The following is a 54,501-nucleotide window of genomic DNA, read 5'->3' as shown; positions in this document are numbered from 1 at the left end:
TCCCCAACGCATAGCCCAATCCTTTCCGGCCAAAGCAAACGGCCGGGTTCCCAAGGAAACCCGGCCGCAGGTGTGGCTCACTCGGGAGCCGGCCCCGAAGGGCGGACCTCAAAGTACGGTCAAACTAGCCCAACATCGATGAAGATCTCCTGGGCTAAGGCCAGGACCAACGACCAACGGGAGTAACAGCCGTTAGGCTGGCCCGAAGGGCGAGCGTCAGCGAGTCAGGCGCCCCGCAGCTTTAAGCGCAGCGTACTGCAGTACGTGAGCATTAAAGCGAGGACGCAACGCCGTATGGCCGACGACCAGGAGATCGTCCTGCGTACTTAAAGCTTGATCCAGGTGGCCTTGATCTCGGTGTACTTGTCGAAGGCGTGCAGCGACTTGTCGCGGCCGTTGCCCGACTGCTTGTAGCCACCGAACGGCGCGGTCATGTCGCCGCCGTCGTACTGGTTGACCCACATGCTGCCCACGCGCAGGGCCTTGGCGGCCAGGTGCGCCTTGGACAGGTTGCTGGTCCAGATGGCGGCGGCCAGGCCGTAGATGCTGTCGTTGGCAATGGCGATGGCCTCCTCGGTGGTGTCGAACGGAATCACCGTGAGCACCGGGCCGAAGATCTCTTCCTGGGCGATGCGCATCTTGTTGTGTGCGTCGTCGAAGATGGTCGGCTCGACGTAGACACCACCGGTTTCCTCCAGGGTGCGCTTGCCGCCGCAGAGCATCTTGGCCTGGTCGGCATGGCCGGCTTCGATGTAGGACAGCACGCTGTTCAGGTGGCCCTGGTCGACCAGCGCGCCGACCTGGGTCTCCGGGTCCAGCGCATGGCCGACCTTCCAGCCCTTGAGGGCCTCGACCACCATGGGCATGAACTGGTCCTTGATCGAGCGCTGCACCAGCAGGCGCGAACCGGCGGTGCACATCTCGCCCTGGTTGAAGCAGATGGCCATGGCAGCGGCCTCGGCGGCCTCCTTCAGGCAGGGCGCGTCTTCAAACACGATGTTGGCGCTCTTGCCGCCGGCTTCCAGCCAGACGCGCTTCATGTTCGATTCGCCGGCATAGATCATCAGCTGCTTGGCGATCTTGGTCGAACCGGTGAACACCAGGGTGTCGACGTCCATGTGCAGGGCCAGGGCCTTGCCCACAGTGTGGCCGAAGCCCGGCAGCACGTTGAGCACGCCGGCCGGAATACCGGCCTCAAGCGCCAGCTCGGCCATGCGGATGGCGGTCAGCGGGGATTTCTCCGACGGCTTGACGATCACCGAGTTGCCGGTGGCCAGGGCCGGGCCCAGCTTCCAGGCGGTCATGATCATCGGGAAGTTCCACGGCACGATGGCGGCGACCACGCCCACCGGCTCGCGGGTCACCAGGCCCAGTTCGTCGTGCGGGGTGGCGGCCACCTCGTCATAGATCTTGTCGATCGCCTCGCCGCTCCAGCGGATAGCGCGCGAGGCACCGGCCACGTCGACGCTCAGGGAGAAGGCGATCGGCTTGCCCATGTCGAGGGTTTCCAGCAGGGCCAGCTCCTCGGCGTGGGCGTCGAGCAGGTCGGCGAAGCGGATCATGATCTTCTTGCGCTCGACCGGCTTCATGCGCGACCACACGCCGGACTCAAAGGTGGCGCGGGCATCGCGTACGGCGACGTCGGCATCGGCGGCGTCGCAGCTGGCGATCAGGCCGAGGACACGACCATCGACCGGGCTCACGCACTCGAAGGTCTGGCCGGAAACGGCATCGCGGTGCTCGCCGTGGATCAGGGCGCGGCCTTCGATCTTCAGGTTCTTGGCGCGCTGTTCCCAGTCGGCACGAGTCAGGGTGGTCATGCGAGTATCCTCGGTGGAAGCGTGTGGCAAATAGGCAACACGCACTGTCAATTATTCTGCCAGGCCGATTGCCGGCCATCGTGCGGGCAACACTAAACCAGAGCGAATCACCTTTTCAATATTTTTGACAAACCGCCGGTCAAACGCCTTGCAATGTTCGTTTTATCAAACATAGACTGCCGCTCATCGACAGCCCACAACACCAGGACCCCACGCCATGAATGTCGCCCAGATCGTCGATTTCGCCAGTGCCACCACCGCGCCGGAACACTACCGTCCGGCCGCCGAGAAGATCCTCAAGGGCGACCCCGAGCAGAGCGTGCGCAACCACTACAGCAGCCCCTGCGGCCAGTTCCACACCGGCATCTGGGAAGGCGCCGTGGGCCAGTGGACGATCAACTACACCGAGCACGAGTACTGCGAGATTCTCCAGGGCGTGTCGGTGATCCGCGATCAGGACGGCAACGCCAAGACCGTGCGCGCCGGCGACCGCTTCGTCATCCCGGCCGGCCTCAAGGGCACCTGGGAAGTGCTGGAGCCCTGCCGCAAGGTCTATGTGATGTTCGAGAGCAAAGCCTGACCGGGCACTTTCAACGTCTATCCTGCGTCACCCTTGTAGCCCGCTGCCCGCGGGCTTTTTTTCGCCTGCCCCTCGGCCACCAATGCACCTATAATTCGCCTCCCCTCCTCCACACGCAGAACCCGCGATGACCCAGGATCAGCTCAAGCAGGCCGTGGCCCAGGCCGCCGTCGACCACATCCTCCCCCAGCTCGACAGCAAGAGCGTGATCGGCGTCGGTACCGGCTCCACCGCCAACTTCTTCATCGACGCCCTGGCCCGGCACAAGATGGCCTTCGACGGCGCCGTGGCCAGCTCCGAAGCCACCGCCGCGCGGCTCAGGGGCCACGGCATCCCGGTGTACGACCTGAACGCGGTGGACGGCCTGGAGTTCTACGTCGACGGCGCCGACGAGAGCGACCAGCACCTCAACCTGATCAAAGGCGGTGGCGCCGCCCTGACCCGCGAGAAGATAGTCGCGGCCGTGGCCAAGACCTTCATCTGCATCGCCGACGCCAGCAAGCTGGTGCCGGTGCTGGGCGCCTTCCCGCTGCCGGTGGAGGTCATCCCCATGGCCCGCAGCCATGTCGCCCGCCAGCTGGTGAAGCTGGGCGGCGATCCGGTGTACCGCGAGGGCGTGGTCACCGATAACGGCAACATCATTCTCGACGTGCACAACATGAGCATCGTCGACCCGGTGAAGCTGGAGGCCGAGATCAACGCCATCGTCGGCGTGGTCACCAACGGCCTGTTCGCCGCGCGCCCGGCCGACCTGCTGCTGCTCGGCACCGCCGAAGGCGTGAAGACGCTGAAGGCCTGAGCATCCCGGCATGCCCGCTGGCGGGGGAGCGTCTAGGCTTAGCGGACTCCCCCACCACGACAGAAGTCGGACCATGGCCAGCAAGTTCCACCTGAAGAAAGCCAGCGACGGGCAGTTCCACTTCAACCTGCTCGCCGGCAACGGCGAGATCATCCTCAGCAGCGAGCTGTACAAGGCCAAGCCCTCGGCCCTGGACGGCATCGAGTCGGTGCGCAAGAACGCGCAGCGCGACGGCGCCTTCGAGGTCAAGGAAACCAGCAGCGGCAAGTTCCATTTCGTGCTCAAGGCCAGCAACGGCCAGGTGGTCGGCCAGAGCCAGCACTACGCCAGCCGGGCCAGTGCGGAAGGCGGCGTGCAGTCGGTGCAGAAGAACGCGCCGGGCGCCGAGCTGAAGGACGAAAGCTGAGCCGGCCAGGGGCGCACTCGACAAGAGCGCGCCCCATCCCCTCAGGCGGCGCGCAGCGCCTTCCAGGCCCTGCCGCCGGCAGTCACCAGCAGCAATACCAGGGCACCGACCACGACGCCGAACAGGGCGTCGACCAGGGTCGGCGTCAGCACGGCCAGCACGCCGCCGATGGCCGGCAGTGCCTCGATCGCCTCGACCCAGTGGTGCACCAGATCGTGCGCGCCCGGTATGCCGTGGGTGAGGATGCCGCCACCGACCATGAACATGGCCGCGGTGCCCACCACCGACAGCAGCTTCATCAGCCCCGGCGCCAGCCACAGCAGGGCCCGGCCCAGGCCTTGCGCCGCGGCGCTGGTGCGCTGGCTGAGGTAGAGGCCGGCGTCGTCCAGCTTGACGATGCCGGCCACCAGGCCATAGACGCCGACCGTCATCAGCAGGGCGATGCCGGAGAGCACCAGCACCTGCTGGGTGAAGGCCTGTTCGGCGACCACGCCGAGGGTGATGGCGATGATCTCGGCGGAGAGGATGAAGTCGGTGCGCACCGCGCCCTTGATCTTGTCCTTCTCGAAGGCCTGCATGTCCACCGCCGGGTCGGCCAGGGCCTGGACGTGCTCGGCGTGGTGCTGCTGGTCTTCCTCTTTGCTGTGGAGAAACTTGTGCGCCAGTTTCTCGAAGCCCTCGAAGCACAGGAAGGCGCCACCGAGCATCAGCAGCGGGGTCACCAGCCAGGGCGCGAAGGCACTGATCAGCAGGGCCGCCGGCACCAGGATCAGCTTGTTGATCAGCGAGCCCTTGGCCACCGCCCAGACCACCGGCAGCTCGCGCTCGGCCTTGACCCCGGTGACCTGCTGGGCGTTCAGCGCCAGGTCGTCGCCGAGCACGCCGGCGGTCTTCTTCGCCGCCACCTTGGTCATCACCGAGACGTCGTCCAGCACGCTGGCGATGTCGTCGAGCAGAGTTAACAGACTGGCTCCGGCCACTTCCGATTTCCTTATGTGAGTGGTTGCAGAAAAAGGCCCCGCAAGCGGGGCCCTGACATTACTTGATCAGCCGCCAACACAGCGGGTAGCGGTAGGTCTGGCCCTCGTTGGCCTTGATCCCGGCGATGATGGTCAGCACCAGGGCGCCGAGGCCGAGCAGCGGCAGCAGCAGGAAGCCGATCACCACCACGGCCAGCAGGATGCACACCAGGGCGGCGATGGACACGGTGATGTGGAAGTTCAGCGCCTCCTTGCCCTGGTCGTCGACGAAGGGGTCGAGGTCGCGCTTGATCTGCCAGACCACCAGCGGGCCGAGCAGGTTGCCGAAGGGGATCAGCAGGCCGACGAAGGCCGCGAAGTGGCAGAACATCGCCCACTGGCGGGCTTCCGGGCTCGGGGTGGGACTGAGGTTCTGCTCTTCCATGGGGCTCTCCGCGGGTTGTGGGAATCAGTCGGCCAGGGTCGCGCGCTGCAGTTCGAACAGCTCGCGCATGCCCTGCTGGGCCAGCGCCAGCATGGCATTCAGTTCTTCCGGCTGGAAGGGGGCGCCTTCGGCGGTGCCCTGCACCTCGATGAAGCCGCCGGCGTCGGTCATCACCACATTGAGGTCGGTCTCGGCGGCCGAGTCTTCCAGGTAGTCCAGGTCCAGCACCGGCTCGCCCTGGTAGATGCCCACGGACACGGCGGCGACCATCTGCTTGAGCGGCTCGCCCTTGAGCGCGCCGCGCTTCTTCAGCACCTTGAGGGCGTCGACCAGCGCCACCATGGCACCGGTGATGGAGGCGGTGCGGGTGCCACCGTCGGCCTGGATCACGTCGCAGTCGATGTAGATGGTGTTCTCGCCCAGCTTGCTCATGTCCAGCGCGGCGCGCAGCGAGCGGCCGATCAGGCGCTGGATCTCCAGGGTGCGCCCGCCCTGCTTGCCGCGGCTGGCCTCGCGGGCGTTACGCTCGCCGGTGGCGCGCGGCAGCATGCCGTACTCGGCGGTCAGCCAGCCCTGGCCCTGGCCCTTGAGGAAGCGCGGCACGCCAGCCTCGACGCTGGCGGTGCAGATGACCTTGGTGTCGCCGAACTCGACCAGCACCGAACCCTCGGCGTGCTTGGTGTAGTTGCGGGTGATGCGCACGGAACGCAACTGGGTGGAAGCACGGCCGCTGGGACGTTTCATCTGCTGATACCTGTAGGGAAGCGGAAATCTCGGGCGCCGGGGCGCGCGAACCTGCCGGCATTATAGGGCGGCCCGGGACGCCGCGACATGGCGGATTGGGCCGGCGGTCGCACTGCGCTACAATCCCGCGCCTCATTCGCCATTCCACGAGGACCTCCCATGGTGCACAGCATGACCGCCTTCGCCCGCGTCGAAGGGGCCGGCGCCCACGGCACCCTGAGCTGGGAACTGCGCTCGGTCAACCACCGCTACTTGGAGCCGCACCTGCGCCTGCCGGAGGCCTTCCGCGACCTCGAAGGCGCGGTGCGCGAAGCCCTGCGCCAGGGCCTGTCGCGCGGCAAGGTGGAGTGCACCCTGCGCTTCGCCGAGGAAAACACCGGCCAGCGCCTGCAGGTCGACGAGAACCGCGCCCGCCAGCTGGTCGCCGCCGCCGAACAGGTGGCCGCACTGATCCAGCAGCCGGCGCCGCTCAATCCCCTGGAAGTGCTGGCCTGGCCCGGCGTGCTGGTAGCCGACGTGGCCGACCCGCAGGCGCTCAACGCCGCCGCCCTGCAGCTGTTCGAGCAGGCCCTGGGCGAACTCCGCAACGGCCGCGCCCGCGAAGGCGCCGAGCTGGCCAGACTGCTGGGCGAGCGCCTGGACGACATCACCGCCGAAGTCGCCGCCCTGCGTGGGCTGATCCCCGAGATGCTGGCCAACCAACGCCAGAAGATCGAGACCCGCTTCGCCGAGATGCGTGCCGAAGTGGACCCGCAGCGCCTGGAGCAGGAGCTGGTGCTGCTGGCGCAGAAGAGCGACGTGGCCGAGGAGCTGGATCGCCTGGCCACCCACGTCGCCGAGGTGCGCCGCGTGCTCAAGGCCGGCGGCGCCGCCGGCCGGCGCCTGGACTTCCTCATGCAGGAACTCAACCGCGAGGCCAACACCCTCGGCTCCAAGGCCTTCGACCCGCGCAGCACCCAGGCCGCGGTCAACCTCAAGGTCCTGATCGAGCAGATGCGCGAGCAGGTCCAGAACATCGAATAAGCCGCTAGGCTTGAGTCAACGCCCTCCCAGGACATACAGATGACCGTCACCACCGGCACCCTCTACATCGTTTCCGCCCCCTCCGGCGCCGGCAAGACCAGCCTGGTCAAGGCCCTGCTCGACAGCGACGTGCGCATCCGCGTCTCCGTCTCGCACACCACCCGCGCCATGCGCACGGGCGAGGTCGACGGGGTCAACTACCACTTCGTCAGCCGCGAGCAGTTCGTCGCCATGCTCGAGCGCAGCGAATTCCTCGAGCATGCCCAGGTCTTCGACAACCTCTACGGCACCTCGCAGAAGTGGGTCGAGCAGACCCTGGCCGAAGGTTTCGACCTGATCCTCGAGATCGACTGGCAGGGCGCCCAGCAGGTACGCCGCCTGATGCCGCAGGCCAAGTCGATCTTCATCCTGCCGCCGACCCAGGAAGCCCTGCGCCACCGCCTGACCAACCGCGGCCAGGACAGCTCGGAGATCATCGAGCGGCGCATGCGCGACGCGGTCAGCGAGATGACCCACTACGTCGAGTACGACTACCTGGTAATCAACGACGATTTCGCCCACGCGCTGGACGACCTCAAGGCGATCTTCCGCGCCAATCAGCTTCGCGCCAGCCAGCAGGAGCAACGTCACGCCGGGCTGCTGGGTGAACTGCTGGCCTGACCGGCCACCGAAAAGCCTTCCCTAAATGCTGGTGATTTTTTAGACTATTCAGTCCGCTCGCCCATCCGGGCCCAGCCTTATTTGCTATTTGCCACGAGGAACACCATGGCCCGCGTTACCGTTGAAGACTGCCTGGAGAACGTAGACAACCGCTTCGAGCTGGTCATGCTGGCCACCAAGCGCTCCCGTCAACTGGCCACCGGCGGCAAGGAGCCGAAGGTCGCCTGGGAAAACGACAAGCCCACCGTAGTGGCCCTGCGCGAGATCGCCGCCGGTCTGGTGGACGCCGAGTTCGTCGCCCAGGAAGACATCGTCGAGGAAGAGCCGCTGTTCGCCGCCGCCTTCGAGGAAGAGGCCAACGAGCCTCTGTAAGTCCATGCCTGGTCGAAGTCTAGCGGCGCAGGTTCAACCGTCAGCCCGGCAGGGGGTCAACCCATGCCGAGCATAGACACCCTCGCCGAGCGACTCTCGACCTACCTGGCCGCGGATCAGGTCAACCTGGTCCGCCGCGCCTACTTCTACGCCGAGCAGGCCCACGACGGCCAGCGCCGCCGCAGCGGCGAGGCCTACGTCACCCACCCGCTCGCCGTCGCCAACATCCTCGCCGACATGCACATGGACCATCAGAGCCTGATGGCGGCCATGCTGCACGACGTGATCGAGGACACCGGCATCGCCAAGGAAGCCCTCCACGCGCAGTTCGGCGAGACCGTGGCGGAGCTGGTCGACGGGGTCAGCAAGCTGACCCAGATGAACTTCGAGACCAAGGCCGAGGCCCAGGCCGAGAACTTCCAGAAGATGGCCATGGCCATGGCCCGCGACATCCGCGTGATCCTGGTCAAGCTGGCCGACCGTCTGCACAACATGCGCACCCTGGAAGTGCTGTCCGGCGAGAAGCGCCGGCGCATCGCCAAGGAAACCCTGGAAATCTACGCACCCATCGCCAACCGCTTAGGGATGCACAGCATGCGCGTGGAGTTCGAGGACCTCGGCTTCAAGGCCATGCACCCGATGCGCTCAGAGCGCATCCGCGCCGCGGTCAGGCGCGCCCGCGGCAACCGCAAGGAAATCGTCGCCAAGATCGAGGAGTCGATCACCGCCTGCCTGCAGCGCGAAGGCATGGAAGGCCAGGTGATCGGCCGCGAGAAGCACCTCTACAGCATCTACCAGAAGATGCGCGGCAAGCGCCGGGCGTTCAACGAGATCATGGACGTCTATGCCTTCCGCATCATCGTCGACAAGGTCGACACCTGCTACCGCGTGCTCGGCGCCGTGCACAACCTGTACAAACCCCTGCCCGGGCGCTTCAAGGACTACATCGCGATCCCCAAGGCCAACGGCTACCAGTCGCTGCACACCACCCTGTTCGGCATGCACGGCGTGCCCATCGAAATCCAGATCCGCACCCGCGAGATGGAGGAGCTGGCCAACAACGGCATCGCCGCGCACTGGCTGTACAAATCCGCCGAGGACGAGGCGCCCAAGGGCAGCCACGCCCGCGCGCGACAGTGGGTCAAGGGCATCCTCGAACTGCAGCAGCGCGCCGGCAACTCGCTGGAATTCATCGAGAGCGTGAAGATCGACCTGTTCCCCGACGAGGTCTACGTCTTCACCCCGAAGGGCAAGATCATGGAGCTGCCCAAGGGCTCCACCGCGGTCGACTTCGCCTACGCGGTGCACACCGACGTCGGCAACAGCTGCATCGCCTGCCGCATCAACCGCCGCCTGGCGCCGCTGTCGCAGGCCCTGGAGAGCGGCTCGACGGTGGAGATCGTCACCGCCCCCGGCGCGCGGCCGAACCCGGCCTGGCTCAACTTCGTGGTCACCGGCAAGGCGCGCACCCATATCCGCCACGCCCTCAAGCTGCAGCGCCGCTCCGAGTCGATCAACCTCGGCGAGCGCCTGCTGAACAAGACCCTCACCGGCTTCGACAGTCACCTGGAGAAGATCGGTGCCGAGCGCATCCAGGCCGTGCTCGGCGAATATCGCCTGGAAGTGCTCGAAGACCTGCTCGAGGACATCGGCCTGGGCAACCGCATGGCCTACGTGGTGGCGCGCCGCCTGCTGGCCGAGAGCGGCGAGGCCGCGCCCAGCTCCGACGGCCCGCTGGCCATCCGCGGCACCGAGGGCCTGGTGCTGAGCTACGCCAAGTGCTGCACGCCGATTCCCGGCGACCCCATCGTCGGCCACCTGTCCGCCGGCAAGGGCATGGTGGTGCACCTGGAAAGCTGCAAGAACATCGCCGACATCCGCCACAACCCGGAGAAGTGCATCCAGCTCAACTGGGCCAAGGATGTCGCCGGTGAATTCAACGTCGAACTGCGCGTCGAGCTGGAGCACCAGCGCGGCCTGATCGCCCTGCTGGCCAGCAGCGTCAACGCCGCCGACGGCAATATCGAGAAGATCGGCATGGACGAGCGCGATGGCCGCATCAGCGTGGTCCAGCTGGTCATCAGCGTGCATGACCGCGTGCACCTGGCGCGCGTCATCAAGAAGCTGCGCGCCCTCAAGGGCGTGATCCGCATCACCCGCATGCGCGCCTGAGGGCGCGCGGCGTCAACAAGAAAATCCATTGGAGCTGTCCATGAGCAAGACCGTCATCACCTCGCCCAACGCCCCGGCCGCCATCGGCACCTACTCCCAGGCGATCAAGGCCGGCAACACCGTGTACCTGTCCGGGCAGATCCCGCTGGACCCGAAGACCATGGAGCTGGTGCAGGGCTTCGAGGAGCAGACCGTGCAGGTATTCGAGAACCTCAAGGCGGTGATCGAGGCGGCCGGCGGCTCGTTCAAGGACGTGGTCAAGCTGAACATCTTCCTCACCGACCTGTCGCACTTCGCCAAGGTCAACGAGATCATGGGCCGCTACTTCGAGCAGCCCTACCCGGCCCGCGCCGCCATCGGCGTGGCCGCCCTGCCGCGCGGCGCGCTGGTGGAAATGGACGGCATCCTGGTCATCGACTGAGCCGCGCCGTGCGCCATCTCCTCATCCTGGCTGCCGCCCTGCTGGTCGGCTGTGCCGGCCCGCAGAACGCGGACGGCACCTGGATCAACCAGCCGATCATCGACGCCGCGCGCGAAGGCATCCCCCTGCGCGAGGCCCTGCTGGCCCACGGCCCCACCCTGGAGTGGCGGCTGGACGGCCCGCGCGGCCTGGCCACCTACAGCAACGGCTTCGAGCAGCCGGAAGGCCGCCTGACAGCCGGTGAGGACGGCACGCTGCGGGTCGAGTACCCGGGTGACTACCAGGAGGCGCTGCACCTGCGCGGCGATGTCCTGGTGCAGCAGGCCAGCCCCTACGGCCCCGAGCAGCATTTCCGCCGCCCGCAACAGCAGGCGACGGAGGGCGCGCCGGTCGGCAGCAGCTTCGAATGGGCGCTGTACGAGGCCTACCTGGGCGGCGAGTGGAAGATCCGTGAGGGTGTCGGCGAGGGTGGCCTGGTGCTGTTCCACCCGGACGGCCGCCTGGAAGGCCTGCCCGGCGCCGAGCGCTATGCCCTGTGCCTGGCCGGCGACTGCGCCTCGATGGCCGGCGAGCACGACAGCCTGTGGCTGCAGCTGGGCAACCAGGGCGCGCCCTGGCTGTTCCAGCGCGACGGCGACCAGTTGCGCATCTTCCGCGCCCTCAACCGCGCCGCAGCAGACGAAGTGCCGGACCTGCACCCCGGGCGCCTGGCCTGGCTGCTCGAGCGCGACTGATGCCGCGCGCCCTGTTCCTGCTCTGCCTGCTGCTGGCGGGCCTGCCAGTACAGGCCGAGCAGCGCCATTACAACGACAGCGGACGCTATCTGGGCCGCACCGACGACGACGGCCGCGCCTACGACAGCTCCGGGCGCTACACGGGGCGCACCGATGCAGATGGCCGCCACTACGATGCCTCCGGACGCTATACCGGCCGCACCGATGCCAACGGCCGCCGCTATGACGACAGCGGCCGCTATGTCGGGCGCCAGGATGAGGATGGTCGGCGCTACGACGACTCCGGGCGCTACCAGGGCCGTACCGATCCGGACGGCCGCCACTACGATGGCAGCGGCCGCTACAACGGGCGCAGCGACGACTGAGCGTCGGCCAGCACCGCCGCATAGCCCTCGCGATAGCTGGGGTACTGCGGCACCCAGCCCAGCGCCCGCGCCCGCGCATTGCTGCAGCGCTTGCTGCCGGCGCGGCGCACGCTGTTCTGCTCGGCCCAGTGGCTCACACCCAGCTGTTCGCGCAGCCAACCCACCACCTCGTGCAGCGGCGCCGGTGCGTCGTCCACCCCCAGGTAGCAGTCCGCCAGCGGCGTGCCGGCGGCATCGGCCTGCAGCAGGAACGCCAGCAGGCCGGCAGCGTCCTCGACATGGATGCGGTTGCCATACAGCGGCGGCTCGCTGGCCACCCGGTAGCCCTGGCGCACCTGGTTGAGCAGCCACTGGCGACCGGGGCCGTAGATGCCGGTCAGGCGTACCAGGGTCGCCGGCAGGCCGCTGCCCAGGGCCAGGTCCTCGGCCTCGCGCATGATCCGTCCGGAATAACTGCTCGCCTGTGCCGGGGAGGTCTCGTCCACCCATTCGCCGGCCTGCTGGGCATAGACCCCGCTGCTGGAGACGAACAGCAGGCGCCGCGGCCGTTGTCCACGCTCGGCCAGCCAGGCCAGCACATGGCGCAGGCCGTCGACATAGGCCGCGCGGTAGCCGGCCTCGTCATGCTGGCTGGCCGCCACGCAATACACCAGGTAGTCCAGCTCGCCCTGCGGCCAGGCCGACGGACATACCGGCTGTTGCAAATCGCCAGCCACCGGGCGTACCTCGGGGGGTAGACGCGCGGCATCACGCCGCAGGCCATACAGGGTCCAGCCGGCCGGCGCCAGGCGCTGTGCCAGGCGGCTGCCGACATCGCCACAACCAGCAATCATCAGGGTCTTGGACATGGAAAGGTTCTACCTTGGTGACAGAGGGGGGGCCGGCACCGTGTCGGGGCACGGGCGGCCCGAGAGTTACAGTGTTTCTTTCACAAACAAGAATTACTTGCAATAATACATGCCGTTTCGCATGCAGGGCTCAGTTCCCCTCGCCCGCTGCTCCCTCACCTCAGGTCCGGCCAGCATGAATTCTACCGCCCTCCGCGCGCCCACCCATCTTTCCCTGATTGCCCTGCTGTTCGGCCTGCTGCTGCCGTTCGCCGCACTTGCCGAGGAAGTGACTCCGGCCGCCCAGGTACCGGTTACCGACGCCTCGCCGAGCGCCGCGACCGGCCAACAGGTCGGCAGCGGACAAACACTGCCGCTTGCGCCGCCGGCCCACCCGCAGGCCGCGGCCCTCAAGGCCCAGCTGGACGCCCTGGGTGAGCAGGCCAGCGCCGAACAGGTCGAGGCCGCCCGCCAGGCGTTCCTGCAGCAGCACGGCATCACCGGTGCCGACGCCGAACAGCTGGCCGCCGCCGTGCAGGCGCTGCAGACCGAGGCCGCGCCGGCCGAGGAAGAAGTACTGCACGACCTGTCGCCCTGGGGCATGTACCAGAACGCCGACCGCGTGGTGAAAAGCGTGATGATCGGCCTGGTGCTGGCCTCGATCCTGACCTGGACCCTATGGATCGCCAAGGGCCTGGAGCTGCTCATCGCACGCCGCCGCCTGCAGCGCGAGCTGCCCGATCTGAAGGGCGCGCGCAGCCTCGGCCAGGCCGCCGAGCAGGCCCGCGCCAAGCACAGCTTCAGTGCCCTACTGATCGAGGATGCCCGCGACGAGCTGCGCCTGTCCGCCGGCTGCAGGGACAAGGAAGGCATCAAGGAGCGCGTCAGTTTCCGCCTCGAGCGCCTGGTCGCCGCCAGCGGCCGCAGCATGAGCCAGGGCACCGGCGTGCTCGCCACCATCGGTTCCACCGCGCCCTTCGTCGGCCTGTTCGGCACCGTCTGGGGCATCATGAACAGCTTCATCGGCATCGCCGAGTCGCAGACCACCAACCTCGCCGTGGTCGCTCCCGGCATCGCCGAGGCCCTGCTGGCCACAGGCCTGGGCCTGGTCGCGGCGATCCCTGCGGTGGTCATCTACAACGTCTTCGCCCGCTCCATCGCCGGCTACAAGGCCCAGGTCGCCGATGCCTCGGCCCAGGTCCTGCTGCTGGTCAGCCGTGACCTCGACCAGCCGGCCGGCGAACGCGCCCAGGCGCCGATCGCCAAGGCGGTATGAGCCATGGGGCTGCATCTGCACGAGGGCGGTGACGACCTCCAGGAAAACCACGAGATCAACGTCACGCCCTTCATCGACGTGATGCTGGTGCTGCTGATCATCTTCATGGTCGCCGCGCCGCTGGCCACGGTGGACGTCAAGGTCGACCTGCCGGCCTCCACCGCCAAGCCGGTGCCGCGCCCGGACAAGCCGGTCTACCTGAGCATCAAGGCAGACACCAGCCTATACCTGGACAACCAGCAGATCGATCCGGCGCAGCTCGGTGCGGCGCTGGACGGACTGACCGGCGGCGACAAGGCGAAAACCATCTTCGTCCGTGGCGACAAGGACGTGGACTACGCCGACCTGATGAACGTGATGGACGGCCTGCGCAACGCCGGCTACCTGAAGATCGGCCTGGTGGGCCTGGAAACGGTTGGCCAGCAATGAGCCCGGTGCGTCGCCTGCCGCTGTGGCTGGTCAGCCTGATCGTGGTGATCGGCCTGCACATCGGCCTCTACTATCTGGCCCTGCTGTGGAAGCCGGCAGTACCTCCGGTACAGCTGGAGCCGGCGGCCATGCTCATCGAGCTGGAGCCGGTGGCGGCCCCGCCGGAGCCGACGCCACCGCAGCCGATCGCCGAGCCGGAACCCGAGCCCATCCCCGAGGTGGTCGAGGCGCCCGAACCGAAGCTGGCCATCGTCAAGCCCAAGCCCCAGGTCAAGCCCAGGCCGCAGCCGCCCAAGCCGGAGGTCAAGCCGCAAACCGAGCCCGCGTCCAGGCCGGCGAGCCAGGAACAGGCCGCGGCGCCGGTGCGTGCGCCGACCCAGCAGCAGACCAGCCAGGGCGAGATCGACCGCGAGCGCGCTCTGTGGATGGCCAAGCTGCAGGCCTACCTGAGCAAGCGCCTGCACTATCCGGATCGCGAGCGGCGCTTCAACCGCCCCGGCAGCAAGCACGCCCTGCTGCTCAACTTCACCATCGACAGCCGTGGCCGCATCCTCGCCAGCGAAGTGAAGCAGTCCACCGCGCGCGCCTCCTTCGACCGCGACGTGCAGCGCCAGCTGCGCAAGGCCAGCCCGGTGCCGCCGCCACCGAAGAAGGTGCTGGCCAGCGGCAGCATGTCGATCGACTATCCGCTGAACTTCACCCTCACCCGTTGAGCCGCTGTCGCCGGGCCGCATCTTTGTTGGGCGGCCCGGTTGGTTCCATTGAATACAGTCGCTATGCTTGCCGGCATCTCAATGGAATTTACCTATGACCCTCACCGAACTGCGCTACATCGTCACCCTCGCCCAGGAGCAGCATTTCGGCCGCGCCGCCGAGCGTTGCCACGTCAGCCAGCCGACCCTGTCGGTGGGGGTGAAGAAGCTCGAGGACGAGCTCGGCGTGCTGATCTTCGAGCGCAGCAAAAGCGCCGTGCGCCTGACCCCGGTCGGCGAAGGCATAGTCACCCAGGCGCAGAAGGTGCTGGAGCAGGCCCAGGGCATCCGCGAGCTGGCCCAGGCCGGCAAGAACCAGCTGACCGCGCCGCTGAAGATCGGCGCCATCTACACGGTCGGCCCCTACCTGTTCCCCCACCTGATTCCGCAGCTGCACCGGGTCGCCCCGCAGATGCCGCTGTACATCGAGGAGAACTTCACCCATATCCTGCGCGACAAGCTCAGAACGGGTGAACTCGACGCGATCATCATCGCCCTGCCGTTCCAGGAAGCCGATGTGCTGACCAAGCCACTGTACGACGAGCCGTTCTACGCCCTGCTGCCGGCCGGCCATCCCTGGGCCGCGCGCGAAAGCATCGACACCGAGCTGCTCAACGACAAGAGCCTGCTGCTGCTCGGCGAGGGCCACTGCTTCCGCGACCAGGTGCTGGAAGCCTGCCCGAGCCTGCGCAAGGGCGGCGAGGACGCGGCCAAGCACACCACGGTGGAATCCAGCTCGCTGGAAACCATCCGCCACATGGTCGCCTCGGGCCTCGGCATCTCGATCCTGCCGTTCTCCGCGGTGGACAGCCATCACTACGCCCCCGGCGTGATCGAGGTGCGCCCGCTGACGCCGCCGGCGCCCTTCCGCACCGTGGCCATCGCCTGGCGCGCCAGCTTCCCGCGGCCCAAGGCCATCGAAGTGCTGGCCGACTCGATCCGCCTGTGCTCGGTGGCCCGCCCGCAGGGTGAAGCCATCCCGGCATGACCGAGCTGGCGCAGGTCCCGGTCACCACGCTGAAGGGCGTGGGTGAGGCTCTGGCCGAGAAGCTGGCCAAGGTCGGCCTGGAAAACCTGCAGGACGTGCTGTTCCACCTGCCGCTGCGCTACCAGGACCGCACCCGCATCACCCCGATAGGCGCGCTGCGCCCGGGGCAGGATGCGGTGGTCGAAGGCGTAGTCGGCGGCGCCGACATCGTCATGGGCCGCCGCCGCAGCCTGCTGGTGCGCCTGCAGGACGGCAGCGGCACCCTGTCCCTGCGCTTCTTCCACTTCAGCCAGGCGCAGAAGGACGGCCTCAAGCGCGGCACCGCGCTGCGCTGCTACGGCGAGGTACGCCCCGGCGCCACCGGCCTGGAGATCTACCACCCGGAATACCGCGCGGTCAGCGGCGACGAGCCGGCGCCGGTGGAACAGACCCTGACGCCCATCTACCCGACCACCGAGGGCCTCACCCAGCAGCGCCTGCGCACCCTCAGCCAGCAGGCCCTGGCCCGCCTCGGCCCGCACAGCCTGCCGGACTGGCTGCCGGCCGAACTGGCCCGCGACTACCGCCTCGGCCCACTGGACGAGGCGATCCGCTACCTGCACCGGCCGCCGCCGGATGCCGATGTGGAGGAACTGGCCGAGGGCCGCCACTGGGCCCAGCACCGCCTGGCCTTCGAGGAACTGCTGACCCACCAGCTGTCGCTGCAGCGCCTGCGCGAGCAGGTGCGCGCGCAGCAGGCGCCGGCCCTGCCGAAGGCGCAGGCGCTGCCGCAGCGCTTCCTCGCCAACCTCGGCTTCGCCCCCACCGGCGCGCAGCAGCGGGTCGGCGCCGAGATCGCCTACGACCTCAGCCAGAGCGAGCCGATGCTGCGCCTGGTGCAGGGCGACGTCGGTGCGGGCAAGACCGTGGTGGCGGCACTCGCCGCCCTGCAGGCGCTGGAGGCCGGCTACCAGGTGGCGCTGATGGCGCCGACCGAGATCCTTGCCGAGCAGCACTTCCTCAACTTCAGCAGGTGGCTGCAGCCGCTGGGCATCGAGGTCGCCTGGCTGGCCGGCAAGCTCAAGGGCAAGGCCCGCGCCGCGGCCCTGGAACAGATAGCCGGTGGCTGCCCGATGGTGGTCGGCACCCACGCGCTGTTCCAGGACGAGGTGCGCTTTTCCAAGCTAGCGCTGGTGATCATCGACGAGCAGCACCGTTTCGGCGTGCAGCAGCGCCTGGCGCTGCGGCAGAAGGGCATCGACGGCCGCCTCTGCCCGCACCAGCTGATCATGACCGCCACGCCGATCCCGCGAACCCTGGCGATGAGCGCCTACGCCGACCTCGACACCTCGATCCTCGACGAGCTGCCGCCCGGGCGCACGCCGGTGAACACTATCCTGGTGGCCGACAGCCGCCGCCTCGAGGTGGTCGAGCGGGTCCGCGCCGCCTGCCGCGAGGGGCGCCAGGCCTACTGGGTGTGCACGCTGATCGAGGAATCCGAGGAACTCACCTGCCAGGCCGCCGAGACCAGCTTCGAGGAGCTCTCCGCGGCGCTGGGCGAGCTGCGCGTCGGCCTGATCCACGGGCGCATGAAGCCGGCCGAGAAGGCTGCGGTGATGGACCAGTTCAAGCGCGGCGAGCTGCAGCTGCTGGTCGCCACCACGGTGATCGAGGTGGGTGTCGACGTGCCCAACGCCAGCCTGATGATCATCGAGAACCCCGAGCGCCTGGGCCTGGCCCAGCTGCACCAGCTGCGCGGACGGGTCGGCCGCGGCAGCGCCGCCAGCCACTGCGTGCTGCTCTACCACGCGCCGCTGTCGCAGCTCGGCCGCGAGCGCCTGGGGATCATGCGCGAGACCTGCGACGGCTTCGTCATCGCCGAGAAGGACCTGGAACTGCGCGGCCCCGGCGAAATGCTCGGCACCCGCCAGACCGGCCTGCTGCAGTTCAAGGTCGCCGACCTGATGCGCGATGCCGACCTGCTGCCGGCCGTGCGCGAGGCCGCGCAGGAGCTGCTGGCGCGCTGGCCGCAGCACGTCAGCCCGCTGCTGGAGCGCTGGCTGCGCCACGGCCAGCAGTACGGCCAAGTGTGAGGCGGCGCACACTGTACCGCTGGTCGCCCGTCCGGCGGCCGAGCGGCCCCCGCGCAGCGCTGGTTATACTGCCAGGCAGTAGTTCCCAGTCGGATATCGCCCCATGACCGAAGTCGCCCTCGTCCCAGATGCCGCCCCGCGCCCACCGGCGGTGATCCTGCAGCTGCTGGAGAAACTCGGCGTGCCCTGCCTGGTCCGCCCGGAACACCCCGCCCTGCCGGCCGCGCGCCGGGTGCAGGCGGTGCTGCTGGACGACGCGGTCGGCGCCCTGCTGGTGCTGTTCCCGCAGAGCCAGCTGCTCGACCTCAACCGCCTGGCCGAGCTGACTGGGCGCAAGCTCACCGCGGTCAAGCCCGAGCGCATGGAGCGCATGCTGGCCAAGCACAGCCTCGGCGTGCTGCCCGGCCTGCCGCCGCTGACCAGCTCGCCCTGCCTGTACGACGAGCGCCTGCTGCAGGAAGACAGCCTGCTGGTGGAATCCGGCCAGCCCGGCGTGCTGCTGGAAATCGCCAGCGAGCACTACAAGGCGATCCTCCTGGCCAAGGCCAGCGCCGCGCGCTTCGGCGAACCGGTCAGCGCCATCCAGCCGAACCTCGACCGCCCGGACGACGACCGCGCCGAGATCACCCAGGCCGTGCAGGCCTTCACCGCCCGGCGCATCCAGCAGCGCCTGGAGGAGACCATCGAGATTCCGCCGCTGCCGGAGACCGCGCAGCGCATCATCAAGCTGCGCGTCGACCCGGATGCGACGGTCGACGACATCACCGGCGTGGTCGAGACCGACCCGGCGCTGGCCGCCCAGGTGGTCAGCTGGGCCGCCTCGCCCTACTACGCCGCGCCCGGCAAGATCCGCTCGGTGGAGGACGCCATCGTCCGCGTGCTGGGCTTCGACCTGGTGATCAACCTGGCCCTGGGCCTGGCCCTGGGCAAGACCCTGGCCCTGCCCAAGGACCAGCCGCAGCAGGCCACGCCCTACTGGCAGCAGGCGATCTACACCGCCGCGGTGATCGAGGGCCTGACCCGCGCCATGCCGCGCGCGCAGCGCCCCGAGGCGGGCCTGACCTACCTCGCCGGGCTGCTGCACAACTTCGGCTACCTGGTCCTGGCCCACGTGTTCCCGCCGCACTTCTCGCTGATCTGCCGGCACCTGGAAGTCAATCCGCACCTGTCCGCCGGCTACATCGAGCAGCACCTGCTGGGCATCACCCGCGAACAGATCGGCGCCTGGCTGATGCGTTTCTGGGACATGCCGGAAGAGCTGGCCAGCGCCCTGCGCTTCCAGCACGACCCGGACTACCAGGGTGCCTACGCAGCCTATCCGAACCTGGTGTGCCTGGCGGTCAACCTGCTGCGCAGCCGCGGCATCGGCACCGGCCCGCAGAGCGACCTGCCGGAGGCGCTGTTCGAGCGCCTGGGCATCAGCCGCGACAAGGCCGAGGACGCCCTGAACAAGGTGCTACAGGCGGAAGTGGCGCTGCGCGAACTGGCCTCGCAGTTCAACCATCCGCACTGAGTGCGCGCTAGCATGTGAAAAAGGGGCCTGAAGGCCCCTTTTTGCTTACTTGAGCTTGGCTCGCCGGGCCGCGAAGACTTCCGGCAGCGCCTGGGCGCTGGCCTCCAGCACCGCGCGCAGCGGCGCCTGCTCGTACAGCGCGGCATACTCCTCGAGCTGCTCGCTGGGGGTCTGGCGGTAGGCATAGAGCATGAAGGCCTCCACGCCCTGGGCGCTGGATTCGCGCAGGGGCGCCCGCTGGGCGGCGGTCTGTTCGGCCAGGGCCTGCTCGTCGAGATCGCCGCCGCGGGCGCGCAGGGCCAGCAGCGCCTGGGTCTTGCCCACCTCATAGCGCAGCAGGGTGGCCAGCTCGGTGGTATGGGCGGCCTTGTCCAGGCGCCGCACCAGCTCCACGCGCTTGCCCAGCGGCGGGCGCTGCTGCAGCTGCTGGCGATAGGCAGCCAGGCCGCCGTCCGCGCCCACCGCCCGCTCGGCGGCGGTGAAGTGCCGCGCCAGGTCGCTGTCCAGTAGCTTGAGGGCGGCGTCCAGCTGCCCGGGCTTTAGGCGGGCGGCGACGCGCTGGCCCAGGTCGGCGCACAGCGGGCCGGCGGCGAAGACCTGGCCCAGGGCCTGCTGCTGCTCGGCGCTCATGCCGCGCTGCAGCAGCGGCGCGGTCTGCGCGCAAAGCAGCTGGACGCCGGCCAGGTCGAGCACGCGTGCGAGCGTGTCATCGGCCCGCACCGCAGGTGCGAGGGACAGCAGCAGGACGAAGAGCAGGGGCAAACGCATGTAGGTACTTCCGTGACAAAGGCCCAGCCTAGCCAAGTGGCGGGCCCGAGGGAAAGCGGCTCAGGCCGCTTTCTTGACCTCGGTCGGTTTTTTCTTCTTGGCCACCACGTGCTTGAGCAGGCCCTGGAACCAGATCACCAGCGCCGGGTTGCCCTGGATCTGGATGTCCTTGTTCTGGATGCCCTGCATGAAGGCCAGCTGCTTGTTCTTGGCGTTCATGGTGGCGAAGCCGTAGACGGCATCCTTGAAGCCGATGGCAAAGGCCGGCTCGCGGGCCGCACCGGCATGACTGATGACGCGCTGGTCCTTGATCCGATAGTGACGGGCGACCTTGCCGTCGAGGGTGTGCAGCTGGAACACCAGCTCCTTGCCCTGCAGCTGCTGCTGGAACTCGGCATTGGTGCGGCTGGCCTTGGCCATCAGGCGGCCCAGCATCCAGAGGAGAAAGCGGAATTTCATGGCGCGCAGCCTCGGGGTGGTGAAATCGGCGGCGCATTGTAGCGGTTTGCGCGGAACACTACATCCCGTCTGGCGGGACGCCGGCGCAAGCCTGAGGGGTGATCCGGAGCCCTGCGGCTCCGGACCGGGACTTACTCAGTTGACGGCGTCGCGCAGGGATTTGCCCGGCTTGAAGGCCACGGTGTTGCTGGCCTTGATCTTGACCGGAGCACCGGTCTGCGGGTTCTTGCCGGTACGGGCACCACGGTGGCGCTGCAGGAAGGTACCAAAGCCGACCAGGGTGACGCTGTCCTTGCGGTTCAGCGCGCTGGTGATCTCTTCGAGCACGGCGTTGAGTACGCGATTGGCCTGGTCTTTGGTCAGATCAGCCTTTTCGGCGATAGCCGCGGCGAGTTCAGGTTTACGCATAGATGCCTCTTTGACGGTTTGTTGTTGTTGTGTCCGTGCTGTCCGTCCAGAACAGCGCCAAAGGCGCCGCAACGGCTCTGCGCTGCGGCAGACCCCGGGAGAATGGCACGCCATCCGGGACTGCGCCAGTGCTGCCGGGCAGTTTGCGCGGACGATAACGTGACGATCACGACAGAACAGCCGGCATTTCCGCCAGAACCTGATCGATGGCCCGATTCATCCCCCCGCAAACGCGAACGGCGGCCCAGAGGCCGCCGTTCCGATGCCGCCCTAGAGCGGATCAGCCGATCTCGATCATCTCGAAATCGGCCTTGCCCACGCCGCAGTCCGGGCAAAGCCAGTCGGCCGGCACGTCTTCCCAGCGGGTGCCGGCGGCGATGCCGTCGTCGGGCCAGCCCTGGCTCTCGTCATAGATCAGGCCACAGACCACACATTGCCACTTCTTCATGCTCTACCTCTTCGCGGGCCGCCTACGGCGGGCGGGGCCCTGTAAGGGTGGCCGCCAAGGATGGCAGGCCATCAAAAATCAGCAGGCTTTGTACTGGCAAGCGCGCCTTCGCGCAAGTCTCGGGCGACCGCCCGCCTCGTGCTAAGCTCGCCGCCGTCCCAGGTCGCCGAAGCCGTTGTCGTGCCCTCCTCCGCCCTTGCCCATCCGCCCCGCTGGCTCAGCGCGGCGCAGTTGCATCCCGCCCCCGCGCCCCTGCTGCGCGACTGGCTGTTCGACCAGGGGTCGCTGACCCGTCGCCTCACCGCGCTGAGCGCCGGGCGCTTCGCCGTGCAGCCGCTGCAGCAGGGCTGGCAGGTGCTGCGCAACGACGAGTGCGCCGCGCTGCAGGTTCCGGCCGGCAGCCAGGGCTGGGTGCGCGAGGTATTCCTGCTCGGCGCCGGCCAGCCCTGGGTGTTCGCCCGCAGCGTGGCCGCGCGCAGCGCCCTGGAGGGCTCGGGCCTGGAGCTGGGCAAGCTGGGCAGTCGTTCCCTCGGCGAGCTGTTGTTCAGCGACCGTGCCTTCGCCCGCGGCGAGCTGCAGGCCTGCCGCTACCCGGCCGCCTGGCTGCCGGAGGCGGTGCGCGCCGAGCAGCTGTGGGGGCGCCGCTCGTGCTTCCGCCGCGACGGCCTCGGCGTGCTGGTGGCCGAGGTATTCCTGCCGGCCTTCTGGGATCACGCCGCCGCGAACTAGCGCCGCCCTTGCTCTGCGCAGGCTCGTATAATCGGCGCACCCGGAACGGAGACCCGCCGATGTACCAGTCCTTCCTGCTCGCCCTCAACCGCGTCCACCCGCGCAGCTGGGACTTCGTCCAGCTGATGCGCCTGGAGAAGCCGATCGGCATCTACCTGCTGCTGTGGCCGACCCTCTGGGCCCTGTGGGTGGCGAGCAAGGGCGTGCCGGACCTCAAGTGGCTGCTGATCTTCGTCCTCGGCACCCTGTTCATGCGCGCCGCCGGCTGCGTGATCAACGACTACGCCGACCGCCACTTCGACGGCCATGTGGCGCGCACCAGGGCGCGCCCGCTGGCCGATGGCCGGGTCTCGCCGCGCGAGGCGCTGATGCTGTTCGCCGTGCTGGTGGCGCTGAGCTTCGTGCTGGTGCTGTTCACCAACCTGACCACCATCCTGCTGTCCTTCGGCGGCCTGGCCCTGGCCGCCTGCTACCCCTTCATGAAGCGCTACACCTACTACCCGCAGGTGGTGCTGGGCGCGGCCTTCAGCTGGGGCATGCCGATGGCCTTCAGCGCGGTGACCGGCCAGCTGCCGCCGCCCGAGGCCTGGCTGCTGTACATCGCCAACCTGCTGTGGACGGTGGCCTACGACACCTACTACGCGATGACCGACCGCGAGGACGACCTGAAGATCGGCGTGAAGTCCACCGCCATCCTGTTCGGCGAGGCCGACCGCCTGATCATCCTCGCCCTGCAGGGCCTGGCCCTGCTGTGCCTGGCCATGGCCGGCGTGCGCTTCAGCCTGGGCATCTGGTTCCTGCTCGGCCTGCTCGGCGCCGCCGCCTGCTTCGCCTGGGAGTTCTGGAGCACCCGCGGGCGCGAACCGCAGGCCTGCTTCGCCGCCTTCCTGCACAATCACTGGGCCGGCCTGGCGATCCTGCTCGGCATCGTCCTGGACTATGCCCTGCGCTGAGCAAAAGCCCGGCGCAGAGCTGTCATATCGCTGCAATAATTCCGTTATCTAATGCGGCGCAAGACAGACGACCCGAGGCTCGACCCATGGTTGGCAAGAACATCCTGATCGTTGACGACGAAGCCCCGATCCGCGAGATGATCGCGGTGGCCCTGGAAATGGCCGGCTACGACTGCCTGGAGGCGGAAAACACCCAGCAGGCCCACGCCCTGATCGTCGACCGCAAGCCGGACCTGATCCTGCTCGACTGGATGCTGCCCGGCACCAGCGGCATCGAGCTGGCGCGCCGGCTCAAGCGCGACGAGCTGACCGACGACATACCGATCATCATGCTCACCGCCAAGGGCGAGGAGGACAACAAGATCCAGGGCCTGGAAGTCGGCGCCGACGACTACATCACCAAGCCCTTCTCCCCGCGCGAGCTGGTGGCCCGCCTCAAGGCCGTGCTGCGGCGCACCGCGCCGAGCGACGGCGAGGCGCCGATCGAAGTCGGCGGCTTGCTGCTCGACCCGATCAGCCACCGCGTCACCATCGACGGCAAGCCGGCCGAGATGGGCCCCACCGAATACCGCCTGCTGCAGTTCTTCATGACCCACCAGGAGCGCGCCTACACCCGCGGCCAGCTGCTCGACCAGGTCTGGGGCGGCAACGTCTACGTCGAGGAGCGTACCGTCGACGTGCACATCCGCCGCCTGCGCAAGGCCCTCGGCGAGGCCTACGAGAATCTGGTGCAGACGGTGCGCGGCACCGGGTATCGTTTCTCCACCAAGAGCTGATCCACGCCCTCCGCTGTCCAGAGTAAGGATGCACTAGGTGAACCAAGACTGGCGCGGCGCCCTGGTGCGTCGCCTGCTGCTGTTGTTGGTCGGTTGCGGCCTGGTCGGCCTGATCACCGGCGAGTACGCCTGGGCCCTGGCCGTCGGCCTCGGCGGCTACCTGCTGTGGCATCTCAAGCAGCTGCTGCGCCTGCACAAGTGGCTGCGCGAGCGCCAGCCGGACGAGGCCCCGCCCGAGGGCTATGGCCTGTGGGGCGAGGTGTTCGACAACATCTACCACCTGCAGCGGCGCGACCAGCGCGTGCGCGGCCGCCTGCAGGCGGTGATCGACCGTGTGCAGGAGTCCACCGCCGCCCTGCGCGACGCGGTGATCATGCTCGACGCCGAGGGCAACCTGGAATGGTGGAACCGCGCCGCCGAGCAGCTGCTGGGACTGAAGACGCCGCAGGACAGCGGCCAGTCGATCACCAACCTGGTGCGCCACCCGCGCTTCAAGGAATATTTCGAGGCCGGCAACTACCAGGAAGCGCTGGAGATTCCCTCGCCGATCAGCGACCGCCTGCGCCTGCAGCTGCAGATCACCCAGTACGGCAACCGCGAGCACCTGATGCTGGTGCGCGACGTCACCCGCCTCTACCAGCTGGAGCAGATGCGCAAGGACTTCGTCGCCAACGTCTCCCATGAGCTGCGCACGCCGCTGACGGTGATCGCCGGCTACCTGGAGACCCTGCTGGACAATGTCGAGGAGGTCAACCCACGCTGGCTGCGGGCCCTGCAGCAGATGCAGCAGCAGGGCGCGCGCATGCAGAACCTGCTCAACGACCTGCTCCTGCTGGCCAAGCTGGAGGCCACCGACTACCCCTCGGACAACCAGCCGGTGGCGGTCGACCTGCTGCTGCTGTCGATCAAGAACGACGCCCAGGCGCTGTCGGGCAACCGCAACCATCGCATCAGCCTGGAGGCCGACCCGCACCTGCGCCTCAAGGGCAGCGAGACCGAGCTGCGCAGTGCCTTCTCCAACCTGGTGTTCAACGCGGTGAAGTACAGCCCCGAGGACAGCGAGATCCGCATCCGCTGGTGGGGCGACGAACAGGGCGCGCACTTCAGCGTGGCCGACAACGGCATCGGCATCGAGGCCAAGCACCTGCCGCGCCTGACCGAACGCTTCTACCGGGTCGACTCCAGCCGCGCCTCCACCACCGGTGGCACCGGCCTCGGCCTGGCCATCGTCAAGCATGTGCTGCTGCGCCACCGGGCGCGCCTGGACATCGCCAGCCAGGTCGGCAAGGGCAGCACCTTCACCTGCCATTTCCCGGCTCAGCAGGTCAGCCGGCGCGCCTGATGCGCGGGGCGCGCTTGCAATCGCCCGCCCCAGCCGCCACCCTTTAGCGGTCTGCAACCACCCCGACCGTCCATGGACCCTTCCAGTAGCCTCTCGACCTCCACCCTCTTCGCTGACCTAGGCCTCGTGCTGTTCGCCCTGTTACTCGTGCTGCTCAACGGCTTCTTCGTCGCCGCCGAGTTCGCCATGGTCAAGCTGCGCTCGACCAAGGTCGAGGCCATCGCCGAGCAGCACGGCTGGCGCGGGCACATCCTGCGCACCGTGCACAACCAGCTGGACGCCTACCTGTCGGCCTGCCAGCTGGGCATTACCCTGGCCTCACTCGGCCTCGGCTGGGTCGGCGAGCCGGCCTTCGCCGAACTGCTCACCCCGCTGCTGGCCGGAATCGGCATCGAGTCGGAGAAGCTGGTCCACGGCATCGCCTTCTTCATCGCCTTCTTCATCATTTCCTACCTGCACATCGTGGTCGGCGAGCTGGCGCCCAAGTCCTGGGCGATCCGCAAGCCCGAGCTGCTGTCGCTGTGGACCGCCGCACCGCTGTACGGCTTCTACTGGCTGATGTACCCGGCCATCTACCTGCTCAACGCCAGCGCCAACGCCATCCTGCGCGTCGCCGGGCAGGGCGAGCCGGGGCCGCACCACGAGCACCACTACAGTCGCGACGAGCTGAAGCTGATCCTCCACTCCAGCCGCGCCCGCGACCCCAGCGACCAGGACATGCGCGTGCTGGCCTCGGCCGTGGAGATGGGCGAACTGGAAGTGGTGGACTGGGCCAACTCGCGCGAGGACCTGGTGTACATCGAGGTCGGCGCCAAGCTGGACGAGCTCTTCAACCTGTTCCGCCGCCACAAGTTCAGCCGCTACCCGGTGTTTGATGAGGCCAGCGCCAGCTTCGTCGGCGTGCTGCACATCAAGGACCTGCTGCTGCAGCTGAGCCTGCTGGAGATGCTGCCGTCCAAGTTCAACCTGGCCGAGCTGATGCGCCCGATCGAGCGGGTCAGCAAGCACATGCCGCTGTCCTCGCTGCTGGAGCAGTTCCGCAAGGGCGGCGCGCATTTCGCCCTGGTCGAGGAGGCCGACGGCAAGGTGGTCGGCTTCCTGACCATGGAAGACGTGCTGGAGGTGCTGGTCGGCGACATCCAGGACGAACACCACAAGGCCGAACGCGGCATCCTCGCCTACCAGCCGGGCAAGCTGCTGGTGCGCGGCGACACCCCGCTGTTCAAGATCGAGCGCCTGCTCGGTGTCGACCTCGACCACATCGAGGCCGAGACCCTGGCCGGGCTGGTCTACGAGAGCCTCAACCGGGTGCCGGAAGAGGACGAAGTGCTGGAGACCGCAGGCCTCAACATCGTCATCAAGAAGATGAAGGGGCCGAAGATCGTCCTGGCCAAGGTGCTGCGGCTGGACTGAGCCGCGCGCCGCCGGTCGCTATCAGGCGGCCTGGGCGCGGCTGCCAGCCAGCAGATCCAGGTCGTGATCCAGGTGCTGGTCCACCAGCCAGCGGCCGTGGGCCAGCGCGGCGCGCTGGGCGCTCTCCAGGTCGGCGAAGAAGGCGAACTTCAGCGGCAAGGCGATGCGCCTGCTGCTGTGGCCGTCCGGCAGGTCGATCTGACAGCCCGCCGCCCAAGGCGTGGGGATGCCGGGGTGCTCGATGATGGCGGCGCTGATGACATGATCGCGGTGGGTGCAGTGCAGGTTGTTCATGGCTCTGGCCTCGCAGGATGACTGCAGCGGTTCCGTCACCATAGGCCAGTTCGCGGCGCGCTCGCCGCGAACCGACAACCGGTACGCCTTACTCGCCGCCCACGGCGAAGTTGGGCAGGCTGTCCACCGGCTGGGCGAAGTTGAAGGGGATCGATTCCAGGGCCAGGCCGACGTTGCGCTGCACCACGAAGTGCAGGTGCGGGCCGGTGCTGTTGCCGGTGTTGCCGGAACGGGCGATCTGCATGCCGGCCGCCACCCGCTGGCCTTCCTGCACCGTCACCGAGCCGCGCATCAGGTGCAGGTAGACGCCCATGGTGCCGTCGTCATGCAGGATGCGCACGTAGTTGCCGGAAGGGTTGTTGCCACGCCCGCTCTGACGGTTCTCGGTCTTCACCACCACGCCGCCGCGCGCCGCGACTATCGGCGTGCCTTCGGGCATGGCGATGTCCATGGCGTAGCGGCCCTTGGGGGTGAAGTGGCTGTACTTGCCGCCGGCGCCCTGGGTCAGGCGGAACGGCCCGCCGCGCCAGGGCAGCGGGTAGCGATACAGCAGCGGCTGCAGGCGCGGATCGCCCATGGCGTAGCGCAGCCTGGGCTTGTAGCTCATCGGCTTGCCCGCCTCGCGCGGCGCCAGGGTGGCCAGGCGGATCTGGCTGCGCGGCGGCAGCACCCAGCGCAGCGGCTCGTCCGGCGCGCCGACGGCATTGACCAGTCGCTCCAGGCGAAGCTCGATCTCCACCGGTGCATACAGGTCGTTGCGCACCAGCAGGGTCTCGCCGGCCTCGTGCTTCTTGGTCTCCAGCTTCACCAGGTTGTCGAGCTTCTCCACCATGCGGTCGCGGAACACGAACACCTGGGCACCGGGCACGGCCTGGTCGCTATAGGTCACCGTGCCGTGACGGTCGACATATTTGTAGATGGTCAGTGCACTGGCCTGGCCGGCGGCCAGCAGCAGCGCGCAGAAAAGCAGTGGACGCCCTAGCATGACTTCACGGATCGAGTGGTTATTGGTATCCGGGACTGGCAAGACTAGCAGCGTGACGCGGCATCGGCGAGGTGCTGGCGGCCGGGCTGTGATGCAGCGCACCGGCCAGGGTGCTAGGCACCCGGGACGAAATGCTTCTGCGCGGTGCCGCGGGCGATCAGGCGCGACAGGTAGTCGAGCTTCTGCGGGTCGCGGTCGACGAACTTGAAGGTCAGCTGCAGCCATTCGCTGTCGGGCTTGGGCTCCAGCGCCGCCACCGCATGCAGGTAGCCGTTGAGCCGCGCGGTTTCGGCGGCCTCGCCCTGCTCCAGGTCGAGCACCGCGCTTTCCAGCACCTGCGGCAGCAGCTCGGCGCGCCGGACCACCAGCAGCGCTTCCTTGAGACTGAGTGCCTTGATCACGCAGGCCATGCTGCCGCCGGGCAGGCGCAGCTGGCCCTGGCCGCGGCCGGCCGGGGAGGCTGCGGCGGGCTTAGGGGCGGCGGCAGGCTTGGCGAACACAGCGGCGGCATCGGTGGCGGCCTGGGCGACGGGCTTGGCCGCCGGCTTGACCACCTCGGCCTTGCCGCCGGTCAGAGCGGCCAGCGAATCGTTGGCCAGGGCCGAGGTCAGCGGTGCCTTGCTGCCCTGGGCCGCCAGGGCGGCCAGCTTGCCGGCGCGGTGCAGGGCCTTCTTGACCTTGGTCACCAGCTGCTCGTTGGAGAAGGGCTTGCCGATGAAGTCGGAAACGCCGGCCTGGATGGCCTGCACCACGTTCTCCTTGTCGCCGCGGCTGGTAACCATGATGAAGGGCGTGGTCTTCAGCGACTCGTGCTCGCGGCACCAGGCGAGCAGTTCGAGGCCGGACATCTCCGGCATCTCCCAGTCGCACAGGATCAGGTCGGCCGGCTGGCGGGCGAGCATCTGCTGGGCCTTGCGCCCGTTGACCGCCTCCTCGATCTGGATGCCGGGGAAGTGGTCGCGCAGACCCTTCTTCACCAGATCACGGATAAAGGTGGCGTCGTCCACCACCAGCACGCTGACTTTGCTCATCGACCACTCCCGGCAAGAATGTCGACAAGCATAGCCGTGGATGATGGCCCAAGGCCAACCGAGGGCCCTAGGGGATTTCCCGAGCGGCCCGGGGATAGCTCAACCAGGCCGCCGGGCAGGCGCCTCACTCGCCCTTGCCGCCCTGCACTTCTTCCTGCATGCGCGCCAGGCCCAGGTGGCGCACGTCGGTGCCGCGCACCAGGTAGATCACCAGCTCGGCGATGTTGCGTGCATGATCGCCGATGCGTTCCAGCGAACGCAGTACCCAGATCACGCTGAGCACGCGGGTGATCGAGCGCGGGTCTTCCATCATGTAGGTGACCAGCTCGCGCAGGGCGGTCTTGTACTCGCGGTCGATGGTCTTGTCGTACTGCGCCACCGACAGGGCCAGGTCGGCATCGAAGCGGGCGAAGGCATCCAGCGCCTCCTGCACCATGCGCCGTACCTGGTCGCCGATGTGACGCACCTCGACGTAGCCGCGCGGGGCCTCGCCCTCTTCGCACAGCTGGATGGCACGCTTGGCGATCTTCGACGACTCGTCGCCGATGCGCTCGAGGTCGATCACCGACTTGGAGATGCTGATGATCAGGCGCAGGTCGGAGGCCGCCGGCTGGCGGCGGGCGAGGATGCGCAGGCATTCCTCGTCGATGTTGCGCTCCATCTGGTTGATCTGGTCGTCGATCTCGCGCACCTGCTGGGCCAGGCCGGAGTCGGCCTCGATCAGCGCGGTGACCGCGTCGTTGACCTGCTTCTCGACCAGGCCGCCCATGGCCAGCAGGTGGCTGCGCACCTCCTCCAGCTCGGCGTTGAACTGCTGGGAGATATGATGGGTGAGGCTGTCTTTGTTGATCATGGTCGAGCCCTTGTGCAGCAAATTAGGTTCTTGAAATTCAATCGTCCTGGCCTTTGCGAAATTGTGTCGGGCTAGGAGGCGCCGCGCAGACAGTACAACTCGTACGGCAAGCGGCGCCGACAACGCCCGGCGCGGTTTCGCATAGCCAGGGGTTAGCCGTAGCGGCCGGTGATGTAGTCTTCGGTCTGCTTCTTCGCCGGGTTGGTGAACAGGGTGTCGGTGTCGCCGAACTCGATCAGCTTGCCCATGTACATGAACGCGGTGTAGTCGGAGACGCGCGCGGCCTGCTGCATGTTGTGGGTGACGATGACGATGGTGTACTTGCTCTTCAGCTCGTAGATCAGTTCCTCGACCTTGAGGGTGGAGATCGGGTCGAGCGCCGAGCAGGGTTCGTCGAGCAGCAGCACTTCCGGCTGCACCGCCACGGTACGGGCGATCACCAGGCGCTGCTGCTGGCCGCCGGACAGGCCGAGGGCGGATTCGTGCAGACGATCCTTGACCTCGTCCCACAGCGCCGCGCTCTTCAGGGCCCACTCCACGGTCTCGTCGAGCACGCGCTTCTGGTTCACGCCCTGGATGCGCAGGCCGTACACCACGTTCTCGTAGATGCTCTTGGGGAAGGGGTTGGGCTTCTGGAACACCATGCCGACGCGGCGGCGCAGCTCGGCGACGTCCACGCCCTTCTTGTAGATGTCCTGGCCGTCGAGGAGGATCTGGCCGTCCACGCGGCAGCCGTCGACCAGGTCGTTCATGCGGTTGAAGGTGCGCAGCAGGGTCGACTTGCCGCAGCCGCTTGGTCCGATGAAGGCGGTCACGCGCTGTTTCGGGATGTTCAGGCTGACGTCGAACAGCGCCTGCTTGTCGCCGTAGTAGAGGTTGAGCTTGGGCACCTCCAGGGCGACCGTCTCTTCGGCCAGGTTGAGGCCCTGCTTCTCGCGACCGAGGGCGGCCATGTCGATACCGTGGGTGTGTACTTCGTGCTGCATGGGAGGCTCCCTACGCTAACAAATCGTTCAGGCCGCCGCGGCCGGTGCCGCGGCGACGTACTCAATCAATGATCCAGCGCCTTGTACTTCTCGCGCAGGTGGTTGCGGATGAACACCGCGCTCAGGTTGAGCAGGGCGATCACCAGCACCAGCAGCAGCGCGGTGGCGTACACCAGCGGGCGGGCGGCCTCGACGTTGGGGCTCTGGAAGCCGACGTCGTAGATGTGGAAGCCCAGGTGCATGATCTTCTGGTCCAGGTGCAGGTACGGGTAGTTGCCGTCCACCGGCAGGCTCGGCGCCAGCTTGACCACGCCGACCAGCATCAGCGGCGCCACTTCGCCGGCGGCGCGGGCCACGGCGAGGATCATGCCGGTCATCATGGCCGGGCTGGCCATCGGCAGCACCACCTTCCACAGGGTCTCGGCCTTGGTTGCGCCGAGGGCCAGGGAACCTTCGCGCAGGGCCCGCGGGATGCGCGCCAGGCCTTCTTCGGTGGCGACGATCACCACCGGCACGGCGAGGATCGCCAGGGTCAGCGAGGCCCACAGCAGGCCCGGGGTACCGAAGGTCGGCGCCGGGGCGGACTCGGGGAAGAACAGGCGGTCGATCGAGCCGCCCAGCACGTAGACGAAGAAGCCCAGGCCGAACACGCCGTAGACGATGGCCGGTACGCCGGCCAGGTTGTTCACGGCGATGCGGATGATGCGGGTCAGGGTGCCCTGCTTGGCGTACTCGCGCAGGTAGATGGCCGCCAGCACGCCGAACGGGGTGACGATCACGGCCATGATCAGGGTCATCATCACGGTGCCGAAGATGGCCGGGAAGATGCCGCCCTCGGTGTTGGCCTCACGCGGGTCGTCGCTGAGGAACTCCCAGATCTTGGCGAAGTAGAAGCCGAGCTTGGCGGGCACGCCCATGGCGTTCGGCTGGTAGGCGCGCACCACCTTGCTCAGGGCGATTTCCTGCTCGCGGCCATCGGCGGTCTTGACCACCACGCTGTCGCGCGCCAGCTGCTGGTTGAGGTCGATCAGCTCGGCCTCCAGCCCCTTGTACTGGGCGTCCAGCTCGGCGCGGCGGGCATCCAGGTCGGCCTGGGCGGTGGCGTCCAGACGGCCCTCGAGCTCCAGGCCGCGGCTCTCCAGGCGCAGCTGCTCGAGGCCATGGTTGATGCGGCCGATGTCCTTCTTCTCCAGGCGCACCAGCTGCGCGTGCAACTGGTCGACCCGGGCGATGCGGCCCTGCAGCTCGGTCCAGGCGGCGTCACCCTCGGCCACCACCTGGCCGGACTCCTTGATGCTCAGCAGGTAGCCATAGAAGTTGCCCCACTCGCGGCGCTCCATCACCACCAGGTTTTCCGGGGTCTGCGCATCGCTCAGCCACTCGGCCACCACCCAGCTGAAGTCGGCACCATAGACCTCGCGGTTGCCCACCTTGAGCAGCTCGCGGGTCATGAACTCGCCACCGTTGACGTCCACCGGCAGGCCGGCGGCGGCCAGGCGCGCGCGCGGTACTTCCTCCTGCTGCACCAGCTCGCCGGCCAGCAGGCGCGATGCCTCGCCCGGCACCTGGTAGCTGGCCTGCATCACGTCGGCCGGCCAGAAATGGCCGAGGCCGCGCACGGCGATCACGGCGAGCAGGCCGATGGTCATGATCACCGCGATGGACACGCCACTGGCGGTCATCCACACCCAGGGCGAACCGCTCTTGAACCAGGACTTGAGGTTTTGCTCTTTGCGTTTCACGGACTACTCCCAGTTCTCAGAGCGACGCGTATTTCTTGCGCAGGCGGGTACGGATCAGCTCCGCCAGGGTGTTCATCACGAAGGTGAAGCCCAGCAATACCAGCGCCGAGAGGAACAGCACGCGGTAGTGGGTGCTGCCCACCTCGGATTCCGGCATTTCCACCGCCACGTTGGCGGCCAGGGTGCGCAGGCCCTGGAAGATGTTCATGTCCATGATCGGCGTGTTGCCGGTGGCCATCAGCACGATCATGGTCTCGCCGACGGCGCGGCCCAGGCCGATCATCAGCGCCGAGAAGATGCCCGGGCTGGCGGTGAGGATCACCACGCGGGTCAGGGTCTGCCAGGGCGTGGCGCCCAGGGCCAGGGAGCCGAAGGTCAGGCTCTTGGGCACGCTGAACACGGCGTCCTCGGCGATCGAGTAGATGTTCGGGATCACCGCGAAACCCATGGCCAGGCCGACCACCAGGGCGTTGCGCTGGTCGAAGGTTATCCCCAGGTCATTGCTGATCCACAGGCGCATGTCGCCACCGAAGAACCAGTTCTCCAGGTGGCCGCTCATGCTCAGGGAGAAGGCGCCGACCAGCAGGATCACCGGAATCAGCAGGGCCGCCTCCCAGCCATCCGGAACCACCAGGCGGATGCGCTCCGGCAGGCGGCTCCAGGCGTAGGCGGCGAGCAGCACGCCGACCGGGGTGAGCAGCAGCAGGCTGAAGATGCCCGGCAGGTGGCCTTCCACATAGGGCGCCAGGAACAGGCCGGCGAAGAAGCCGAGGATCACCGTCGGCAGCGCCTCCATCAGCTCGATCACCGGCTTGACCTTGCGGCGCATGGCCGGGGCCATGAAGTAGGCGGTGTAGATGGCCGCGCAGATGGCCAGCGGGGCGGCCAGCAGCATGGCGTAGAAGGCTGCCTTGAGGGTGCCGAAGGTCAGCGGCGCCAGGCTCATCTTGGGTTCGAAGTCGCTGTTGGCCGAAGTCGACTGCCAGACCTGCTTGGGCTCGTCGTAGCTCTCGTACCAGACCTTGCCCCACAGCGCGCTCCAGGAAATCTCCGGGTGCGGGTTGTCGATGTAGAAGCGCTGCAGCTGGCCGTTGGACTCCACCAGCACGCGGTTGGCGCGCGGCGACAGGGCGGCGATGGCGGCGCCCTCGGCCACCGGCTCGATCAGCAGGGTACGGTGCGCGGTGCTGTGGAAGACGCCCAGGCGGCCTTCGGCATCCAGGGCCAGGAAGCCCTTGCGGCGCTCTTCCGCAAGAATCTGGGTAACGGCCGCGTCGCCCAGCTGGAAGCCGCGGATGTGGGTCAGCGCGGCCTTGCCGTCGGCATCGCGGACCATGAACCACTGGCCGATGCCGCCCTGGCTGTCGCCGATCATCAGCGAGATGCCGCCGAGCAGCTGGCTGGCAGCGGTCACCTCGGCGCCGCCTTCGAGCAGCTTGTAGCGGCCATTGAGGGCCTTGCTGCGCAGGTCGAAGACGTCGGCGGTGGCCTTGCCGTTGATCACGAACAACCAGTGCTGGCGCGGGTCGATGAACAGCGCGCGGATCGGCTCGGCGATCTGCGGCAGGGCGATGCGCTCCTCGCTGAGGCTCACCTCGCCGGTCATCATGTTCTCTTCGCGGCTGAGCGCCAGCACCTGCAGCTCGCTGCCGACCGAGGCGCTGAGCATCAGGGTGTCGCCGTTCTGGCTGATGGCCACGTGGTCGAGTTCCCGGCCCTGGGCGTCGAGGGCGATGGGCGCCTCGCCGAAGGGATAGTCCAGGCTGGGGGTGATGGTCTTGACGTTGTCCGGGTAGCTGATCTTGTAGTTGTGCTCGAACACCAGCACCTGGCCATTGGACAGGCCGAGCGCCACGCGGCGGCTGCCGGGCTGGTCCTGGCCGACCGAGACGATGCGACTGCCCTGCGGCAGGGGCAGCTGCACGTTGCTGAGTGCGGCGCCGTCCTTGAGCGCGAGGAACTGTATCCGGCCCGCGGCGTCGAGGCGCATGGCCACCTTGTTCTGCTCCTCCACCGCCATCAGCAGCGCCGGCTGCTGCTCGGCCAGCCAGGCCGGCTGCTGGGCCTGCTTGGCCTCCAGCTCGGCGCCGGCGAACATCGGTGCCACCACGTAGGCCAGGTAGAAGAAGATCAGGGTGATGCAGGCCAGCACGGCCAGGCCGCCGATGGACACGTACCAGTGCGCCAGGCGGTCCTTGAGGGCACGCATGCGCCGCTTGCGCAGCAGCGCCGGGGTGTTGAAGTCCAGCCTGTGGCTGTTCGAGGAAGCGCTCATGCTGTTGTTGGCCAAGTCGTTCATGAGGAGTTCTCAGGCGGGCACAGGCCGCGCGGAATACGGGTGAGTCAATCTATCCGCCTTGTGTGACAGAAAGATTACAGCGTGGTGACGCGCCGACGCCCGCGACTCCGAAGAGTAGCGGGCGTCGGTGCCACACGCCGGGCGGTCAGCCCGGCGGCAGCGACCGGTGCCTTACAGGCCCAGTTCTTTCTTGGTCTTCTCGACCACCTTCGACGGCAGCGGGATGTAACCGTCCTTGACCACCACTTCCTGGCCCTGCTTGGACAGGACCATCTTCACGAACTCGGCTTCCAGCGGGCTCAGCGGCTTGTTCGGCGCCTTGTTCACGTAGACGTAGAAGAAGCGCGCCAGCGGGAACTTGCCGGCCAGGGCGTTTGCCTCGGAAGCCTCGAAGGCCTCGCCGCCTTTCTTCGACAGCGGCACGGCACGGACGCTGGAGGTCTTGTAGCCGATGCCCGAGTAGCCGATGGCGTTCAGGGTGCTGGAAATCGACTGGACCACGGAAGCCGAACCCGGCTGCTCGTTGACGTTGGCCTTGAAGTCACCCTTGCACAGGCCTTCTTCCTTGAAGTAGCCGTAGGTGCCGGATACCGAGTTGCGACCGAACAGCTGGATCGGCTTGGCCGCCCACTCGCCGGTCAGACCCAGGTCGCCCCAGGTGGTGATGTCCTTGGCGCCGCCGCACAGACGGGTGCTGGAGAAGATGGCGTCGACCTGGGCGATGTCCAGGGACTTGATCGGGTTGTCCTTGTGCACGAACACGGCCAGGGCGTCGATGGCCACCGGCACGGCGACCGGCTTGTAGCCGAACTTCTCTTCGAAGGCCTGCAGCTCGTTGTCCTTCATGGCGCGGGACATCGGGCCGAGGTTGGCGGTGCCTTCGGTCAGGGCGGGCGGCGCGGTGGAGGAGCCGGCGGCCTGGATCTGGATGTTCACGTTCGGGTACAGCTTCTTGTATTCCTCGGCCCACAGGGTCATCAGGTTGGCCAGGGAGTCGGAACCGACGCTGGACAGGTTGCCCGATACACCGGAAGTCTTTTCATAGGTCGGCAGAGCCGGGTCGATAGCGGCAACCGCACTAGCGGCGCTTACGCCAGCGGCGACGAAAGTCAGGGCCGCCATCAAACGCTTGAGTTTCATGCCTTGCTCCTAGCAGGAAGGGGTTGGATGGAACGGGCCCAAGTATCAGCAGGCCGCGTGAACACTCTATGAATGGATTGTGACAGTTCGATGAAAGCCCGACAGAAAGTGCGCGAACGACCCGCGCCGATTCGTAGAAAAGCGGAACCGGGCGGTCGTGCGCCGCCGCGTGGCCCTATATACTGCGCGCCTGGCCAGCCGGGGCAGACCCGGCCGCATCCAATCATAAGAACCGCTGGGGCCGCACCCGCCATGATCGAATACGAACAGGAAGATCCCATTCCCCAGGGCGACCTCGCCCTGCAGATCACCGCCCTGCCGCGCGAGACCAACGGTTTCGGCGATATCTACGGCGGCTGGCTGGTCTCGCAGATGGACCTGGCAGGCACCGCCATGGCCAGCCGGGTCGCCGGCGGTCGGGTCGCCACCGTGGCCATCGACCGCATGGCCTTCCTGGTGCCGGTGGCGGTGGGCGCCCAGCTGTCCTTCTACACCCAGGTGCTGGAAATCGGCCGCAGCTCGATCCAGATGCTGGTCGAGGTGTGGAGCGACGACCCGCTGTCCAGCGAGTGGCGCAAGGTCACCGAGGCGGTGTTCGTGTTCGTCGCCATCGACGGCAGCGGCCGCACCCGCCCGGTGCCGCCGCGCCGCGGCTGATCGCGGCCGCTCCGACAACGCCGACCTCGTGTCGGCGTTTTTCAGGGTGCTTGGCCTTTGCCGCCACCTGCGCTCAAATGGCTCATCGACCTTCCGGAGCCGGCCATGAGCCAAGCGCAAATCGAACGAGTGGAACTGGGTGAGCTGACCTGCTGGCGCGTGCAGCTGGGCGACAGCGAATTGCTGGTGGCCCAGCAGGGCGCGCAGATCCTGCATTACCAGCAGGGCGAGCAGCCACCGATCCTCTGGCTCAGCGAGCAGGCCGGCTACCAGCGCGGCCAGTCGGTGCGCGGCGGGGTGCCGGTGTGCTGGCCCTGGTTCGGCGACCTGGCGCGCAACCCGCTGCCGCTGCAGGCGATGCACGACGACCCGGCCAGCGCACCGGCCCACGGCGGCGTGCGCGGGCTGGACTGGCAGCTGCTGGGCATCGACCAGCAGGACGAGGCGGTCAGCCTGCGCTTCGCCTTCGACAGCCGCACGCAGCCACTGGCGCACTGGCCGCATGCCGTGGAACTGAGCCTGGAGATCCGCCTGGAGCAGCGCCTGCACCTGCGCCTGAGCAGCCGCAACCTCGACCAGCAGACGCTGCACCTGAGCCAGGCCCTGCACAGCTACTTCGCCGTCAGCGACATCCGCCAGGTCAGCGTGCTCGGCCTGGACGGCTGCCGCTACCTGGAGACCCTCGACGGCTGGGAGGAACGCCGCCAGCACGGCGCCCTGCAGTTCGCCGGGGAGACCGACCGCGTGTATCTGGACGTGCCGCCGCGCCTGGCCCTGGTGGATGCCGCCTGGAACCGGCGCATCCTCCTGGAGGCCGCGGGCTCGCGCTCGGCGGTGCTGTGGAACCCCTGGATCGACAAGGCCCGGCGCCTGTCGCAGTTCGCCGGGGACGCCTGGCAGCGCATGCTGTGCATCGAGACCGCCAACGTCTGGGACGACTGCATCGAGCTGGCCCCCGGCGCCAGCCACGAGCTGCACCTGAGCCTGTGGAGCGAGGCGCTCTGAGGCCGCCTGCGGGGCAAAGAAAGGTTCTGCACGCCAGTGCGAGGATCAGGAGAGTGACACCGGACCGGCAAGATTGTGTGCCCTTAGCGTGACGGCTTGCCGCTTTCCGTGCTGGCGGAGGGTTCTGTTTTCCCCCGCCGGGCGAGTCACTTTCTTGTTGCTTGCCCAACAAGAAAGTAATCAAAGAAGAAGGGCACCCCGACATCCGGGCCTGGCCTGCGGCCAGACTTCCCTCCTTCCGGCGCCGCTCCGGGGGCCGGCATACACGGGCCATCCCTGGCCCGTTATGCCTCTCGCCGCATCCTTGCGGCTCGCCCCCCTGCGCGACACCTCCACTCAGCCTCCTGACGGGGACTCGGCTCCGCGCCGCCTGACACGTCGCGCGTTCAGCCATCGGCTGTCCTGCTGTGCCCCCGCAGCCGTTCAGGCAGCAGTAAAGGTCCCTTGTAGGAGGACGAACGGCCCGGGAGGCAGCGAGAGGGCTGGGCATCCCAGCGCACATGAAAAAGGCCGGTGGGTCGCCCCACCGGCCTTTTCCGTTAGCGAGCCGCCATCAGCCGCGGATCTTGTAGATATCCTCCTCGGCGACCTTGGCGTACTCCTGCAGGCGCTTGAAGTAGGCGCTCTGCGCCTCGAACACCTTGGCCGAGGCCGGATCGGCGGCGGCCGTCGCGGCCACCACCTCGGCGGCCACTTCCTTGAGCTTGGCCAGCACCTCGTCGGGCAGGCGGCGTACTTCCACGCCCTCGCCCTTGAGGGTTTCCAGGGCTTCCATGTTGCGCGCGTTGTACTCGTCGAGCATGTCGGCGTTCACGTCACGGGCGGCGGCGCGGACGATCGCCTGCAGGTCGGCCGGCAGGGTCTCCCAGGCCTTGAGGTTGACGTCCAGCTCGAAGGTCACGTTGGGCTCCTGCCAGCCCGGGGTGTAGTAGTACTTGGCCGCCTTGTGCAGGCCCAGGGCCAGGTCGTTGTAAGGGCCGATCCACTCGGTGGCGTCGATGGCGCCGGTCTGCAGGGCGGTGAAGATCTCACCGGCCGGCATGTTGACCACGGTGCCGCCCATCTTGGTCAGCACCTCGCCGCCCAGGCCCGGGGTGCGCATCTTCAGGCCCTGGAAGTCGGCGACCGAGTTGATCTCCTTGTTGAACCAGCCGGCGGTCTGCACGCCGGTGGCGCCGCAGAGGATCGGCAGCACGCCGAACGGCTTGTACACCTCCTCCCACAGTTGCATGCCGCCGCCCTTGAACAGCCAGGCGTTCATCTCGGCGGCATTCGGGCCGAACGGCAGGGCGCAGAAGAACTGCGCGGCCGGCACCTTGCCCTTCCAGTAGTAGGGTGCGCCGTGGCCCATCTCGGCGGTGCCGCGCGACACCGCGTCGAACACCTCCAGGGCCGGCACCAGTTCGCCGGCGGCGTAGACCTTGACGGTCAGGCGACCGCCGCTCATCTCGTTCACCAGCTTGGCGAAACGCTCGGCACCGACGCCCACGCCGGGGAAGTTCTTCGGCCAGGAGGTCACCATCTTCCAGGTGAAGGTCTGGCCGCCGCCCCCTTGCTGCGGCTCGCAGTTCGCCTCGGGCTGCTTGTTGCAACCGGCCAGCGCGGTGGCCGCCAGGCCGACACCGGCGGCGGCGATGATGTCACGACGTTTCATGCAAGACTCCTTATTGTTGTAATGCCCCGCGGCGCCATCGCGCCGAAGTGAAAATGGTCTGACCAGAGGATCGCCCGGGTCGGACTGAGCCCCATAACCTTAGGGGTTGCCGACTCTCAAGCCTAGCCGCTTCGACTAAAGTCGTAGTGAGATTGCTGCGCGCACATGCCTGCTGCCAGAATCGCCGCCTGCCCCGTGCAGCAGAACGCCGCCACCAGCGGCCAACGCCTTGCCCACGCTGATAACAAGAAGGACCTACGATGTCCACCACTCCCCCGCTACTCGGCATCGCCCAGGCGTTCAACGCCGTGAATGCCGCCCTGGGCCGGGCCTGCGCCTGGCTGACCCTGTTCCTCGTGCTCGGCACCGCCGTGGTGGTGGTGCTGCGCTACGGCTTCGGCATCGGCGCCACCGCCCTGCAGGAGCTGGTGATGTACGCCCACGCCCTGGTGTTCATGGGCGCCGCCGCCTGGACCCTGCAGCGCGGCGGCCACGTGCGCGTGGATATCTTCTACCAGAAGTTCTCCGGGCGCCGGCAGGCGCTGGTGGAGATCCTCGGCAACCTGCTGTTCCTCCTGCCCTTCTGCCTGTTCCTCGGCTGGAACAGCTGGGACTACGTGACCGCCTCCTGGTCGACCCTGGAGAAGTCCGGCGAGTCCGGCGGCCTGGCCTTCGTCTACCTGCAGAAGACCATCATCCTGGTGCTGGTGGTCAGCCTGGTGCTGCAGAGCCTGGCCGAGCTGATCCGCTACGGCTACATCCTCGCCGGCAAGCTGCCCGCGCCGGAGGTGAAGCATGGCTGAGTTGATGGCGATCCTGCTGTTCGTCAGCATCTGCCTGGCCCTGATGGCCGGCTACCCGGTGGCCTTCACCCTGGGCGGCGTATCCCTGCTGTTCGCCGGCATCGGCATGGCCACCGGCACCTTCGACGGCGGCTACCTGCACGCCCTGCCCAACCGCCTGTTCGGCATCATGAACAACCAGACCATGCTGGCCGTGCCGCTGTTCGTGTTCATGGGCGTGATGCTGGAGAAGTCCAGGGTGGCGGAAGACCTGCTGGAGTCCATGTCGCGGCTGTTCGGCACCCTGCGCGGCGGCCTGGCGATCTCCGTGTGCGTGGTCGGCGCGCTGCTCGCCGCCAGCACCGGCATCGTCGGCGCCACCGTGGTGACCATGGGCCTGCTGGCCCTGCCGACCATGCTGCGGCGCGGCTACGACCCGGCCATCGCCACCGGCACCCTGGCCGCCACCGGTACCCTGGGGCAGATCATCCCGCCGTCGATCATCCTGGTGCTGCTGGGCGACGTGATGTCCAGCGCCTATCAGCAGGCGCAGCTCAAGCTCGGCGTGTTCTCGCCCAAGACCGTGTCGGTCGGCGACCTCTTCGTCGGCGCGCTGATCCCCGGCCTGGTGCTGGTCGGCCTGTACATCGTCTACCTGATCATCATCGCCATCGTGCAGCCGAAGAAGCTGCCGGCGCTGCCGCAGGAAGAGCTGGGCCCGATCGAGTGGGGCAAGCTGTTCGCCGCCCTGGTGCCGCCGCTGGTGCTGATCGCCGCCGTGCTCGGCTCGATCCTGGCCGGCTACGCCACTCCCACCGAGGCCGCCGCCCTGGGTGCGGTGGGCGCCATGCTGCTGGCCATCGGCAAGCGCCAACTGAACTTCACCCAGCTCAAGGAAGTGGCCTACGGCACCACCGAAATCAGCGCCATGGTGTTCCTCATCCTGATCGGCGCCTCGCTGTTCTCCCTGGTGTTCCGTGGCTTCGGCGGCGAGGTGCTGATCGAGGACGTGTTCGCCCAGCTGCCCGGGGGCGTACTCGGCGCCTTCTTCCTGGTGATGCTGGTGATCTTCCTGCTCGGCTTCATCCTCGACTTCATCGAGATCATCTTCGTGGTGGTGCCGATCGTCGGGCCGGTGCTGCTGGCCATGGGCCTGGACCCGATCTGGCTGGGCGTGATGATCGCGCTGAACCTGCAGACCTCCTTCCTCACCCCGCCATTCGGCTTCTCGCTGTTCTACCTGCGCGGGGTCACGCCGAAGTCGGTCAGCACCATGGTGATGTACAGGGGAGTGGTGCCCTTCATCGCCATCCAGCTGCTGATGCTGGTGGTCGCCTACTTCTGGCCACAGCTGATCACCTGGCTGCCGGAGCAGGTCTACGGCAAGTGACCCGGAGGGCCCGTCGCACGACGGGCCTTCTGCTTTTCACTCCCCGCGAAGCGCCTGCACCGGATGCAGGCGCGCCGCCGCACGCGCCGGGGCCAGGCCGGCGAGCATGCCGATCAGCGCGGCGAGCAGCAGCGCCAGCAGCAGGAAGGCCGGGCGCAGCGCCAGCGGCAGGTCGGGCGCGGCCAGGTGCAGCAGGCCGAGCAGCAGCGCCATCAGCAACAGGCCGAGCAGGCCGCCGGCCAGCGACAGCAGGGTGGCCTCGGCGAGGAACAGGCCGAGCACCTGCCGCGGGCTCGCGCCGATGGCGCGCAGCAGGCCGATCTCGGCGGTGCGCTCGCCCACCGTGGTGGTCATGATGGTGAGGATGCCCACCGCGCCGACCAGCAGCGACACCCCGCCGAGCGCGGCAATGGCGTAGGTGAGCACGGCGAGGATGCGCCCCAGGCTGGCCAGCATGTCGTCCTGGGTGGTCAGGTTGAAGTCCTCCATGCCGTGGCGCTCGATCAGCAGCGCGCGGATGCGCTCGGCCATCGGCGCCGAGGCGGTGCCGGGGCCGAACACCACGTCGATCTCCATCAGCCCCTCGCGATTGAACAGGGCCTGGGCCCAGTCCACCGGGATGTAGGCGATGTCGTCGAGGTCGAAGCCGAGCAGCTGGCCCTTCTCTTCCATCACCCCGATCACCCGGAAGCGCGTCCCGCCGATGCGCACCAGCTGGCCCAGCGGGTTGGCCTCGCCGAACAGCTCGGCACGCAGCTTGTGGCCGAGCACCGCGTAGGGCGGCGAGCGGCCGTCGCGCGTCGGCGGCAGGAACTGGCCGAGGGCCAGGCGGAAGTGCCAGGCCTGGGCCAGCTGGTGGCCGGCGCCGAAGATGTCGCTGCTGCGGCTGAACTGGCCGTACTGGATATCGCCGGCGCCCTGGATCAGCGGCACCACCGCCTCGACATGCGGCAGCCGGCGCAGGGCGTCGGCATCGGCCAGGCTGAGCGGGCGTACGCTGCTGAGGATGCCGCCGAGGCCGCCGGTCTGGGTCTTGCCCGGGTGGATGGCGATGATCCGCGTGCCGAACTGCGAGAAGTTGTCCAGCACGTAGCCGCGCAGGCCCTCGCCGATGGCGGTGAGCAGCGCCACCGAGGCGATGCCGATGGCCACCCCGAGCAGGGTCAGCAGGCTGCGCAGTGGCCGGCTGGTGAGCGCCGAGGCGGTCAGGGCGAAGCCGTCCTGCAGGCGCATCATCGCCAGCCGCCCTCGCCCCGCCCCTCTCCCATGAATGGGAGAGAGAGTGCTGCGGTGTAGCCCGGATGCAATCCGGGAGCAGAGCTGCCGGCCAGGCCCCGGATTGCATCCGGGCTACGCTTCTTCCCCGCGCCCATCAGCGCGCCGCCTGCGGACGCAGGGCGTCCACCGGTTGCATGGCGGCGGCGCGGCTGGCCGGCAGCCAGGCGAACAGCAGAGCGGTGAGCAGCGCCAGGCCGAGGGCACTGGCACCGGCCCACCAGGGCGCATACAGGGGGAAGTCCCACAGGCGCCGCCCCGCCCACAGCAGCGCCTCGCCCAGCAGCAGCCCGGCGACGGCGCCGGCCAGGGCCAGCAGCGTGGCCTCGCCGAGGAATAGCAGGCGCACCTGCGCGGAGGTGGCGCCGATGGCCTTGAGCAGGCCGATCTCGGCGGTGCGCTGGCTCACCGAAATCCAGGTCACGTTCATGATCAGGATGCCCGCCACCAGCAGGCTGATGGCGGCGATGCCGGCCAGTGCCAAGGTCAGGGCGCGGAGGATGTCGGCGAAGGCGGCGAGCATGGCGTCCTGGCCGATCAGGGTGATGTCGTCCTCGCCCTCGTGGCGCTCGCGGATGGTCGCGCGGATCTGCTCCTTGCCACTGGCCAGCAGGTGCGGCCCGCGCAGCTCGGCGAACACGCGGAACAGCCCCTCGCGGTCGAACAGGGTCTGCGCGCTGGCCACCGGGATGATCAGCATCTCGCCGAAGTCCATGCCCAGCGACTCGCCGCGCTCGGCGAGGATGCCGACCACGCGGAAGCGGCGGTCGCCGGCACGCAGCCACTGACCCAGCGCCGGGGCGTTGCCGAACAGCTCGCGGCGCAGCTTGGCGCCGATCACGCAGACCGCCCGCGCCTCGTCGAAGTGCAGTGCCGGCAGGGCCTGGCCCTGGCTGACCTGAAGCTGGCGGATGGCGAAGAACTCGTGGCTGGTGCCGAGGGTGAAGGCCTCGCGGTTGCGGTTGCCGACGCTGACCTCGACCTGCCCGGCCTGCAGCGGCGCCACCCGCAGCACGCTGGGCAGGCGGGCGATGGCCTGGGCGTCCTGCAGGGTCAGGTCGCGCGGCGCCAGGCCGGTGATCGGCGGCATGCCGCCGCTGGTTTCCTTGCGCCCGGGCAGGACGATCAGGGTGTTGCGCCCGAGCACGGCGAACTCGCCGAGGATGTAGGTGCGCGCGCCCTCGCCGAGGCCGGTCAGCAGGTTCACCGCGACCACCCCGATGCCCACCGCCAGCAGCAGCATCAGGCTGCGCGAGCGGTGCCCGCGCAGGGCGCCGAGCCACAGGCCGAGGGCATCGGCGGCGCGCATCAGGCCGGCTCCCGGCGGCGGTCCTCGACCACCTTGCCATCGCGCATGGCCAGCTGGCGACCGGCGCGCGCCGACAGCTGCGCGTCATGGGTCACCACCAGCAGGGTCAGTCCCTCGCGGTTGAGCTCCTCGAGCAGCGCCACCACCTCGCCGCCGGACTGGCTGTCGAGGTTGCCGGTCGGCTCGTCGGCCAGCAGCAGGGCCGGCTGCATGCACATGGCGCGGGCGATGGCGACACGCTGGCGCTGGCCGCCGGACAGCTCGCCGGGGCGATGTGCCAGGCGGTCGCCCAGGCCCAGGCGCTCGATCAGCGGCGCGCTGCGGCGCTGCCGCTCGGCCGGCTCGATGCCGGCCAGGAGCATCGGCAGCTCGATGTTCTCGCGCGCGGTCAGGCGCGGGATCAGGTGGTAGGACTGGAACACGAAGCCGATCCAGCGGCTGCGCAGCTCGGCGCGGCGCGCCTCGTCCAGCGCCGCGGTGGCCTCGCCGCGCAGCCAGTACTCGCCGCTGTCGGGAGCATCGAGCAGGCCGAGGATGTTGAGCAGGGTGGACTTGCCCGAGCCGGAGGGGCCGGTGACCGCCAGGTACTCGCCGGCGGCCACGTCCAGGTCCACCGCATCGAGCCCCATCACCCGCTGCTCGCCGAGCTGGAAGCAGCGCGTTACCCCACGCAGGCGGATCATGGCGCCGGGGCTCGCGGGCGGGCGAACAGGCAACGGGCGGCATGCATGGATGCAGTCATCCGGTAGCCCGGATGAAATCCGGGGACACTCCTGCCTGCTTCCCGGATTGCATCCGGGCTACCAGGTGCCCCGCTTACACGGTTCACCGCGCGTCCGCCCAGGAAAGCGGTATTGGCCGTCGCGGTATTCACCGCGCGTCCTCCTGCGGGCGCACTGCCAGGCCGTCCGCCAGGTTTTCGATGTCGAGGCCGGCGAGGATGCGCTCGCCCGGCTGCAGGCCGCCGACTATCTCGGTCCAGCGCCAGTTGCCCAGGCCAGTATCGACCCGCACCTCGCGCAGCACCCCGGCGGCCTCGTCGTAGCGGTACACCCGGCCGCCCTCGAACAGGGTCTCGGTGGGCACCCGCAGCACCTCGGCCTTTTCCTCCAGGAGGATTTCCACGTCGGCGCTGTAGCCGGTGAGCAGCAGCACCTCGGGCGGCACGCTGGCGAAGCGCACTTCCACGTCGACGGTGCGCGCCTGCTTCTCCAGGTCGCGGACGAAGGGCGCGATGCGCGTCACCTCGCCCTCGAAGTGGCGGCTGCGGAAGGCGTCCAGGCCGATGCGCACCGGCATGCCCGGGCGCACGCGGGCGGCGTCGACCTCGTCGATCGGCGCCTCGACATACAGGCAGCTGTCGTCGATCAGGTCCACCGCCGGCGGCGTGGGGATGCCCGGCGGCGAAGGGGTGACGTACTCGCCCAGCTCGCCGTTGATCTGCGCCACTATGCCGGCGAAGGGCGCGCGCAGGGTGGCCTGGTCCAGCAGCGAGCGCTGCAGCGCCAGCTGCGCCTCAGCCTCGGCGATCTGCGCCTCGCTGGCGCTGCAGACCAGGGCAGACAGGTTGGCGCGGGTCTCGGCCTGGTCCAGGCGGTCGGCGGCGGCCAGCTTGCGCTCGGCCAGGTGGCGCAGGCGTTCGAGGTCGCGGCGCTCCAGGCTGGCCTGGCGGCAGCGCTGCTCGCGGGCGTTGCGCTGCCCGGCCAGGCGCGCCTCGGCTTCCTGCACGCGGGCCAGGCGGTCGTCCTGGCGCAGGCGCAGCAGCACCTCGCCGGCCTGCACGCGCTGGCCCTCGTCGACCAGCAGCTCGGTGACCTGGCCACCCAGGTTGAACGACAGCCGCGAACGCCGGCAGGCCTTGAGGGTGCCGGCGCGGGTGTTGGCCACCAGCGTCTCCACCGGCCCGCGCTCGACCGTGACCAGGCGCACGGCCAGCGGCTGCGGCCGGCTCCACCACCAGGCCAGCAGGCCCAGTAGCAGGAGCACGGGAAGGACGATCAGCAGTTTGCGCATGGGCGGCATCCCAACCTGGCGGTTCGTTCAGCCTAGGTAATGAGCGCAGGGATGCGCCAGCGACGCGATGCCGCATGTGCCGAGGAGCCCCGCTCCAACGCCGGCTCGGGTAGGCCGGAGACAATCCGGGAACCAGGCCACTGCGCTCCCGGACTGCATCCGGGCTACAGGTCGTCTTCCTCGACCAGGCGCACGCTGCTGGCGTCGAGGGCGTACACCGCCTCGGCCAGCTCGTTCTCCACCGGCTCAATGTGCAGAGTGCCGCTGACCCACAGCGGCGCGTAGATGTCGTCGAGGACGATGCCCTCGGGGTAGCGCACCAGCACGATCTGGTTCGGCGGCGGCGGCGGCACGTGGATGCAGGCGCCCGGATAGGGCACCAGGAACAGCAGGGTGCTCTTGCCCTCGGCATCGCTCTCCAGCGGCACCGGGTAGCCGCCCAGGCGCACTTCCTTGCCGTCCAGGCGGGCCACCGTCTTCTTCGAGTACATCACCGCCGGCAGGTCGCGCGCCTGCTGCTTGAGGCCGCCCTGCTGACCGAAGGTGCCGGCCGCCTCGGGCGTTTCGTGGCTGATTTCGGGCATGGCCTCGAGGGCCTTCTGGTCCTCGCGCGGCATCAGCTCCAGCCAGTCCAGCTCGCGAGGCTCGGCCTGGGCCAGGGAACAGCACAACAGCAGGGAAACAGCGGCAAGGCGAAGCATGGGCACTCCAGAACGATGGCCAGGGGCGCAGTGTAACGCGTCCCCCGGCGGCTTTTCTTGATCCAGGCCAGGCCCCGTAGCGGCCTCAGCCGCGGATCAGCGCCTCGACCTCGGCGATGCGCGCCTTGAGGGTCGCCATATCCTTGCAGCGCAGGGTGGCGTGGCCGACCTTGCGCCCGGCCTTGAAGGCCTTGCCGTAGTGGTGCAGGTGGCAGTCCTCGATGGCGATCACCTTGCTCACCTCCGGCACCGCGCCGATGAAGTTGAGCATGGCGCTCTCGCCCACCTTGGCGGTGGAGCCCAGCGGCAGGCCGGCGACGGCGCGCAGGTGGTTCTCGAACTGGCTGCACTCGGCGCCTTCGATGGTCCAGTGCCCGGAGTTGTGTACGCGCGGGGCGATCTCGTTGGCCTTCAGGCCGCCGTCCACCTCGAAGAACTCGAAGGCCAGCACGCCGACGTAGTCGAGCTTCTGCAGCACGCGGCCGACGTAGTCCTCGGCCAGTGCCTGCAGCGGGTGCGCGGTGCTGGCCACCGACAGGTTGAGGATGCCGCCGACATGGGTGTTGTGCACCAGCGGGTAGAAGCGCGTCTCGCCGTCGCGGGCGCGCACGGCCACCAGCGACACCTCGCCGGTGAAGGGCACGAAGCCTTCGAGGATGCACGGCACGCTGCCCAGCTCGGCGAAGGCGCCGACCACATCCGCCGGCTGGCGCAGGACCTTCTGGCCCTTGCCGTCGTAGCCCAGGGTACGGGTCTTGAGCACCGCCGGCAGGCCGATGGCGGCCACGGCGGCGTCCAGGTCGGCCTGGCTCTGCACGCCGGCGAAATCCGGGGTGGGGATGCCGAGGTCCTTGAACATGGACTTCTCGAACCAGCGGTCGCGGGCGATGCGCAGCGCCTCGGCGCTCGGGTACACCGGCACGAACTGGGAGAGGAAGGCGACGGTCTCGGCCGGCACGCTCTCGAACTCGAAAGTCACCAGGTCGACCTCGTCGGCCAGCTGGCGCAGGTGATCCTGGTCGCCGTAGTCGGCGCGGATATGCTCGCCGAGGGCCTGCGCGCAGGCATCCGGGGCCGGGTCGAGGAAGGCGAACTGCATGCCCAGCGGAGTGCCCGCCAGGGCCATCATGCGGCCCAGCTGGCCGCCACCGATTACGCCGATCTTCATCTGTTCATTCCAGTCAGGAGCGGGGATCAGGATTGTCCAGCACGGTCTGGGTCTGCTCGTCGCGGAACTGCTTGAGCTTCGCGTGGAACTGCGGGTGCTGGTGGCCGAGGATGCTGGCGGCGAGCAGCGCGGCGTTGATCGCCCCGGCCTTGCCGATGGCCAGGGTGGCGACCGGGATGCCGGCCGGCATCTGCACGATGGACAGCAGCGAATCGACGCCCGACAGCACGGCGGACTGCACCGGCACGCCGAGCACCGGCAGGTGGGTCTTGGCCGCGCACATGCCCGGCAGGTGGGCGGCGCCACCGGCACCGGCGATGATCACCTGGATGCCACGGCCCTCGGCCTGCTCGGCGTACTGGAACAACAGGTCCGGGGTGCGGTGGGCGGACACCACCTGCACTTCGTAGGGGATGCCCAGCTTGTCCAGCATCTCCGCGGTGTGGCTCAGGGTGCTCCAGTCGGACTTGGAGCCCATGATCACGCCAACCAGTGCGCTCATCGTTCTGCCTCTTGCTCGGGCGCCTGTCGGCGCGACAAAAACCAACAAGCCACGCATTCGGCGTGGCTTGTCATGTGCGGGTTCGGGCCAGGGCGGCCCGGAGGCGGCGCAGTATACCGCAAAGCCACGGCAGTCGCGCCTGTGGCGTGACCGTCCGTCTGCAGGGGCGGGGCGGCCCCTCCTTATAAGGAAGACCGGCTGTGCTTGAGACGTGCCTGGCGCTGGGGCAGACTGCCAGCATCCCTCTCTCGCTGGATATGGAAGTCCGTATGCGCCCTGCTCCCGCTCTTTCTGTCGCACGACATACAGCGTGGCTATATATAGGCATCTCAATGCCCAGCTATAGCCAATACACCCAGTATCGAACACCATGCCTATCCCTAGGCATGTCGTATAAACACTAGTTAGCTTTCTATGAAGTCATCATCAGAATCTATCTCTGCAAATTTTGCCGCCGACCCTCTCGGCTATAGTTCGCTTGCTTGGCACAAGTGGGGAACATTGGCCACAGAAAATGGTTTTCCCATAGATATTTCTAAGCCACCCACCGTAGAGGATCTAAAAAATCCAGTTCTATGGTTAAGCCATGCGCACGCGCTTTCCGAGGCTGCCGTACATTTGGTTCGACACCCTCCAGAGTTTGAGCATATGCCGTTAGGCATAAGAACCATTTGCCACAGCCAATACCATGCTGTAGCCCTTATGCTTGTCGGATACAGCCTCGAAGTGTGCCTAAAAGCAATGATTCTAATACGCTTGGGCCCTGAGAAGTTCACCGAACAAGAGCAAAATCACTTCCATCACAAGCTAGAGAAGCTTGCTGATTTCATTCCTAACCTGAACGCAAAAGATCTAGCCATCCTGAAGGGGCTATCCCACTATGTAGTTTGGGCCGGCCGCTACCCAGATCCAGGATCAAAGCGTATAAATAACGCCGTGGACATTTTTGAAATCGCAGAAAATAACTAAATAACAGCAAACGAGTTATTTTCCTTAGCGGCAAGAGTAATGAAGCATGCCCAGAAAATCATTGGCTAATCCAGCTAACAATGCGCTCAACGTCGCTCACTACGTTCGCCGGACGTCCAAAAGCTACGCTTTTGGCCGCCCGTTAGCTTAATCGTTAGATAAGACGCAAGACTACTTAATGGATTACATACACGAAAAAATTACGTCCTTAGCCACTGATTTTTTGATCAAAAAAACGAGAGGCTACGGAGGAAAAATCGACTACGAAAAACAGGCGGCAGCCTTGATAAGAATGATTCAGGCGAATGAAATTTCCGAGATATTTTCTTTCAATGATAGCAATCTTTCCTCATCTGCAACTGAGTACATAGCAAAATTAAATTCTTTCCTATCCAACATTGATGAAAGATCAATTTCTTGGACTAGATGGCACAAGCAGCAAGTCTTTACCGATGTATTAACGAGCGTCCTTAAGCGAATGGCAAGTGAAGTGGAAGCATCCACCTCAGCAGCAGAGTCATGGGCAATGAAACAGAAAATTCTTGATCTAGAAGCACAGGTTGAATTCGGCAAGCCAGCCAATTCAATAACTTTTTGGGACAAGCTCAACACGCGAATCAATCTACCCTACTTAATCTTATTGTGCCTATCCGCAGTATTGATCGCCGGCCTCACACTTATTGGTCTCAGCGCAGAAATGACGGTAAATGTCGAGTTCAATGTAGGTGAAATTCTAGGAGGCCTGCTTGTTGGTACTGGCGTAGCTGCAGCGGGTATTTCTTATGCAACACGCGACCAGCCAAGTAAAAATGAAAGAGAAGATCGATAACCAATCTAACAATTGGTTCAAATCGCTCGCTTCGCTCACCGCGGCAGACTAAAGCCGGCCCCTTGGCCAAACGTCATCAGGAACTTCTATGATCACCTGCTACCTCAAATACATAATCGATCCATACAAGCTCAAGGAATTCGAGCACTATGGAAAACTATGGATTCCTCTGGTTGAGAAGTTTGGCGGCCAGCATCATTGCTACTTTCTACCTGCGGAAGGGGCCAACAATGTTGCGCTTGCCCTGTTTACCTTCCCCAGCCTGGCTGACTACGAGCAGTACCGGGAGCGGTCGTTCCAAGATGAAGCCTGTGTGGCCGCCTTCAAATACGCCGAGGAAACCAGGTGCATCCTCAGCTATGAGCGCTCTTTCTTCAGGCCGGTGTTAAATGCCTGATACATGGCTCAGGTCGCCGGCTTGGAGCCGGCTAAATCCCGCCCCTTAACCAAACGCTGGAAAATATCGGTGCAAGGAAGACAACCGTACATCGCGACCCTACTGCTGGCCGCCCTGCTTTCCTGCAACGCGTTCGGCCAGGAGATCTACAAGTACCGGGACCCCAGCGGAAAGTGGGTTTTCACCGATAAGCGCCCGGCGGCAACCCAGGCGGCGGAAAGCCTGGTGCTCGAGGAGCGCCAGGAGACCACCCACAAGCCCAGGGTCTTCACGGAAACCCGCGACGACTGGCATTACCTGATCGCGGACAACCCCCTGCATGCGCCCGTCGAGATTCGCGTGCTGTCCAAGGCGTTCGCCGGCGGCTCGCTCAGCCGTGTGCTGCCCGCGACGAGGCAGGAGGTGCTGCACAAGAGCCAGACTGCCATCGCGCCGGTCCGCTATGGCTGGCAGCTGGGCGACCCGGCGGCCAGGGAAGTCGACTATCTGTACAACCCGCCGACGCCCTTCAACCGGCTGCACCGGGTGTCGCAGTCGTTCAACGGCAGCTTTTCGCACACCGATATCGCGAACAGGTTTGCCGTCGACATTGCGATGCCGGTGGGCAGCGATATCCATGCCGCCAGGGAAGGTACGGTGATCTGGACCAAGGACGACTACCACATGAGCGGTCGCACCCAGTACTTCCTCGACAAGGCCAACTACATCAAGGTCCTGCATGCGGATGGCACCTACGCCGTGTACGCGCACATCCTGATCGGCAGTGCCAGGGTCAAACCCGGGGACAGGGTCGCAGTGGGCGATGTGCTCGCCCGGTCCGGCTCGTCGGGGTATTCGACCGGCCCGCACCTGCACTTCGTGATTCGCAAGAACAGTGGCTTGCAGACCGTGTCCATTCCCTTCAGCTTTCGCGACGCGGATGGCGCGCCCTTTACGCCACGCGAAGGCATGAAGTTGCGCGGAATAGCCCCGAGCCAGATAAGCTCGCTCAAGCCGGAAAACTGATCGGCAGCGGCGTGCTGCCGAGGATTCAAGCCCTGCCGCCGCGGCACGGGCGCCCCACCCAGTGTCAACGGAGGACACCATGCCTGGCGATTACCCCAGCAAGATCAAGCAGCTGCCGCTCTACGACGGCCGTTTCGACGCCTACAAGCTGAGCGCCGAGGGGGCCGATGTGCTGTTCGCCTCCTACCCGGCCGGCACCTCGATTCCGCCGCATCGCCACGACACCGACAACCATGGGGTGATCACCCGAGGCGAGCTGATCCTGACCATGAACGGCGAAACCACCCGGGTCGGCGTCGGCCAGTGGTATCACGTGCCGGCCCATGTCGAGCATGCCGCCCGCTTCGAGGTGGAGACCGACGAAGTCGAGTTCTGGTTCAGCGCACCCGAAGACAAGGACGCATCGTGAAGAAGATTCTGTTGCTCGCCGCGCTGCTGGCGCTCGGCCACAAGGGCTGGACCTACTACCAGGCGCAGAACGTGCAGCCGCGGTATGCGCACGACTACCTGGCGGTCTACGGGCGCGACTCCTGCGGCTATACCCAGGGCACGCTGCAGGCGTTGCGCCAGGCGGGAGTGCGCTTCGAGTACCTGAACATCGACGATCCGGCGGTGGCCGACGGGCTGCATGCGCGGATGACGGCCCAGGGCATCGACACCCGCCACTACCTGCTGCCGGTGGTGGACCTGAGCGATGAGATCAGCGTCCGTCCGAACAACGCGGAGCTGGTGCGGGCCGCCCGCGCGCAGTCGCTCTGAACGGGCCTGCCCGCCTCAGTTGCTGTAGTCGTAGATGATGCTGTCGAAGGCGCGCGACTCGTAGCCACGGCGCAGGCACTGGTCGAAGCGCTGGAGGAACCAGCCCATCTTCAGCGAGCGGGCGATGCCCAGGTGCTTGCTGTCGGACTTGAAGGGCACCGGCAGGCTGACGAAGGCACCGCGCTCCAGGTCGGGGTGGCCCCGGGTGAGTTTCTCCAGGTCGACGCTGGAGCCCATCAGGATGGCGTCGATGCGCTCGCGCAGGAGCATGCCCAGGCCGCTGCGGGTGTCGTTGAAGCCGACTATGGTCATCTGCCCTGCGGCGACGGCCTCGTCGAAGGCGGTGCCGTAGCTGGTGCCAATGCTCACGCCGATCAGCTTGTCGCGCAGGTCGGCGATGCCCTGGAAGGGGAACTCGCGGCCCTGCTTGACCACCAGCAGGATGTGTTCGGTGAAGATCGGCGCGGAGAAGTCGAACAGCGCCTGGCGCTCGGCACTCTTCGACAGGCCGATGACCCCGCCCTCGCCGCGCGAGGCCAGGGTGTAGGCGCGGGCCCAGGGCAGCAGCTTGATCTGGTAGGGCACCTGCATCTCGTCCAGGCAGTAGCGGCTGATGTCGACCACTATGCCCTTGGCCTGGCCGTCTTCCTCGTAGTACTTGGGGAAGCCGTCGTGGGTGCCGTAGACCATGAACGCCTCGGCCTGGGCACCTCGCCCCAGCAGCAGGGCCAGCAGCAGGATGAGGAGTCGACCGGCGGGCATGGCGGTGTCTCGGGTGGCGGCAGGGCTTGTCACTCTAGCCGCGCGGACGCTTCTGTGCACCCCGCGCACGTGTCCGAACCTCTCGGCGGCGCCCCCGGCCGGATGGGTGCACCGGGCAACGCAGGACGCCGGAGTTGGGCCGGTGGGTTCGCGGACAGGCATTCGGTTTTCCGAACGCGCCGCCGCGCACCGTTCGCCAGACCGAACGCCGAAGCCATCCACGGCATCCCGGCCATCTCAATTTAATCCTTAAATATCAATACCTTAGACTAAAATACAGGGCCTGGCACAGTACCTGCTCTGGGTTCTCGCAGGGATGGTTCGCATCCCATCCGCCAAGGGGCATGCCCCCGGACAACAACAACAGCGAGAATCAGCATGACCAAGAGCACTCTCTCCCGCGCCATCGGCTTCGCCCTGGCCGCCAGCCTGTGCAGCGCCCCGGCCCTGGCCGAGGAACTGACCGGCACCCTGAAGAAGATCAAGGACAGCGGCACCATCGTCCTCGGCCATCGCGACTCCTCCATTCCCTTCTCCTACTTCGGCAGCGACCCGCAGCAGCCGGAAGGCTACTCGCATGACCTGCAGCTGAAGGCGGTCGAGGCGATCAAGCAGAAGCTGGGCATGCCCGACCTCAAGGTGCGCTACAACCTGGTGACCTCGCAGACCCGCATCCCGCTGGTACAGAACGGCACCGTGGACCTGGAGTGCGGCTCCACCACCAACAACGTCGAGCGCCAGCAGCAGGTCGACTTCTCCGTCGGCATCTTCGAGGTGGGCACCCGCCTGCTGACCAAGAAGACCTCGGGCGTCGCCGACTTCCCCGACCTCAAGGGCAAGAACGTGGTGACCACCGCCGGCACCACCTCCGAGCGCCTGCTCAAGGCGATGAACGCCGAGAAGCAGATGGGCATGAACATCATCTCGGCCAAGGACCACGGCGAGTCCTTCCTGATGCTGGAGTCCGGCCGCGCCGTGGCCTTCATGATGGACGACGCCCTGCTCGCCGGCGAAATGGCCAAGGCCAAAAAGCCGGCCGACTGGCACGTGGTCGGCACCCCGCAGTCCTACGAGATCTACGGCTGCATGGTGCGCAAGGGTGACCCGGCGTTCAAGGCGGTGGTCGACGAGGCGCTGATCGCCACCTTCAAGTCCGGCGAAGTCAACGCGATCTACGACAAGTGGTTCCTCAACCCGGTCCCGCCGAAGGGCCTGAACCTGAACTTCCCGATGAGCGACGAGCTGAAACAGCTGGTCGCCAACCCGACCGACAAGGCCGCCGAGCAACTCTAAGCGCGGCTGCGGGGGGCTAGCTCCCCTCTCCCCTCGGGGGAGAGGGGC

59 protein-coding genes (1 of these 59 only partly in view) are annotated in these 54,501 nt (G+C 67.3%); 32 read left to right on the top strand and 27 right to left on the bottom strand.

Annotated features, from left to right (window positions below):
• Together DMO17_RS12225 and DMO17_RS12220 are read right to left on the bottom strand one after the other, a co-directional pair.
• On the bottom strand, positions 1–12 hold the 5' end (the start) of the coding sequence (locus DMO17_RS12225; protein WP_110682768.1) for an MFS transporter. The gene continues 1,146 nt to the left of window position 1, outside the view; 12 of the gene's 1,158 nt are visible here — the first part of the coding sequence; the start codon lies at positions 10–12; its stop codon lies off the left edge, out of view.
• 314 nt (positions 13–326) lie between these two features.
• Positions 327–1,820: an aldehyde dehydrogenase gene (locus tag DMO17_RS12220; RefSeq protein ID WP_110682767.1), complete on the bottom strand. Its 1,494-nt coding sequence runs from the start codon at positions 1,818–1,820 to the stop codon at positions 327–329.
• A gap of 217 nt (positions 1,821–2,037) precedes the next feature.
• Between DMO17_RS12220 and DMO17_RS12215 the strand changes: the two genes are divergently transcribed.
• The 3 genes from DMO17_RS12215 (at position 2,038) to DMO17_RS12205 (ending at position 3,605) form a co-directional block, all read left to right on the top strand.
• Positions 2,038–2,400: a cupin domain-containing protein gene (locus DMO17_RS12215; RefSeq protein WP_110682766.1), complete on the top strand. Its 363-nt coding sequence runs from the start codon at positions 2,038–2,040 to the stop codon at positions 2,398–2,400.
• A gap of 127 nt (positions 2,401–2,527) precedes the next feature.
• Entirely contained in the window at positions 2,528–3,199 is a 672-nt protein-coding gene (gene rpiA / locus DMO17_RS12210) for a ribose-5-phosphate isomerase RpiA (RefSeq protein WP_110682765.1), read from the top strand.
• A 73-nt stretch (positions 3,200–3,272) separates the two neighbouring features.
• Positions 3,273–3,605 carry a YegP family protein gene (locus DMO17_RS12205; protein WP_110682764.1) on the top strand — a complete coding sequence of 111 codons (333 nt, stop codon included), beginning with the start codon at positions 3,273–3,275 and terminating at the stop codon, positions 3,603–3,605.
• A gap of 41 nt (positions 3,606–3,646) precedes the next feature.
• Here DMO17_RS12205 and DMO17_RS12200 read toward each other — a convergent pair whose 3' ends face one another.
• Genes DMO17_RS12200 through rph form a run of 3 tightly spaced genes read right to left on the bottom strand, consistent with a single transcriptional unit; the run spans position 3,647 to position 5,753 of the window.
• A complete protein-coding gene (locus DMO17_RS12200) occupies positions 3,647–4,585 on the bottom strand; it encodes a DUF808 domain-containing protein (RefSeq protein WP_110682763.1) in 939 nt (312 codons plus the stop codon).
• 58 nt (positions 4,586–4,643) lie between these two features.
• Positions 4,644–5,009 (bottom strand): DUF4870 domain-containing protein, encoded by a 366-nt coding sequence (locus tag DMO17_RS12195; protein WP_110682762.1) that lies wholly within the window; start codon positions 5,007–5,009, stop codon positions 4,644–4,646.
• A gap of 24 nt (positions 5,010–5,033) precedes the next feature.
• The gene (rph, locus tag DMO17_RS12190) at positions 5,034–5,753 is read right to left on the bottom strand and encodes a ribonuclease PH (RefSeq protein WP_110682761.1); all 720 of its coding nucleotides are present in this window, start codon (positions 5,751–5,753) and stop codon (positions 5,034–5,036) included.
• Positions 5,754–5,912: 159 nt separating this feature from the next.
• Here rph and DMO17_RS12185 point away from each other — a divergent pair, with 159 nt between their 5' ends.
• From DMO17_RS12185 to DMO17_RS12155, 7 genes are all read left to right on the top strand, one after another.
• Positions 5,913–6,776 carry a YicC/YloC family endoribonuclease gene (locus tag DMO17_RS12185; RefSeq protein ID WP_110682760.1) on the top strand — a complete coding sequence of 288 codons (864 nt, stop codon included), beginning with the start codon at positions 5,913–5,915 and terminating at the stop codon, positions 6,774–6,776.
• Between the two features lie 39 nt (positions 6,777–6,815).
• Positions 6,816–7,436: a guanylate kinase gene (gene gmk, locus DMO17_RS12180; protein WP_110682759.1), complete on the top strand. Its 621-nt coding sequence runs from the start codon at positions 6,816–6,818 to the stop codon at positions 7,434–7,436.
• A 105-nt stretch (positions 7,437–7,541) separates the two neighbouring features.
• Entirely contained in the window at positions 7,542–7,808 is a 267-nt protein-coding gene (gene rpoZ / locus DMO17_RS12175; protein ID WP_110682758.1) for a DNA-directed RNA polymerase subunit omega, read from the top strand.
• A gap of 63 nt (positions 7,809–7,871) precedes the next feature.
• Entirely contained in the window at positions 7,872–9,980 is a 2,109-nt protein-coding gene (spoT, locus tag DMO17_RS12170) for a bifunctional GTP diphosphokinase/guanosine-3',5'-bis pyrophosphate 3'-pyrophosphohydrolase (RefSeq protein ID WP_110682757.1), read from the top strand.
• Positions 9,981–10,020: 40 nt separating this feature from the next.
• Positions 10,021–10,401, top strand: coding sequence for a RidA family protein (locus DMO17_RS12165; protein ID WP_110683029.1), 381 nt, complete (start codon positions 10,021–10,023; stop codon positions 10,399–10,401).
• An 8-nt stretch (positions 10,402–10,409) separates the two neighbouring features.
• A complete protein-coding gene (locus DMO17_RS12160) occupies positions 10,410–11,135 on the top strand; it encodes a hypothetical protein (protein ID WP_110682756.1) in 726 nt (241 codons plus the stop codon).
• On the top strand, positions 11,135–11,500 hold the full coding sequence (locus tag DMO17_RS12155; protein WP_110682755.1) for a type IV secretion protein Rhs: 366 nt from the start codon (positions 11,135–11,137) through the stop codon (positions 11,498–11,500). The genes DMO17_RS12160 and DMO17_RS12155 overlap by 1 nt, the downstream gene beginning before the upstream one ends.
• Here DMO17_RS12155 and DMO17_RS12150 read toward each other — a convergent pair.
• Positions 11,476–12,348, bottom strand: a complete 873-nt coding sequence (locus DMO17_RS12150; RefSeq protein WP_110682754.1) for an SDR family oxidoreductase — start codon at positions 12,346–12,348, stop codon at positions 11,476–11,478. The genes DMO17_RS12155 and DMO17_RS12150 overlap by 25 nt on opposite strands.
• A 175-nt stretch (positions 12,349–12,523) precedes the next feature.
• On the opposite strand from DMO17_RS12150, the gene exbB reads away from it, so the two are divergent.
• The 6 genes from exbB to DMO17_RS12120 all read left to right on the top strand — a co-directional run bounded on the left by exbB (position 12,524) and on the right by DMO17_RS12120 (position 19,357).
• Complete coding sequence (gene exbB / locus DMO17_RS12145) at positions 12,524–13,603, top strand: tonB-system energizer ExbB (RefSeq protein ID WP_110682753.1); 1,080 nt, start codon at positions 12,524–12,526, stop codon at positions 13,601–13,603.
• Between the two features lie 3 nt (positions 13,604–13,606).
• The gene (gene exbD / locus DMO17_RS12140) at positions 13,607–14,032 is read left to right on the top strand and encodes a TonB system transport protein ExbD (protein WP_110682752.1); all 426 of its coding nucleotides are present in this window, start codon (positions 13,607–13,609) and stop codon (positions 14,030–14,032) included.
• A complete protein-coding gene (locus tag DMO17_RS12135) occupies positions 14,029–14,745 on the top strand; it encodes a TonB family protein (RefSeq protein WP_110682751.1) in 717 nt (238 codons plus the stop codon). The genes exbD and DMO17_RS12135 overlap by 4 nt, the downstream gene beginning before the upstream one ends.
• A 94-nt stretch (positions 14,746–14,839) precedes the next feature.
• The gene (locus DMO17_RS12130) at positions 14,840–15,772 is read left to right on the top strand and encodes a hydrogen peroxide-inducible genes activator (protein WP_110682750.1); all 933 of its coding nucleotides are present in this window, start codon (positions 14,840–14,842) and stop codon (positions 15,770–15,772) included.
• Positions 15,769–17,844 carry an ATP-dependent DNA helicase RecG gene (recG, locus tag DMO17_RS12125; protein WP_110682749.1) on the top strand — a complete coding sequence of 692 codons (2,076 nt, stop codon included), beginning with the start codon at positions 15,769–15,771 and terminating at the stop codon, positions 17,842–17,844. The genes DMO17_RS12130 and recG overlap by 4 nt, the downstream gene beginning before the upstream one ends.
• A 103-nt stretch (positions 17,845–17,947) precedes the next feature.
• On the top strand, positions 17,948–19,357 hold the full coding sequence (locus DMO17_RS12120; protein WP_110682748.1) for an aminoacyl-tRNA deacylase and HDOD domain-containing protein: 1,410 nt from the start codon (positions 17,948–17,950) through the stop codon (positions 19,355–19,357).
• A gap of 45 nt (positions 19,358–19,402) precedes the next feature.
• On the opposite strand, the gene DMO17_RS12115 is transcribed toward DMO17_RS12120, so the two are convergent.
• The 4 genes from DMO17_RS12115 to DMO17_RS12100 all read right to left on the bottom strand — a co-directional run bounded on the left by DMO17_RS12115 (position 19,403) and on the right by DMO17_RS12100 (position 21,440).
• Complete coding sequence (locus DMO17_RS12115; protein ID WP_110682747.1) at positions 19,403–20,125, bottom strand: hypothetical protein; 723 nt, start codon at positions 20,123–20,125, stop codon at positions 19,403–19,405.
• Positions 20,126–20,185: 60 nt separating this feature from the next.
• On the bottom strand, positions 20,186–20,584 hold the full coding sequence (locus DMO17_RS12110; RefSeq protein WP_110682746.1) for a helicase: 399 nt from the start codon (positions 20,582–20,584) through the stop codon (positions 20,186–20,188).
• A 135-nt stretch (positions 20,585–20,719) separates the two neighbouring features.
• A complete protein-coding gene (locus tag DMO17_RS12105; protein ID WP_021702152.1) occupies positions 20,720–20,992 on the bottom strand; it encodes an HU family DNA-binding protein in 273 nt (90 codons plus the stop codon).
• 280 nt (positions 20,993–21,272) lie between these two features.
• A complete protein-coding gene (locus DMO17_RS12100) occupies positions 21,273–21,440 on the bottom strand; it encodes a rubredoxin (protein WP_068827612.1) in 168 nt (55 codons plus the stop codon).
• Positions 21,441–21,620: 180 nt separating this feature from the next.
• On the opposite strand from DMO17_RS12100, the gene DMO17_RS12095 reads away from it, so the two are divergent.
• The 5 genes from DMO17_RS12095 to DMO17_RS12075 all read left to right on the top strand — a co-directional run bounded on the left by DMO17_RS12095 (position 21,621) and on the right by DMO17_RS12075 (position 26,653).
• Entirely contained in the window at positions 21,621–22,169 is a 549-nt protein-coding gene (locus DMO17_RS12095; protein WP_110682745.1) for a chorismate--pyruvate lyase family protein, read from the top strand.
• 59 nt (positions 22,170–22,228) lie between these two features.
• A complete protein-coding gene (gene ubiA / locus DMO17_RS12090; RefSeq protein ID WP_110682744.1) occupies positions 22,229–23,122 on the top strand; it encodes a 4-hydroxybenzoate octaprenyltransferase in 894 nt (297 codons plus the stop codon).
• Positions 23,123–23,208: 86 nt separating this feature from the next.
• A complete protein-coding gene (gene phoB / locus DMO17_RS12085) occupies positions 23,209–23,898 on the top strand; it encodes a phosphate regulon transcriptional regulator PhoB (RefSeq protein WP_061902709.1) in 690 nt (229 codons plus the stop codon).
• Between the two features lie 37 nt (positions 23,899–23,935).
• Complete coding sequence (phoR, locus tag DMO17_RS12080; RefSeq protein WP_110682743.1) at positions 23,936–25,240, top strand: phosphate regulon sensor histidine kinase PhoR; 1,305 nt, start codon at positions 23,936–23,938, stop codon at positions 25,238–25,240.
• A gap of 72 nt (positions 25,241–25,312) precedes the next feature.
• Positions 25,313–26,653, top strand: coding sequence for a hemolysin family protein (locus tag DMO17_RS12075; protein ID WP_110682742.1), 1,341 nt, complete (start codon positions 25,313–25,315; stop codon positions 26,651–26,653).
• Between the two features lie 21 nt (positions 26,654–26,674).
• Here DMO17_RS12075 and DMO17_RS12070 read toward each other — a convergent pair whose 3' ends face one another.
• The 8 genes from DMO17_RS12070 to DMO17_RS12035 all read right to left on the bottom strand — a co-directional run bounded on the left by DMO17_RS12070 (position 26,675) and on the right by DMO17_RS12035 (position 35,983).
• Positions 26,675–26,947 carry a hypothetical protein gene (locus DMO17_RS12070; RefSeq protein WP_110682741.1) on the bottom strand — a complete coding sequence of 91 codons (273 nt, stop codon included), beginning with the start codon at positions 26,945–26,947 and terminating at the stop codon, positions 26,675–26,677.
• A gap of 88 nt (positions 26,948–27,035) precedes the next feature.
• On the bottom strand, positions 27,036–27,932 hold the full coding sequence (locus tag DMO17_RS12065; RefSeq protein ID WP_110682740.1) for a peptidoglycan DD-metalloendopeptidase family protein: 897 nt from the start codon (positions 27,930–27,932) through the stop codon (positions 27,036–27,038).
• Positions 27,933–28,045: 113 nt separating this feature from the next.
• The gene (locus DMO17_RS12060) at positions 28,046–28,963 is read right to left on the bottom strand and encodes a response regulator (protein WP_110682739.1); all 918 of its coding nucleotides are present in this window, start codon (positions 28,961–28,963) and stop codon (positions 28,046–28,048) included.
• Between the two features lie 124 nt (positions 28,964–29,087).
• Positions 29,088–29,816, bottom strand: a complete 729-nt coding sequence (phoU, locus tag DMO17_RS12055) for a phosphate signaling complex protein PhoU (RefSeq protein ID WP_110683028.1) — start codon at positions 29,814–29,816, stop codon at positions 29,088–29,090.
• A gap of 152 nt (positions 29,817–29,968) precedes the next feature.
• On the bottom strand, positions 29,969–30,802 hold the full coding sequence (gene pstB, locus DMO17_RS12050) for a phosphate ABC transporter ATP-binding protein PstB (RefSeq protein ID WP_110682738.1): 834 nt from the start codon (positions 30,800–30,802) through the stop codon (positions 29,969–29,971).
• 65 nt (positions 30,803–30,867) lie between these two features.
• Positions 30,868–32,484: a phosphate ABC transporter permease PstA gene (gene pstA, locus DMO17_RS12045; protein WP_110683027.1), complete on the bottom strand. Its 1,617-nt coding sequence runs from the start codon at positions 32,482–32,484 to the stop codon at positions 30,868–30,870.
• Positions 32,485–32,560: 76 nt separating this feature from the next.
• Positions 32,561–34,843 carry an ABC transporter permease subunit gene (locus tag DMO17_RS12040; RefSeq protein ID WP_110682737.1) on the bottom strand — a complete coding sequence of 761 codons (2,283 nt, stop codon included), beginning with the start codon at positions 34,841–34,843 and terminating at the stop codon, positions 32,561–32,563.
• A 171-nt stretch (positions 34,844–35,014) separates the two neighbouring features.
• On the bottom strand, positions 35,015–35,983 hold the full coding sequence (locus DMO17_RS12035) for a PstS family phosphate ABC transporter substrate-binding protein (RefSeq protein WP_110682736.1): 969 nt from the start codon (positions 35,981–35,983) through the stop codon (positions 35,015–35,017).
• A 252-nt stretch (positions 35,984–36,235) separates the two neighbouring features.
• Between DMO17_RS12035 and DMO17_RS12030 the strand changes: the two genes are divergently transcribed.
• A complete protein-coding gene (locus tag DMO17_RS12030; RefSeq protein WP_110682735.1) occupies positions 36,236–36,640 on the top strand; it encodes an acyl-CoA thioesterase in 405 nt (134 codons plus the stop codon).
• A gap of 105 nt (positions 36,641–36,745) precedes the next feature.
• The gene (locus tag DMO17_RS12025; RefSeq protein WP_110682734.1) at positions 36,746–37,645 is read left to right on the top strand and encodes a D-hexose-6-phosphate mutarotase; all 900 of its coding nucleotides are present in this window, start codon (positions 36,746–36,748) and stop codon (positions 37,643–37,645) included.
• A 553-nt stretch (positions 37,646–38,198) separates the two neighbouring features.
• Here DMO17_RS12025 and DMO17_RS12020 read toward each other — a convergent pair.
• Positions 38,199–39,299, bottom strand: a complete 1,101-nt coding sequence (locus tag DMO17_RS12020; RefSeq protein ID WP_110682733.1) for a TRAP transporter substrate-binding protein — start codon at positions 39,297–39,299, stop codon at positions 38,199–38,201.
• 260 nt (positions 39,300–39,559) lie between these two features.
• Between DMO17_RS12020 and DMO17_RS12015 the strand changes: the two genes are divergently transcribed.
• A complete protein-coding gene (locus tag DMO17_RS12015; protein ID WP_110682732.1) occupies positions 39,560–40,102 on the top strand; it encodes a TRAP transporter small permease subunit in 543 nt (180 codons plus the stop codon).
• A complete protein-coding gene (locus tag DMO17_RS12010) occupies positions 40,095–41,471 on the top strand; it encodes a TRAP transporter large permease (RefSeq protein ID WP_110682731.1) in 1,377 nt (458 codons plus the stop codon). The genes DMO17_RS12015 and DMO17_RS12010 overlap by 8 nt, the downstream gene beginning before the upstream one ends.
• A 36-nt stretch (positions 41,472–41,507) precedes the next feature.
• Here DMO17_RS12010 and DMO17_RS12005 read toward each other — a convergent pair whose 3' ends face one another.
• From DMO17_RS12005 to purE, 7 genes are all read right to left on the bottom strand, one after another.
• Positions 41,508–42,704 carry an ABC transporter permease gene (locus tag DMO17_RS12005; protein WP_110683026.1) on the bottom strand — a complete coding sequence of 399 codons (1,197 nt, stop codon included), beginning with the start codon at positions 42,702–42,704 and terminating at the stop codon, positions 41,508–41,510.
• A gap of 139 nt (positions 42,705–42,843) precedes the next feature.
• A complete protein-coding gene (locus tag DMO17_RS12000; protein ID WP_110682730.1) occupies positions 42,844–44,055 on the bottom strand; it encodes an ABC transporter permease in 1,212 nt (403 codons plus the stop codon).
• On the bottom strand, positions 44,055–44,738 hold the full coding sequence (locus DMO17_RS11995; protein ID WP_110682729.1) for an ABC transporter ATP-binding protein: 684 nt from the start codon (positions 44,736–44,738) through the stop codon (positions 44,055–44,057). The genes DMO17_RS12000 and DMO17_RS11995 overlap by 1 nt, the downstream gene beginning before the upstream one ends.
• 187 nt (positions 44,739–44,925) lie before the next feature.
• The gene (locus tag DMO17_RS11990) at positions 44,926–46,068 is read right to left on the bottom strand and encodes an efflux RND transporter periplasmic adaptor subunit (RefSeq protein ID WP_110683025.1); all 1,143 of its coding nucleotides are present in this window, start codon (positions 46,066–46,068) and stop codon (positions 44,926–44,928) included.
• Positions 46,069–46,232: 164 nt separating this feature from the next.
• Complete coding sequence (locus DMO17_RS11985; protein ID WP_110682728.1) at positions 46,233–46,769, bottom strand: DUF3299 domain-containing protein; 537 nt, start codon at positions 46,767–46,769, stop codon at positions 46,233–46,235.
• A gap of 85 nt (positions 46,770–46,854) precedes the next feature.
• Entirely contained in the window at positions 46,855–47,937 is a 1,083-nt protein-coding gene (locus DMO17_RS11980; protein ID WP_110682727.1) for a 5-(carboxyamino)imidazole ribonucleotide synthase, read from the bottom strand.
• 13 nt (positions 47,938–47,950) lie between these two features.
• Positions 47,951–48,439, bottom strand: coding sequence for a 5-(carboxyamino)imidazole ribonucleotide mutase (gene purE / locus DMO17_RS11975; RefSeq protein WP_110682726.1), 489 nt, complete (start codon positions 48,437–48,439; stop codon positions 47,951–47,953).
• Positions 48,440–48,853: 414 nt separating this feature from the next.
• On the opposite strand from purE, the gene DMO17_RS11970 reads away from it, so the two are divergent.
• The 6 genes from DMO17_RS11970 (at position 48,854) to DMO17_RS11950 (ending at position 52,398) form a co-directional block, all read left to right on the top strand.
• The gene (locus DMO17_RS11970) at positions 48,854–49,408 is read left to right on the top strand and encodes a hypothetical protein (protein ID WP_220034076.1); all 555 of its coding nucleotides are present in this window, start codon (positions 48,854–48,856) and stop codon (positions 49,406–49,408) included.
• Between the two features lie 178 nt (positions 49,409–49,586).
• Positions 49,587–50,237: a hypothetical protein gene (locus DMO17_RS19565; RefSeq protein WP_146224919.1), complete on the top strand. Its 651-nt coding sequence runs from the start codon at positions 49,587–49,589 to the stop codon at positions 50,235–50,237.
• 88 nt (positions 50,238–50,325) lie between these two features.
• Positions 50,326–50,634 (top strand): NIPSNAP family protein, encoded by a 309-nt coding sequence (locus DMO17_RS11965; protein WP_110682725.1) that lies wholly within the window; start codon positions 50,326–50,328, stop codon positions 50,632–50,634.
• Positions 50,635–50,637: 3 nt separating this feature from the next.
• On the top strand, positions 50,638–51,639 hold the full coding sequence (locus tag DMO17_RS11960; RefSeq protein ID WP_110682724.1) for a peptidoglycan DD-metalloendopeptidase family protein: 1,002 nt from the start codon (positions 50,638–50,640) through the stop codon (positions 51,637–51,639).
• Positions 51,640–51,718: 79 nt separating this feature from the next.
• Complete coding sequence (locus DMO17_RS11955) at positions 51,719–52,048, top strand: cupin domain-containing protein (RefSeq protein ID WP_110682723.1); 330 nt, start codon at positions 51,719–51,721, stop codon at positions 52,046–52,048.
• Positions 52,045–52,398, top strand: a complete 354-nt coding sequence (locus DMO17_RS11950) for a glutaredoxin family protein (protein WP_110682722.1) — start codon at positions 52,045–52,047, stop codon at positions 52,396–52,398. Before DMO17_RS11955 ends, DMO17_RS11950 begins: the two co-directional genes overlap by 4 nt.
• 15 nt (positions 52,399–52,413) lie before the next feature.
• Here DMO17_RS11950 and DMO17_RS11945 read toward each other — a convergent pair whose 3' ends face one another.
• Positions 52,414–53,160: a substrate-binding periplasmic protein gene (locus tag DMO17_RS11945; RefSeq protein ID WP_181418779.1), complete on the bottom strand. Its 747-nt coding sequence runs from the start codon at positions 53,158–53,160 to the stop codon at positions 52,414–52,416.
• Positions 53,161–53,538: 378 nt separating this feature from the next.
• Here DMO17_RS11945 and DMO17_RS11940 point away from each other — a divergent pair, with 378 nt between their 5' ends.
• A complete protein-coding gene (locus DMO17_RS11940) occupies positions 53,539–54,453 on the top strand; it encodes a glutamate/aspartate ABC transporter substrate-binding protein (protein ID WP_110682720.1) in 915 nt (304 codons plus the stop codon).
• Positions 54,454–54,501: the final 48 nt, after the last annotated feature.

The organism is Aquipseudomonas alcaligenes (assembly GCF_003205495.1).
Classification (GTDB): Bacteria; Pseudomonadota; Gammaproteobacteria; order Pseudomonadales; family Pseudomonadaceae; genus Aquipseudomonas; species Aquipseudomonas alcaligenes_B.
The sequence above is the reverse complement of the archived record's forward strand: the minus strand, read 5'-3'. Positions and strand labels throughout refer to the sequence as shown.

Bases quoted from the DNA above. Each gene is read 5' to 3' on its own strand.
- DMO17_RS12220 (WP_110682767.1), bottom strand. From the start codon at position 1,820: ATGACCACCCTGACTCGTGCCGACTGGGAACAGCGCGCCAAGAACCTG.
- DMO17_RS12215 (WP_110682766.1), top strand. From the start codon at position 2,038: ATGAATGTCGCCCAGATCGTCGATTTCGCCAGTGCCACCACCGCGCCG.
- rpiA (WP_110682765.1), top strand. From the start codon at position 2,528: ATGACCCAGGATCAGCTCAAGCAGGCCGTGGCCCAGGCCGCCGTCGAC.
- DMO17_RS12205 (WP_110682764.1), top strand. From the start codon at position 3,273: ATGGCCAGCAAGTTCCACCTGAAGAAAGCCAGCGACGGGCAGTTCCAC.
- DMO17_RS12195 (WP_110682762.1), bottom strand. From the start codon at position 5,009: ATGGAAGAGCAGAACCTCAGTCCCACCCCGAGCCCGGAAGCCCGCCAG.
- rph (WP_110682761.1), bottom strand. From the start codon at position 5,753: ATGAAACGTCCCAGCGGCCGTGCTTCCACCCAGTTGCGTTCCGTGCGC.
- DMO17_RS12185 (WP_110682760.1), top strand. From the start codon at position 5,913: ATGGTGCACAGCATGACCGCCTTCGCCCGCGTCGAAGGGGCCGGCGCC.
- gmk (WP_110682759.1), top strand. From the start codon at position 6,816: ATGACCGTCACCACCGGCACCCTCTACATCGTTTCCGCCCCCTCCGGC.
- rpoZ (WP_110682758.1), top strand. From the start codon at position 7,542: ATGGCCCGCGTTACCGTTGAAGACTGCCTGGAGAACGTAGACAACCGC.
- spoT (WP_110682757.1), top strand. From the start codon at position 7,872: ATGCCGAGCATAGACACCCTCGCCGAGCGACTCTCGACCTACCTGGCC.
- DMO17_RS12165 (WP_110683029.1), top strand. From the start codon at position 10,021: ATGAGCAAGACCGTCATCACCTCGCCCAACGCCCCGGCCGCCATCGGC.
- DMO17_RS12155 (WP_110682755.1), top strand. From the start codon at position 11,135: ATGCCGCGCGCCCTGTTCCTGCTCTGCCTGCTGCTGGCGGGCCTGCCA.
- DMO17_RS12150 (WP_110682754.1), bottom strand. From the start codon at position 12,348: ATGTCCAAGACCCTGATGATTGCTGGTTGTGGCGATGTCGGCAGCCGC.
- exbB (WP_110682753.1), top strand. From the start codon at position 12,524: ATGAATTCTACCGCCCTCCGCGCGCCCACCCATCTTTCCCTGATTGCC.
- exbD (WP_110682752.1), top strand. From the start codon at position 13,607: ATGGGGCTGCATCTGCACGAGGGCGGTGACGACCTCCAGGAAAACCAC.
- DMO17_RS12135 (WP_110682751.1), top strand. From the start codon at position 14,029: ATGAGCCCGGTGCGTCGCCTGCCGCTGTGGCTGGTCAGCCTGATCGTG.
- DMO17_RS12130 (WP_110682750.1), top strand. From the start codon at position 14,840: ATGACCCTCACCGAACTGCGCTACATCGTCACCCTCGCCCAGGAGCAG.
- recG (WP_110682749.1), top strand. From the start codon at position 15,769: ATGACCGAGCTGGCGCAGGTCCCGGTCACCACGCTGAAGGGCGTGGGT.
- DMO17_RS12120 (WP_110682748.1), top strand. From the start codon at position 17,948: ATGACCGAAGTCGCCCTCGTCCCAGATGCCGCCCCGCGCCCACCGGCG.
- DMO17_RS12115 (WP_110682747.1), bottom strand. From the start codon at position 20,125: ATGCGTTTGCCCCTGCTCTTCGTCCTGCTGCTGTCCCTCGCACCTGCG.
- DMO17_RS12110 (WP_110682746.1), bottom strand. From the start codon at position 20,584: ATGAAATTCCGCTTTCTCCTCTGGATGCTGGGCCGCCTGATGGCCAAG.
- DMO17_RS12105 (WP_021702152.1), bottom strand. From the start codon at position 20,992: ATGCGTAAACCTGAACTCGCCGCGGCTATCGCCGAAAAGGCTGATCTG.
- DMO17_RS12100 (WP_068827612.1), bottom strand. From the start codon at position 21,440: ATGAAGAAGTGGCAATGTGTGGTCTGTGGCCTGATCTATGACGAGAGC.
- ubiA (WP_110682744.1), top strand. From the start codon at position 22,229: ATGTACCAGTCCTTCCTGCTCGCCCTCAACCGCGTCCACCCGCGCAGC.
- phoB (WP_061902709.1), top strand. From the start codon at position 23,209: ATGGTTGGCAAGAACATCCTGATCGTTGACGACGAAGCCCCGATCCGC.
- DMO17_RS12075 (WP_110682742.1), top strand. From the start codon at position 25,313: ATGGACCCTTCCAGTAGCCTCTCGACCTCCACCCTCTTCGCTGACCTA.
- DMO17_RS12070 (WP_110682741.1), bottom strand. From the start codon at position 26,947: ATGAACAACCTGCACTGCACCCACCGCGATCATGTCATCAGCGCCGCC.
- DMO17_RS12065 (WP_110682740.1), bottom strand. From the start codon at position 27,932: ATGCTAGGGCGTCCACTGCTTTTCTGCGCGCTGCTGCTGGCCGCCGGC.
- DMO17_RS12060 (WP_110682739.1), bottom strand. From the start codon at position 28,963: ATGAGCAAAGTCAGCGTGCTGGTGGTGGACGACGCCACCTTTATCCGT.
- phoU (WP_110683028.1), bottom strand. From the start codon at position 29,816: ATGATCAACAAAGACAGCCTCACCCATCATATCTCCCAGCAGTTCAAC.
- pstB (WP_110682738.1), bottom strand. From the start codon at position 30,802: ATGCAGCACGAAGTACACACCCACGGTATCGACATGGCCGCCCTCGGT.
- pstA (WP_110683027.1), bottom strand. From the start codon at position 32,484: ATGACCGCCAGTGGCGTGTCCATCGCGGTGATCATGACCATCGGCCTG.
- DMO17_RS12040 (WP_110682737.1), bottom strand. From the start codon at position 34,843: ATGAACGACTTGGCCAACAACAGCATGAGCGCTTCCTCGAACAGCCAC.
- DMO17_RS12035 (WP_110682736.1), bottom strand. From the start codon at position 35,983: ATGAAACTCAAGCGTTTGATGGCGGCCCTGACTTTCGTCGCCGCTGGC.
- DMO17_RS12030 (WP_110682735.1), top strand. From the start codon at position 36,236: ATGATCGAATACGAACAGGAAGATCCCATTCCCCAGGGCGACCTCGCC.
- DMO17_RS12025 (WP_110682734.1), top strand. From the start codon at position 36,746: ATGAGCCAAGCGCAAATCGAACGAGTGGAACTGGGTGAGCTGACCTGC.
- DMO17_RS12020 (WP_110682733.1), bottom strand. From the start codon at position 39,299: ATGAAACGTCGTGACATCATCGCCGCCGCCGGTGTCGGCCTGGCGGCC.
- DMO17_RS12015 (WP_110682732.1), top strand. From the start codon at position 39,560: ATGTCCACCACTCCCCCGCTACTCGGCATCGCCCAGGCGTTCAACGCC.
- DMO17_RS12010 (WP_110682731.1), top strand. From the start codon at position 40,095: ATGGCTGAGTTGATGGCGATCCTGCTGTTCGTCAGCATCTGCCTGGCC.
- DMO17_RS12005 (WP_110683026.1), bottom strand. From the start codon at position 42,704: ATGCGCCTGCAGGACGGCTTCGCCCTGACCGCCTCGGCGCTCACCAGC.
- DMO17_RS12000 (WP_110682730.1), bottom strand. From the start codon at position 44,055: ATGCGCGCCGCCGATGCCCTCGGCCTGTGGCTCGGCGCCCTGCGCGGG.
- DMO17_RS11995 (WP_110682729.1), bottom strand. From the start codon at position 44,738: ATGATCCGCCTGCGTGGGGTAACGCGCTGCTTCCAGCTCGGCGAGCAG.
- DMO17_RS11990 (WP_110683025.1), bottom strand. From the start codon at position 46,068: ATGCGCAAACTGCTGATCGTCCTTCCCGTGCTCCTGCTACTGGGCCTG.
- DMO17_RS11985 (WP_110682728.1), bottom strand. From the start codon at position 46,769: ATGCTTCGCCTTGCCGCTGTTTCCCTGCTGTTGTGCTGTTCCCTGGCC.
- DMO17_RS11980 (WP_110682727.1), bottom strand. From the start codon at position 47,937: ATGAAGATCGGCGTAATCGGTGGCGGCCAGCTGGGCCGCATGATGGCC.
- purE (WP_110682726.1), bottom strand. From the start codon at position 48,439: ATGAGCGCACTGGTTGGCGTGATCATGGGCTCCAAGTCCGACTGGAGC.
- DMO17_RS11970 (WP_220034076.1), top strand. From the start codon at position 48,854: ATGAAGTCATCATCAGAATCTATCTCTGCAAATTTTGCCGCCGACCCT.
- DMO17_RS19565 (WP_146224919.1), top strand. From the start codon at position 49,587: ATGGATTACATACACGAAAAAATTACGTCCTTAGCCACTGATTTTTTG.
- DMO17_RS11965 (WP_110682725.1), top strand. From the start codon at position 50,326: ATGATCACCTGCTACCTCAAATACATAATCGATCCATACAAGCTCAAG.
- DMO17_RS11960 (WP_110682724.1), top strand. From the start codon at position 50,638: ATGGCTCAGGTCGCCGGCTTGGAGCCGGCTAAATCCCGCCCCTTAACC.
- DMO17_RS11955 (WP_110682723.1), top strand. From the start codon at position 51,719: ATGCCTGGCGATTACCCCAGCAAGATCAAGCAGCTGCCGCTCTACGAC.
- DMO17_RS11945 (WP_181418779.1), bottom strand. From the start codon at position 53,160: ATGCCCGCCGGTCGACTCCTCATCCTGCTGCTGGCCCTGCTGCTGGGG.
- DMO17_RS11940 (WP_110682720.1), top strand. From the start codon at position 53,539: ATGACCAAGAGCACTCTCTCCCGCGCCATCGGCTTCGCCCTGGCCGCC.